The 41,019-nt window shown below is 41.8% G+C and carries 42 protein-coding genes and 4 tRNA genes; 32 read left to right on the top strand and 14 right to left on the bottom strand.

Annotated features, from left to right (window positions below; translation table 11 throughout):
• Positions 1-146: 146 nt before the first annotated feature.
• Both ACXIUD_RS01285 and ACXIUD_RS01290 read right to left on the bottom strand, forming a co-directional pair.
• Positions 147-593 carry a VOC family protein gene (locus ACXIUD_RS01285; RefSeq protein WP_458050834.1) on the bottom strand — a complete coding sequence of 149 codons (447 nt, stop codon included), beginning with the start codon at positions 591-593 and terminating at the stop codon, positions 147-149.
• A gap of 117 nt (positions 594-710) precedes the next feature.
• Complete coding sequence (locus ACXIUD_RS01290; RefSeq protein ID WP_458050835.1) at positions 711-2,342, bottom strand: S41 family peptidase; 1,632 nt, start codon at positions 2,340-2,342, stop codon at positions 711-713.
• 152 nt (positions 2,343-2,494) lie between these two features.
• On the opposite strand from ACXIUD_RS01290, the gene ACXIUD_RS01295 reads away from it, so the two are divergent.
• The 5 genes from ACXIUD_RS01295 to ACXIUD_RS01315 all read left to right on the top strand — a co-directional run bounded on the left by ACXIUD_RS01295 (position 2,495) and on the right by ACXIUD_RS01315 (position 7,383).
• On the top strand, positions 2,495-3,256 hold the full coding sequence (locus ACXIUD_RS01295; RefSeq protein WP_458050836.1) for a hemerythrin domain-containing protein: 762 nt from the start codon (positions 2,495-2,497) through the stop codon (positions 3,254-3,256).
• Entirely contained in the window at positions 3,256-3,669 is a 414-nt protein-coding gene (ruvX, locus tag ACXIUD_RS01300) for a Holliday junction resolvase RuvX (RefSeq protein WP_458050837.1), read from the top strand. Before ACXIUD_RS01295 ends, ruvX begins: the two co-directional genes overlap by 1 nt.
• Positions 3,666-4,220, top strand: coding sequence for a peptide deformylase (gene def, locus ACXIUD_RS01305; RefSeq protein ID WP_458050838.1), 555 nt, complete (start codon positions 3,666-3,668; stop codon positions 4,218-4,220). Before ruvX ends, def begins: the two co-directional genes overlap by 4 nt.
• Before the next feature lie 26 nt (positions 4,221-4,246).
• Positions 4,247-5,041 (top strand): amidohydrolase, encoded by a 795-nt coding sequence (locus tag ACXIUD_RS01310; protein WP_458050839.1) that lies wholly within the window; start codon positions 4,247-4,249, stop codon positions 5,039-5,041.
• Positions 5,042-5,154: 113 nt separating this feature from the next.
• Complete coding sequence (locus tag ACXIUD_RS01315) at positions 5,155-7,383, top strand: NADP-dependent isocitrate dehydrogenase (protein ID WP_458050872.1); 2,229 nt, start codon at positions 5,155-5,157, stop codon at positions 7,381-7,383.
• 67 nt (positions 7,384-7,450) lie between these two features.
• Here the strand turns inward: ACXIUD_RS01315 and ACXIUD_RS01320 are convergent, their stop codons facing one another.
• Positions 7,451-8,326 carry a trypsin-like peptidase domain-containing protein gene (locus ACXIUD_RS01320; RefSeq protein WP_458050840.1) on the bottom strand — a complete coding sequence of 292 codons (876 nt, stop codon included), beginning with the start codon at positions 8,324-8,326 and terminating at the stop codon, positions 7,451-7,453.
• 266 nt (positions 8,327-8,592) lie between these two features.
• Between ACXIUD_RS01320 and gap the strand changes: the two genes are divergently transcribed.
• Both gap and ACXIUD_RS01330 read left to right on the top strand, forming a co-directional pair.
• Positions 8,593-9,597 (top strand): type I glyceraldehyde-3-phosphate dehydrogenase, encoded by a 1,005-nt coding sequence (gene gap, locus ACXIUD_RS01325; protein WP_189586514.1) that lies wholly within the window; start codon positions 8,593-8,595, stop codon positions 9,595-9,597.
• A gap of 127 nt (positions 9,598-9,724) precedes the next feature.
• Positions 9,725-10,381, top strand: a complete 657-nt coding sequence (locus tag ACXIUD_RS01330) for a hypothetical protein (RefSeq protein ID WP_458050841.1) — start codon at positions 9,725-9,727, stop codon at positions 10,379-10,381.
• On the opposite strand, the gene ACXIUD_RS01335 is transcribed toward ACXIUD_RS01330, so the two are convergent.
• Positions 10,376-10,993: a hypothetical protein gene (locus tag ACXIUD_RS01335; RefSeq protein ID WP_458050842.1), complete on the bottom strand. Its 618-nt coding sequence runs from the start codon at positions 10,991-10,993 to the stop codon at positions 10,376-10,378. The genes ACXIUD_RS01330 and ACXIUD_RS01335 overlap by 6 nt on opposite strands.
• A gap of 224 nt (positions 10,994-11,217) precedes the next feature.
• Here ACXIUD_RS01335 and ACXIUD_RS01340 point away from each other — a divergent pair.
• From ACXIUD_RS01340 to ACXIUD_RS01355, 4 genes are all read left to right on the top strand, one after another.
• Positions 11,218-11,290: transfer RNA gene (locus ACXIUD_RS01340), tRNA-Lys, on the top strand.
• 136 nt (positions 11,291-11,426) lie between these two features.
• Positions 11,427-11,500: transfer RNA gene (locus ACXIUD_RS01345), tRNA-Pro, on the top strand.
• Between the two features lie 203 nt (positions 11,501-11,703).
• Positions 11,704-11,780, top strand: a tRNA-Arg gene (locus tag ACXIUD_RS01350).
• Between the two features lie 42 nt (positions 11,781-11,822).
• Positions 11,823-11,895 (top strand) — tRNA-Lys (locus tag ACXIUD_RS01355).
• 368 nt (positions 11,896-12,263) lie between these two features.
• On the opposite strand, the gene ACXIUD_RS01360 is transcribed toward ACXIUD_RS01355, so the two are convergent.
• Positions 12,264-14,342: a glycoside hydrolase family 97 protein gene (locus ACXIUD_RS01360; protein ID WP_458050843.1), complete on the bottom strand. Its 2,079-nt coding sequence runs from the start codon at positions 14,340-14,342 to the stop codon at positions 12,264-12,266.
• A 219-nt stretch (positions 14,343-14,561) separates the two neighbouring features.
• On the opposite strand from ACXIUD_RS01360, the gene ACXIUD_RS01365 reads away from it, so the two are divergent.
• Together ACXIUD_RS01365 and ACXIUD_RS01370 are read left to right on the top strand one after the other, a co-directional pair.
• Complete coding sequence (locus ACXIUD_RS01365) at positions 14,562-14,963, top strand: hypothetical protein (protein WP_458050844.1); 402 nt, start codon at positions 14,562-14,564, stop codon at positions 14,961-14,963.
• 370 nt (positions 14,964-15,333) lie between these two features.
• A complete protein-coding gene (locus ACXIUD_RS01370; RefSeq protein ID WP_458050845.1) occupies positions 15,334-15,486 on the top strand; it encodes a hypothetical protein in 153 nt (50 codons plus the stop codon).
• A 56-nt stretch (positions 15,487-15,542) separates the two neighbouring features.
• Here the strand turns inward: ACXIUD_RS01370 and ACXIUD_RS01375 are convergent, their stop codons facing one another.
• Positions 15,543-16,451, bottom strand: a complete 909-nt coding sequence (locus ACXIUD_RS01375; RefSeq protein ID WP_458050846.1) for a helix-turn-helix domain-containing protein — start codon at positions 16,449-16,451, stop codon at positions 15,543-15,545.
• Between the two features lie 266 nt (positions 16,452-16,717).
• On the opposite strand from ACXIUD_RS01375, the gene ACXIUD_RS01380 reads away from it, so the two are divergent.
• The 18 genes from ACXIUD_RS01380 to ACXIUD_RS01465 all read left to right on the top strand — a co-directional run bounded on the left by ACXIUD_RS01380 (position 16,718) and on the right by ACXIUD_RS01465 (position 33,630).
• Positions 16,718-17,962 (top strand): cytochrome P450, encoded by a 1,245-nt coding sequence (locus ACXIUD_RS01380; RefSeq protein ID WP_458050847.1) that lies wholly within the window; start codon positions 16,718-16,720, stop codon positions 17,960-17,962.
• A 37-nt stretch (positions 17,963-17,999) separates the two neighbouring features.
• Positions 18,000-19,079, top strand: a complete 1,080-nt coding sequence (locus ACXIUD_RS01385; protein WP_458050848.1) for a PEP/pyruvate-binding domain-containing protein — start codon at positions 18,000-18,002, stop codon at positions 19,077-19,079.
• Positions 19,080-19,110: 31 nt separating this feature from the next.
• The gene (locus tag ACXIUD_RS01390; RefSeq protein WP_458050849.1) at positions 19,111-20,937 is read left to right on the top strand and encodes a PEP-utilizing enzyme; all 1,827 of its coding nucleotides are present in this window, start codon (positions 19,111-19,113) and stop codon (positions 20,935-20,937) included.
• Positions 20,934-21,542, top strand: a complete 609-nt coding sequence (locus tag ACXIUD_RS01395) for an HD domain-containing protein (protein WP_458050850.1) — start codon at positions 20,934-20,936, stop codon at positions 21,540-21,542. Before ACXIUD_RS01390 ends, ACXIUD_RS01395 begins: the two co-directional genes overlap by 4 nt.
• 2 nt (positions 21,543-21,544) lie before the next feature.
• Positions 21,545-22,972: an aldehyde dehydrogenase family protein gene (locus ACXIUD_RS01400; RefSeq protein ID WP_458050851.1), complete on the top strand. Its 1,428-nt coding sequence runs from the start codon at positions 21,545-21,547 to the stop codon at positions 22,970-22,972.
• A gap of 1 nt (position 22,973) precedes the next feature.
• Positions 22,974-23,576: an HD domain-containing protein gene (locus ACXIUD_RS01405; protein WP_458050852.1), complete on the top strand. Its 603-nt coding sequence runs from the start codon at positions 22,974-22,976 to the stop codon at positions 23,574-23,576.
• Complete coding sequence (locus ACXIUD_RS01410) at positions 23,576-24,322, top strand: SDR family NAD(P)-dependent oxidoreductase (RefSeq protein WP_458050853.1); 747 nt, start codon at positions 23,576-23,578, stop codon at positions 24,320-24,322. The genes ACXIUD_RS01405 and ACXIUD_RS01410 overlap by 1 nt, the downstream gene beginning before the upstream one ends.
• 18 nt (positions 24,323-24,340) lie before the next feature.
• Positions 24,341-25,528 (top strand): cytochrome P450, encoded by a 1,188-nt coding sequence (locus ACXIUD_RS01415; RefSeq protein WP_458050854.1) that lies wholly within the window; start codon positions 24,341-24,343, stop codon positions 25,526-25,528.
• Positions 25,529-25,549: 21 nt separating this feature from the next.
• A complete protein-coding gene (locus tag ACXIUD_RS01420; protein ID WP_189580163.1) occupies positions 25,550-25,870 on the top strand; it encodes a 2Fe-2S iron-sulfur cluster-binding protein in 321 nt (106 codons plus the stop codon).
• 73 nt (positions 25,871-25,943) lie between these two features.
• Positions 25,944-27,158: an NAD(P)/FAD-dependent oxidoreductase gene (locus tag ACXIUD_RS01425; protein ID WP_458050855.1), complete on the top strand. Its 1,215-nt coding sequence runs from the start codon at positions 25,944-25,946 to the stop codon at positions 27,156-27,158.
• Position 27,159: 1 nt separating this feature from the next.
• Positions 27,160-27,945 carry an alpha/beta fold hydrolase gene (locus tag ACXIUD_RS01430; protein ID WP_458050856.1) on the top strand — a complete coding sequence of 262 codons (786 nt, stop codon included), beginning with the start codon at positions 27,160-27,162 and terminating at the stop codon, positions 27,943-27,945.
• Positions 27,942-28,313 (top strand): 4-carboxymuconolactone decarboxylase, encoded by a 372-nt coding sequence (gene pcaC / locus ACXIUD_RS01435; protein WP_458050857.1) that lies wholly within the window; start codon positions 27,942-27,944, stop codon positions 28,311-28,313. Before ACXIUD_RS01430 ends, pcaC begins: the two co-directional genes overlap by 4 nt.
• A 10-nt stretch (positions 28,314-28,323) precedes the next feature.
• The gene (gene pcaH, locus ACXIUD_RS01440; protein ID WP_458050858.1) at positions 28,324-29,028 is read left to right on the top strand and encodes a protocatechuate 3,4-dioxygenase subunit beta; all 705 of its coding nucleotides are present in this window, start codon (positions 28,324-28,326) and stop codon (positions 29,026-29,028) included.
• A complete protein-coding gene (pcaG, locus tag ACXIUD_RS01445) occupies positions 29,021-29,602 on the top strand; it encodes a protocatechuate 3,4-dioxygenase subunit alpha (RefSeq protein ID WP_458050859.1) in 582 nt (193 codons plus the stop codon). Before pcaH ends, pcaG begins: the two co-directional genes overlap by 8 nt.
• Position 29,603: 1 nt before the next feature.
• Positions 29,604-30,425: a CoA transferase subunit A gene (locus ACXIUD_RS01450; RefSeq protein ID WP_458050860.1), complete on the top strand. Its 822-nt coding sequence runs from the start codon at positions 29,604-29,606 to the stop codon at positions 30,423-30,425.
• Positions 30,415-31,179, top strand: coding sequence for a CoA-transferase subunit beta (locus tag ACXIUD_RS01455; RefSeq protein WP_458050861.1), 765 nt, complete (start codon positions 30,415-30,417; stop codon positions 31,177-31,179). The genes ACXIUD_RS01450 and ACXIUD_RS01455 overlap by 11 nt, the downstream gene beginning before the upstream one ends.
• Before the next feature lie 8 nt (positions 31,180-31,187).
• A complete protein-coding gene (locus ACXIUD_RS01460; protein WP_458050873.1) occupies positions 31,188-32,390 on the top strand; it encodes a 3-oxoadipyl-CoA thiolase in 1,203 nt (400 codons plus the stop codon).
• Between the two features lie 94 nt (positions 32,391-32,484).
• Entirely contained in the window at positions 32,485-33,630 is a 1,146-nt protein-coding gene (locus tag ACXIUD_RS01465; protein ID WP_458050862.1) for a lyase family protein, read from the top strand.
• A 55-nt stretch (positions 33,631-33,685) separates the two neighbouring features.
• Here the strand turns inward: ACXIUD_RS01465 and ACXIUD_RS01470 are convergent, their stop codons facing one another.
• The 8 genes from ACXIUD_RS01470 to ACXIUD_RS01505 all read right to left on the bottom strand — a co-directional run bounded on the left by ACXIUD_RS01470 (position 33,686) and on the right by ACXIUD_RS01505 (position 38,950).
• Positions 33,686-34,384, bottom strand: coding sequence for a hypothetical protein (locus ACXIUD_RS01470; protein WP_458050863.1), 699 nt, complete (start codon positions 34,382-34,384; stop codon positions 33,686-33,688).
• Complete coding sequence (locus ACXIUD_RS01475; protein ID WP_458050864.1) at positions 34,371-35,060, bottom strand: hypothetical protein; 690 nt, start codon at positions 35,058-35,060, stop codon at positions 34,371-34,373. The genes ACXIUD_RS01470 and ACXIUD_RS01475 overlap by 14 nt, the downstream gene beginning before the upstream one ends.
• A gap of 9 nt (positions 35,061-35,069) precedes the next feature.
• The gene (locus ACXIUD_RS01480; RefSeq protein ID WP_458050865.1) at positions 35,070-35,774 is read right to left on the bottom strand and encodes a hypothetical protein; all 705 of its coding nucleotides are present in this window, start codon (positions 35,772-35,774) and stop codon (positions 35,070-35,072) included.
• Positions 35,771-36,388: a hypothetical protein gene (locus ACXIUD_RS01485; protein ID WP_458050866.1), complete on the bottom strand. Its 618-nt coding sequence runs from the start codon at positions 36,386-36,388 to the stop codon at positions 35,771-35,773. Before ACXIUD_RS01485 ends, ACXIUD_RS01480 begins: the two co-directional genes overlap by 4 nt.
• A complete protein-coding gene (locus tag ACXIUD_RS01490; RefSeq protein WP_458050867.1) occupies positions 36,385-37,059 on the bottom strand; it encodes a hypothetical protein in 675 nt (224 codons plus the stop codon). Before ACXIUD_RS01490 ends, ACXIUD_RS01485 begins: the two co-directional genes overlap by 4 nt.
• A gap of 11 nt (positions 37,060-37,070) precedes the next feature.
• Positions 37,071-37,781: a hypothetical protein gene (locus tag ACXIUD_RS01495; protein WP_458050868.1), complete on the bottom strand. Its 711-nt coding sequence runs from the start codon at positions 37,779-37,781 to the stop codon at positions 37,071-37,073.
• Entirely contained in the window at positions 37,778-38,461 is a 684-nt protein-coding gene (locus ACXIUD_RS01500; protein WP_458050869.1) for a hypothetical protein, read from the bottom strand. The genes ACXIUD_RS01495 and ACXIUD_RS01500 overlap by 4 nt, the downstream gene beginning before the upstream one ends.
• Positions 38,462-38,605: 144 nt before the next feature.
• Positions 38,606-38,950 (bottom strand): PadR family transcriptional regulator, encoded by a 345-nt coding sequence (locus ACXIUD_RS01505; RefSeq protein ID WP_458050870.1) that lies wholly within the window; start codon positions 38,948-38,950, stop codon positions 38,606-38,608.
• A gap of 923 nt (positions 38,951-39,873) precedes the next feature.
• Between ACXIUD_RS01505 and ACXIUD_RS01510 the strand changes: the two genes are divergently transcribed.
• Complete coding sequence (locus ACXIUD_RS01510; protein WP_458050871.1) at positions 39,874-40,788, top strand: glutaminase; 915 nt, start codon at positions 39,874-39,876, stop codon at positions 40,786-40,788.
• Positions 40,789-41,019 lie beyond the last annotated feature (231 nt).

Below are 41,019 nucleotides of genomic sequence, written 5' to 3' on the forward strand. Positions count from 1 at the left end.
AAAATCCCAGTCTCTTTTATCACTGGCAAACAGGTTACTGTTGAAACTTTATCAAGAATAACAAGAGCCGTATGACGGGAGACTGTCACGTACGGTTCTGTGAGAGGCTTAGGGGTGAGATTCCCCTTTGCCTACTCGGCGAGCCATCAATATTCATCATTCACCTCCAACCAATACTCATCTGGATCTCGGATATAGATTTGGCGAATTCCATCGGGCCTGGTGGTTATAGTGTTTGGATTACCTGGCCAGTCTTCAAAAGGGATCCCAAGATTCTTTAAATTAGAGATGAATGCATCCATATCAGGTACACTGAAACAAATATGGTTGTGTTTGTTTATGCTTACTGGTTCCCAAGGGGCTTGGATGATGTGCATGCTCAGGTTATTGCCAATATCCAACCAATCATGCAAGCCATCTTTAAACGGCTCATCTAATTTTTCAAAACCGAAAACACTGGTGTAAAACGCCGTGCTTCGGGTTATTTCTTCTACATACACCGCTATATGAGTGATTTTTGCTTGGGCATATACGTTCATTGGTTTAGCTGCAAGTAAGGAGATAAGGATTAGGAAACTAAATAAATACTTCATGGTCTTGGGTTTTTTTAAAATTACCCTAAAAATTATCATCTGTCAAAAAATGCCTGCTTTTTCCCATAAAAAAAGCCAGGCTTTTGAAAACCTGGCCTTAGTTAGAAACAGCTCATGTTATTTTTTTGAATTCAAAGCTAATTTTTCAGCCTCATCAAAAAGATTGATAGCCTGCAAATAAATTTCGTTGATATCATTAATTACTCGATAAAACGCATTGTCATCATAGATATTGCGACTCATGTGCGCTTTGATCAAAACGCGAAGGTATTCTTTAGATTTTTTGAAGTCTTTCTCATCAAATTTTACCTTATTCCGCTCTCCAACTTTAATTAAGTTTTGAAGCATCTCATCAGTAACCGTAAATTTGTTGTAGTAGTCTTCAAAGCTCATTCCTTCAAATTTTTTCTTGTTATTATCAGCATAGTCCAAGATAAATTCTCTTGCCGAGTCTGAATTGAAGAGTCTATTGACATAGGAACTAGCCATCGTAGTATCAAGCGGAACAAAGAAATCAGGCATGATTCCTCCGCCTCCATAGACCGTCCTTCCTGACACTGTCTCATACTTCAAACTATCACTGAATTTTACGCTGTCTGCTGAGAAAAACTCCCCGTGCATCAGGCGATTGCTCCAATCTGCAGAATAATCTTCATTTTCTCCATAAGGCTTTTGAATAGATCTTCCTGATGGAGTATAGTATCTAGCTATGGTAAGTCTTAATTCTGCACCATCTGACAAATCTAACGGTAGCTGCACGAGGCCTTTTCCGAATGATCTTCTACCTACAACTAACCCACGATCGTTGTCCTGAATGGCACCTGCCACAATTTCCGAAGCAGAAGCACTTCCCTCATTTATCAATACAATAACAGAACCATCCTCAAACATGCCCGGTCTGACAGCATAAGCCTTATTGTTAAATCTAGAAGTCTTTCCTTTTTGAGATACAATTAGGGCATTATCGCCTAATAATTCGTCCACCATATTGATGGCGGCCGTCATATATCCACCTGGATTACTTTGTAAATCCAAAATCAATTTGGTCATTCCCTGCTCTTTCAGCTCACTCAATGATTTTTTGAACTCTTCATAGGTGGTGGCAGCGAAGCGGGTAACTTTAATGTAACCAATTTCATTATCTACCATATAGGAAGCATTGATGCTGTATTGAGGAATTTTATCTCGTTTGATCTCAAATGGCATCAAAGAAGCTTGATTTTTTCTTTTGACTTCAATATTGACTGTGCTTCCTCTAGGTCCTCTTAATAAATCAAAAACATCTCGATTGGTTATACCTGTTCCGGCAACCGTTTTTCCATCAACAGTGATGATTTGGTCACCTGATTGAATACCTAATTTTTCAGAAGGCCCCCCAGTTAGCGGAGCTACTACATAAATGGTATCCCTTACAATTCCAAATTCTACGCCGATACCATCAAACTCTCCATCGAGTTGAGATTTGGCTAATGTGGCATCTCTTGCAGGAATATAAGAAGAGTGGGGATCCAATTTTTCAAGCATTCGCTGAATCCCGTATTCAACCAATTCGTTGGTATTAACACTGTCCACATAATCCCGATTGATATATGTGATGATTTCCTGCAACTTATAAATTGCAGCTCTTAAATCATTTCGGTCACTTTTTGGCTCGGCAAAGGTGGCTCCAATCCAAATCCCCGCAGAAATCCCTAACGCCAATATAATTGGTAGCCTAATTTGTTGTTTACTGTTTTTAATTTCACTCACGCCTATCGATATTTTAAATTTTGGGACTCTTGAATAGCTATTAAATATACAATTTAACTGCAAATTGTGGTAAATCGTTTAGATTAACGAGATATTTTGATTTTTGGCCAATACTTTCACTTAATTTATCTAAAATAAAGTAATTTTGTCTCATGTCCGATCACTTATCCAATAGTCAACACAAGCCCATCAAAGATTTGGTAGAGGAAAACTATGTGTTTGCAGCGGTACTTCACTACTTTGGGATAGATTTTTTCTTGTATGAGCATAATTCTTTGGATGAAGTCTGTAAAAAATTTAAAATCAATCCGCAGCAACTAATAACAGAGCTTGAATATTGGGCTTTACGAAAAGAACCGAGCCATGAGGAACTATATCTCAAACCGATCGAGGTGTTGATGGCTTACCTGAAGCGTAAACATTATTTCTTTGTACGTCAAGAGTTGCCCTTTCTCTCCAATATGATAGGAGGTATACAGGTAGATGGTAATTATGCAGGAATTTTGGCTGATTTGAAAATGCTTTTTCCCATGTTTGTAGAGGATTTTATTCATCATATTCATGAAGAAGAAACCACTCTTTTCAACCGTATTAAGCTGTTGCAGGAAATCGAAGCTGATTTGTATAGGCTACCAGATGCCTTGAAAATTCTTGAAAATAAACCCATAGCCAATCTTTCTGATCAGCATGAAGCCCATGATGATGAAATGATTGGGATCCGTCAGTTAACAAAAGATTATCAGCTAGAGGAAGCATCCCCTACTGCTATAAAGGTATTATACCATGAGCTTCAGGTGTTTGAAAAGGAACTGCAAGTGCATGCGACTATTGAAGATACCTTACTTTTTCCTAAGGCTATTGAGTTGGAACGAGAAGTGGTTAGAAGACTTCGAAAAAAAATAATCAGCAACTGATGGGGAGGATTTTAGCCATAGACTTGGGGACCAAACGCACAGGTTTGGCTGTGACAGACCCATTGAAAATGATCTCCAATCCTTTAGAAACCATCCCAACTCATACCTTGGAAGATTATCTAAGGAATTATTTCTCCAAAGAGTCCGTTGAATTAGTGGTTATAGGATATCCAAAATCCTTGGATGGTACGCCCAATCAAATGACTCCACTGGTGGAGGGCTTGAAAAAACGGTTAGCTAAGGTTTTTCCTGAGATGCCAACCACCTATGTGGATGAGCGATTCACCTCCAAAATGGCCATGCAATCGATGATAGCCATGGGGACTAAGAAAAAAGACAGAAAAGAAAAGGCAGGTAATCTCGATAAAATGAGTGCCGCCATCATTTTACAGACATATTTAGACCGATTATGATTTACCCAATCGTCGCGTACGGCAATCCAATATTAAAAAAAGAAGCAGAAGAAATCCGTGAAGGAGAAAATCTTTCGGAATTAATCAAGGATATGTTCAGCACCATGGACCATGCCAATGGAGTTGGTCTCGCTGCGCCACAAATCAATAAAGGAATCCGCTTGTTTGTGATCGACAGTTCCTTGATGTTGGATGAGGAAGATGAAGAAAAAGGTATTCGTCGCGCATTTATCAATCCGATTATTTTGGATGAATACGGAGATAATTATGGTTTTGAGGAAGGGTGTTTGAGTATCCCTGACGTACGTGCCGAAATTATCCGTCCCGAAAAGCTCACGATTGAATATTATGATGAAAACTGGAATCTAAAAGAAGAGGAGTTTTCAGGTATGACTGCCCGAGTTATTCAGCATGAGTATGACCATTTGGAAGGGATTCTTTTTGTAGATTACCTCAAAGGATTGAAAAAGCGATTGATTCAAAGTAAACTAATTGATGTCAGTAAGGGAAAAATCTCTACGGACTATCGAATGATTTACCCTTTAAAATAAATTGCTCCTTAACGCTTTTCCTTACCATGAATACCCCTGATTTACAACTTGCCCTTGTTCAGACTGATCTTTTTTGGAAAGATAAAACGGCTAATTTGGCCATGTTGGAGGAAAAGATTTTCAATATTGAGAAAGGAGTAGATATCATTGTACTGTCTGAAATGTTCAGCACAGGGTTTACCATGGATGCTATTGAAGTGGCTGAACCCATGAATCTGAATACGACTAAATGGATGAAGCAATTAGCAGCACAGACGAAAGCTGTTATCTGTGGTTCCATAGTAATTAACGATTCGGGGAATTATTTCAATCGCTTTTTGTGGGTAGAGCCTTCAGGTCAAATTCAGACTTACGATAAGCGTCATCTCTTTCGAATGGCAGATGAGGACCAATATTATGCAGCAGGGAAAAGTAATCAGATTATTCACTACAAAGGATGGAAAATTCTTCCACAGATTTGCTATGATTTACGCTTTCCTGTTTGGTCTAGGAATATCACTGTAGGCGAAGAGTTAGCTTATGATTTGATCCTATATGTAGCAAGCTGGCCAAAGCCAAGAATTTCCGCATGGGATATTCTATTGCAAGCCCGAGCGGTTGAAAATTTAAGTTATTCTCTAGGTGTAAATAGGGTAGGGCAGGATGGAAATGCGATTCCATACTCTGGGCATAGTGCCGTATATGATTTCAAAGGAAATCAATTGGTTTTCAATAAAGACGAAGAATGCATCCTGTATTGTTCTATTCAATACGCACCGTTAATGGAATTTAGGGCCAAATTTCCTGCCTGGATGGACTCGGATTCATTCATCATTCCGTGATACTGGGATATTTTACTTAATTTAGGCCGATTTTTAAGGTAAAGGAATTTTATAGTAGTAAAATGAGTTTACCTTCCAGTTTAATCAATCCAAACAAAAATCATTAACTAAAAATAACGAACGTGGCAAAAATTCTTTATACGCTTACGGATGAAGCACCGGCACTAGCAACTTATTCATTTTTACCGATTGTAAAGGCATTTACGGATTCAGCCGGCATAACGGTCGAAACAAGAGATATCTCCCTTGCAGGTAGGATCATTTCCCAGTTTCCAGAATTTCTGCAGGAGAATCAGCGAATCAACGATGATTTGGCAGAATTAGGGCAATTGGCCAAAACTGCGGAAGCAAATATTATCAAGCTTCCAAATATTTCGGCTTCAATTCCTCAGTTGAAAGCCGCTATTAAAGAATTACAAGCCAAGGGATATGCACTGCCTGATTATCCAGATGACCCTCAGACAGCTGATCAAAAAGATATCAAAGCTCGTTATGATAAAATTAAAGGAAGTGCTGTAAACCCTGTTTTAAGAGAAGGAAACTCCGATAGAAGAGCTCCTTTAGCTGTAAAACAATATGCCAAAAACAATCCTCACAGTATGGGCAAGTGGTCATCAGAGTCTAAAACTCATGTGGCTTCCATGACCGAAGGTGATTTTTACGGATCAGAACAGTCCGTCACCATGCCGTTAGCAGATACCATTAGCATAGAATTGCAAGGGTCTGATGGGAGTAGCAAGGTGTTGAAAGAGGGGTTAAAAGTGCAGGCTTCTGAAGTAATTGATGCGGCTGTATTGAGTGTTTCCAAATTGAATACATTTTTAGCTGAGCAAAAGGAAGATGCCAAAAGACATGGGGTGTTGTTTTCCTTACACATGAAAGCAACCATGATGAAGGTATCTGATCCTATTATCTTCGGTCATGCAGTCAAAGTGTTTTTTGCGCCAGTATTCGAGCAGTTTGGTGACACCTTCAAAAAATTGGGAGTAGATGTCAATAACGGTTTTGGGGATTTAGTGGCAAAAATAGCTTCACTTCCTGCTGATGAGCGTGCTGCGGTGGAAGCAGCTATCGAAGCTTGCTTAGCCGAAAGTCCTGATTTAGCGATGGTAAACTCGGATAAAGGGATTACCAATATGCATGTGCCAAGTGATGTAATCATCGATGCCTCTATGCCTGCGATGATCCGTACATCCGGTCAAATGTGGAACAAAGAAGGTAAGCAGCAAGATACCAAAGCAGTTATTCCTGATAGATCCTATGCAGGAATCTATCAGGAGACCATTGATTTCTGTAAGAAAAACGGAGCTTTTGATCCAGCGACAATGGGTTCAGTGCCTAATGTTGGATTGATGGCTCAAAAAGCAGAGGAATATGGTTCGCACGATAAGACTTTTGAAATCCCATTTGCAGGTACTGTGGTAGTGAAAAATGCATCAGGTGAAACCTTGATGTCCCATACTGTTGATGCAGGAGATATTTGGAGAATGTGCCAAACCAAAGACGCACCAATTCAGGATTGGGTAAAACTAGCTGTTAACAGAGCAAGAGCTACCCAGACCCCTGCGGTATTCTGGTTGGATAAAAACCGTGCCCATGACAGAGAATTAATCGCTAAGGTAGAAAGCTATTTGAAAGACTATGATACCACTGGATTGGAAATTCATATCCTTTCTCCAGTTGAAGCAACGCGTTTCTCTTTGGAAAGAATCAAGGCAGGAAAAGACACCATTTCTGTTACCGGGAATGTCTTGAGAGATTATTTGACCGATTTGTTCCCGATTTTGGAATTGGGTACCAGTGCAAAAATGCTTTCAATTGTGCCATTGATGAATGGTGGAGGATTGTTTGAAACGGGTGCCGGTGGTTCTGCCCCTAAGCATGTAGAGCAATTGGTAGAAGAGAACCACTTACGATGGGATTCTTTGGGAGAGTTCTTGGCTTTGGCGGTTTCTTTAGAGCACCTATCCACGGTATTTGGCAACAAACGAGCACAAATATTGGCAGAGACCTTGGATGCTGCTACGGGCAAGTTTTTGCAAGAGGATAAATCACCATCCAGAAAAGCCAAAGAACTGGATAATAGAGGTTCTCATTTTTATTTGGCCATGTATTGGGCAGAGGCTCTTGCCAACCAATCGAAGGATGCTGAGCTTCAGGGGAAATTTGCCCCAATTGCTGCCGAACTAGCGGCTCATGAGGCAGCCATCGTGCAGGAATTGAATGAAGTGCAGGGAGTGAAAGTTGATATCGGTGGTTATTATCAGCCGGAGGCTTCCAAGACGGCCGAAGTCATGAGGCCAAGTGCTACGTTCAATAAAGTTTTGGCTACATTGGCTTAATCGAGTCAGCGCATTATGGTAATGATAACTCCTTGAAATTGGTTGTGGCCTTTTTCAAGGAGTTTTTTTATGCCTCATAAAATTTAATTTGATGACTTCGAAGGAATTCTTTGATGGTATCCATATGGATACATTCACCTAAGTGGATAAAGGAGTAATCGCTTACATGTTTCAGTTTGCCATTGCTGAGTATTTGCTTTTCTTCGATATCAAAGCCCAAGTGTAAGTGTTTGGTTCTGCTTTGCATGCCGTAGATATGTCCATTTGCATCAAATAAAGGTCCGCCACTTTGGCCTCTCAGGCCTGGAGTGCTCATCTCAATTCCATATTTTACCCCATTTTTATCTGCTACAAACCGAGTCAGCATACCTTCAATCGGAAATCTGGGAGATGCTTTCACACCCTCAGCAGTCCATAGAATATCGTCATGTGCTTCCGAATAGGTGAAATTGCTAAACTCTGGAAAAGGAAAGCCGAGCCTACAGAGGTAACTTCCTTGATTGATTTGTTGACTATTTTTCCCAAAAATCGCATGGCCTTGATAGAGCGTTCGGCCAATATCATTGAACTTCAGGATGGCTAAATCAAAGGTTGGGTGCAAATGCCAAGTAAAGCCGGACATACGGTCAACGCAATCCACAAAGGTAGTTTTCATCTGAATCAGACTGTTTTCTTTATATCCATAAGCAGTTTCCAATTCTTTAATTTTCTTGGGATGCCTGATTTCCTTTTTCTTAGCTGAAAACTCCTTATAGCGCGTTTGCAAAGTTCTCCCTTGAGCTAATGATTGAATCACGTGTTTACAGGTGATTGCCACACCCAATTCATTTACAAAAAATAAAGTGGCTGCTCCTGGGATTACTTGATTTGACTGGTAGCTTCTTGTGATGGTGTGTATGGCTCGGGTAAAGCCCGCTACCTTTTGAATGGCTTCAACAAACATGGATTTTTTTATAGATTTTCGCTTAAAATACATAAAAAATTATCGTGCTGATAATCAAATAATTGTTTTGTTCAAAAGTAATCCGCAATCGATTGTAGGTTAGCTTTTCTTTAAATTGTTCATTCTCAAAAGTTTATTAGGTTTGGGAGACTGATTTTTTTTGGGTATTTTAGTGCTGTGAAATTTCTTTAAACACACCCTATGAGGTCTTTTGGACACCAAATTTTAAAAATCATTACACAACACAAACAATAAACACATAAATTATGAGCAAAATTAAAATCGGTATCAATGGATTTGGAAGAATCGGACGATTGGTATTCAGAGCTGCCTCTAAAAGAAGCGATGTAGAAGTAGTTGCAATCAATGACTTGATTGATGTGGACTACATTGCCTATATGTTGAAATACGATTCAACTCATGGAGTTTTTGACGGAGATGTATCCGTTAAAGATGGTAAGTTGGTCGTCAATGGAAAAGAAATCAGAGTAACTGCTGAAAAAAGCCCTGCAAACTTGAAGTGGGGAGAAGTAGGTGCTGACTATGTAGTAGAGTCTACGGGTATTTTCTTGACCAAAGAAACTGCACAAGGTCACATCGATGCAGGTGCGAAAAAAGTAATCATGTCTGCACCTTCCAAAGATGATACGCCTATGTTTGTAATGGGTGTAAATGAGTCTTCTTACACACCTGATATGACCTTCGTATCCAACGCTTCTTGTACTACCAACTGCCTTGCACCAATTGCCAAAGTATTGAATGATAATTGGGGTATAGAAGAAGGGTTGATGACAACCGTTCACGCTACTACAGCAACGCAAAAAACGGTAGATGCTCCTTCTTCTAAAGACTGGAGAGGTGGTAGAGGTGCAGGACAAAACATCATTCCTTCTTCTACAGGTGCGGCTAAAGCAGTAGGAAAAGTTATCCCTGAATTGAATGGTAAATTGACAGGTATGGCGTTCCGAGTGCCAACTCCTAACGTTTCTGTGGTTGATTTGACTGTACGTTTGAAAAACCCTGCTAAATACAGTGAGATTTGTGCAAAAATGAAAGAGGTGTCCGAGACATCTATGAAAGGTGTGTTAGGTTATACGGAGGATGCAGTAGTTTCTACAGACTTCAATGGTGATGCTAGAACATCTATCTTCGACGCAGAGGCTGGTATTCAGTTGAGCGATACATTCGTGAAAGTAGTGTCTTGGTATGACAACGAGTGGGGATATTCTAATAAAGTTGTTGATTTGTTAGTATATATCGCCAACAAATAATTTCATCAAATACTTTCAAAGGAGGTCAACCGACCTCCTTTTTTCGTTTAATGGCTTGATTTTGAGCTTTTTTTTGACTTTTGCGGAAGTTTTTCGTATACTAGTCCTGAAGTATTTATCACCCACTATGTTACAATCGCTGTTAGTTTTCTTCTTCTTTTTAGGTTTTACCCCTGAAAAGCAAGAGGATTTTAATCAAACATTTGTTCAGGACTCCATTGTCAGTTACAAAAATATCACCTATCCCAAAAGGTTAGAAAAACCTGTGTTGGAGGCATTTTCGCATTTTCCGGAGTTGGAGGATGTAAAGATAGATTTTCAACTGATCAAGAATATCAGAGGTGCAGTGATGCAAGCACAGCCGAATATTTTATCCTTGCTAATGGATAGAAAAAACGAGCGCAGGTACAGAATTAAAATAACAGAAACACTGGTTTTTGATGATTTTAAAATGCCTATAGAAGAAGTCCCACATGACGCCTTAGTTGGGTGGATTGGGCACGAATTGGGTCATGTAATGGATTATCTCAATAGGAGTTCTTTGAATATGATTGCCTTTGGTATTGGGTATCAATTTTCTCGCAAGAAATACATAGAGGCTGAACTGGTTGCAGATAGCTATGCCATTGCTTATGGACTTGGTCCTCAGATTTTATTTCATAAAAACTACATACTTGACCATGACCAATTCACGGATGATTACAAAGATAAGATCCGTGATTTATACATGTCTCCTCGGGTGATATCAGCTCTCATGCAAGCATTGGGTCAGCCGACTTTATAAACGTGTGATATGGTCTCTTTTGACGTAAGCCCGCTTATTATTCCATTCTACTTCGTGCCAGATATCTTTGGTTGATTTGATCACCACTCGGTGACCAGGATCCACCTTGGAGATAATTTTGCTCGCTGCCGTGGGCTTTTCCATAACAAGCGTGGGGCTGCCTGTGATAATGCCGGTTTTGGGCTGATATAGAAAATTATTACATAAAAACACTAGAAATATTAACCCAAAAGAAGGGATGTAATATTTTGGTTTGATAGCTTTCTCTTTGAATACTACTAACAGTATCAGTGAGACGAGTAACAGGAATGCAAAAGTAGAGGTAAGTTCTACCCGTAAGTCCGTGACAAAGCCAAAGAATCTGTCCCAATCTGAAAGTTCATATCCGTATAATTCAGATTGCTCGGTTAAGGATTTGATTTTTGTGATTACCCGAGGATTTGGATTGATGTCGTAGAATTTGGCAAGGTAGAAGGAGGCTTTCGAAAAATCTCCCATGCCTTCGGCAACAAAAGCCATTTTTAACAACATGGCAGGAGAGTATGCTTCATCTTCCAGAAGCAGTTGTTCGTAGATTTGGAGAGCCTCTTGATAATTGTTGGATGCAAACAAAGAATCTGCGTTTTGAAGCGAAAATTTATTTGCCTGACAATTAAAGCTTTGTAGAATAGTGATAGAAATTATTATAAATTTTGTAAGAAAGATTGGTTGGATGTTTTGCATTTTAAAATCGAGCGCTTATTTTTGCAGTCCAATTACGACAATGATTTGACAAAAAACAAATCAAAAGTTGTTAAAAAATGTCTCTGAAACGTCTGAGACGCACATTGACATCCGATTCCGTAGCTCAGCTGGTAGAGCATAACACTTTTAATGTTAGGGTCCTGGGTTCGAGCCCCAGCGGGATCACTGGTTTAAAGATTCATCGTCTAGGGCGAGAAGTTTATCCCGAAAGAACGCAGCGAAGCGAGTTCGATTCGGGAAGCCCCAGCGGGATCACTGGTTAACTGACTTCAGAAATGGAGTTTTTAGAAAATAAAAAGTTCGGGGTGTAGCGTAGCCCGGTATCGCGCCACATTTGGGATGTGGAGGTCGTAGGTTCGAATCCTGCCACCCCGACAATTTTCCTTCGGGAAAAATTGAATAGTAGAATTTGTGTCCAAGTCCTGTAGCTCAACTGTATAGAGCATCCCGACTTGTCGGGAAGGTTTCTGGTTCGAGTTCACAATAAATTGAAATAATGGTCCTGTAGCTCAACTGGATAGAGCATCCCGACTTATCGGGAAGGTTTCTGGTTCGAGTTCACAATAAATTGAAATAATGGTCCTGTAGCTCAACTGGATAGAGCAACTGCCTTCTAAGCAGTAGGTTTCAGGTTCGAGTCCTGACAGGATCACCAAGAGCATCCGCATAGGATGCTCTATTTATTAATACGATTACCGATTCCGTAGCTCAGTTGGTAGAGCATAACACTTTTAATGTTAGGGTCCTGGGTTCGAGCCCCAGCGGGATCACTGGTTTAAAGATTCATCGTCTAGGGCGAGAAGTTTATCCCGAGAGAGCGTAGCGAAGCGAGTTCGACTCGGGAAGCCCCAGCGGGATCACTTTAAAAAAGCCTCCTATTTGGAGGTTTTTTATTTACAGAATCGTCTAGGGCGAGAAGTTTATCCCGAGAGAGCGTAGCGAAGCGAGTTCGACTCGGGAAGCCCCAGCGGGATCACTTAAAAAAGCCTCCTTTGTGGAGGTTTTTTTATTTACAGAATCGTCTAGGGCGAGAAGTTTATCCCGAAAGAATGCAGCGAAGCAAGTTCTCCTCGGGAAGCCCCAGCGGGATCTTTTTAAATAAGCCTCCTTAGGGGAGGTTTATTTATGGTATAGTGGGCTACTTTTTTGTAAGTTGGACAGCGAATCCACCTGTTGCCCTCATTGTAAGGTCTAAGGTCCCTGAATTGGTAACCTGATAGCTTGTAATCAGGTAAGCTCCTGGATATTTTTGATAATCGGTGTCTTCAGTATCTGCGTAGACAATAGCTTCATATTCCCCTTCTCCAAGAAAATCCAAGTTGATACTTACTTTTCTTTCTGTTTCATCAGTAATACCTCCCACAAACCAATCCTCTTCTTTTTGTCGGGCCATCACTACAAATTCACCAATACGAGCATCCAGTACTTTCGTGTCATCCCAGTCTACGGGTACCTGACGGATAAACTCAAATGCAGGATGTCCCTCATAATTTTCAATCATATCCGCTGCCATTTGCATAGGGCTGTAAAGAATCACATAATGAGCCAATTGTCTTGCCAAGGTGCTGTGCATTCTGCCTTTGGTTTCCAGTCCATCCAATTCATTCCAAAGCGTCATTTGATCAGCGAAATTCTCGAATTTGAGATCAAAAATTCCGGGTGTATAATCTAGTGGACCAGAAAGCATACGAGTAAATACCAAGGTTGGCGTATGGTTTGGAGGGTTCCCTCTGGACCAGGCATTCCATTCCATTCCTCGAACACCTTCCCTTGTCATCAGATTTGGATAGGTTCTGCGGAGCCCCGTGTCTTTAATGGGCTCGTGGATATTGACCATAATGCCTCTCTTGGCTGCTTCTTCTACAACCTTCTGATGATGCCTGACCATGAATTGGCCCTGATGGAAATGCCCTTCTGGACGCATAGTACCAGCATAACCTGTTTTGATCGCTTTGACACCATGCTGTTCGTATAAGTCCAAGGCTGCCTCTAAATTCGCCTCATAAGAAAGTACTTGACCTCCAGTTTCATGATGGCCGATAATCTCTACTCCCTTGGAGCGGGCATAGTCAGTGACCGCTTTCAGGTCAAAATCATCGTATGCAGTCTGAAAATCAAAGTTGTCGTCCTGATACCAGCTTTCCCATCCTGTATTCCATCCTTCGACTAAGACACCTCTAATATTATTGGCAGCCGCAAAATCGATGTAACGCTTAGTATTTTCAGTTGTTGCGCCGTGTCTACCGCCTTCCTTCCCCCAGGTTTCTATTCCCAGATGCATACTCCACCAAATGCCTACATATTTCATGGGTTCGATATAATCCGTACGTTCCAGCTTATTATCTTCATTGAGGTTGAGGATCAAAGAAGAGGTGACCAAATCTCCCGCTGTTTCACTCAGTTGAATGGTTCTCCAAGGCGTAGTTAAAGGAGCGGTGGTCCGAACCTTAATTCCGTCTGGCCAAGGGACTAAGTTAGCTTTGAACTTATGACCTTCTTGTCTCAATAGGGTCATTCCAGCATAATCCATCAACGCGGCTTCATGAATGCTTAAAAACATGTTATCTCTCGCCTGCATGGTTAGGGGGGTATGCGCAGAGTTTTTCGGGAATCCACCTGTAGAATGTGTATGGGAATTGAAATCATTTTCAATTTCTCCAATTTTGCTTACTGGACTTTTGGTGTATAATAATTCATAGGTATCATAGTTTCCTTCAATCCACCAAGCAATAAAGTCTTCCGATAAGTTAAACTCTGTAATTTCGTCCATTATAAAGAGACTGTCCCCCAAACTCTCTTGTGCAGGGATATGGTATCGGAATCCTAAACCATCATTAAAGAGCCTGAACTCTAACTGATATTGAACACCTTCTTCCTCAAGCTCTATTACATAGCCATTGTGATGGTCTAGAAATTCAGCCTTTTCTCCCCAGAGAGGTTTCCATGTTCTTTCTACCTCCGTTTCTTTAATGGAGCTGATTGTTGCGTTTTTGCCGATTTCAAAATCCTGAAAAACTATGCCCAATGCACTGCTATTGATAATAGGGATTTCATTGAATCGTACTTGATACATGGGCTCCCCTGTACTTACATCCAGCATAAGCCTGATTTTGCCATCAGGCGATTGCATGCTTAGTTGTTGCTTTGCTGAGTTGGTGCAGGAGAATAGCAAGATTAAAAAGGCAAAAAAGATAGAATTGTGATCACGGTATCGCATACGTTTCGGTTTTTTGTTCTAACGTTCATTTGATAGTATGCTAAAATAGCTAAAAATGAAGGGCTTTCATAGGAATAATTAGGACTAATTGGGCTTTTGGTTTAGGAGGAAATACTTTTTTTGGGAGTGTTTGAACGTAAAAAAAGAAACTTAATGTTTGGTTAAGATTTTTTTAACAAAAAGGTTATTTTTATCCAGTGGTTTCAAAACTAATTTAATATGCTGAAAACGATAAAAATTTTTACAGGTTCGATTGCTCTCGTAATGGTAGCTACCTTTTTGTATATCTTTGATCCTACTGATTTTGAGGGGACTGTTAATCAGTTGAAATTTACTGGTGTCTTTGGTACTGAAGTTCAGATGGAAAATCTCAAAAGTATTGAATTGATCGATCAAGTTCCTCCAATCAATCATCGCACTAATGGTGTTGCGGTAGGTCCGCTAAAAAAGGGTTTATTCATTATGGAGGGATTCGGTAGTACAAGACTATTGATTCATTCAAGTCAAGGCCCATTTTTAAAAATCACCCCTATAGATGGGGATGCCTTGATTCTTAACTATAGCAAAAAAGAGCGCACAGAATTAATTTATACGGCTATTCAAGCCTTACGAAAATCCTAAATCAACCATCAGATTCTTGTAAAACTAGTTTGGGATAAGCCCATCTGTTTTAAAAAAAGTTGACGCATACCAGCCTAATTCATAATTGTTAATCTTGAATTAATCAATTTTGTTGTTTAGTAAGCAATACTAGTATTGTTTACTAAACAACAAGAGTCTGTTTTTGCGGAAAATAACTCCTTATGATATCCAAGCATTTGGTAGGGGAAGTCGCTAAAAGCCAAAAAGGAATTTGTATAAAAAATCGTTGGGACTCGAGCGGTCAGAGTTGGTAGATTATTCGCTCCTTCAAAGCCACGCGCTGATCATATCTGGTATCAGACGTTGTGGTAAAAGTACCTTATCGGTTCAAGTATGTTGGGATCTAACTATGGACAACCTCAAACGAGAGTTAGGTGGTCTATGGGAGGCCATGCGCTTTTTCGACCATAAAGAAGCCATGTTGGTAACATTTAATCAGGAGGAGGATGAATTTGAACAGGAAGGATATATAATCAAGGTGATACCGTTTCATCGATTGTAAGTTTAAAGAAATGAATATGAATAGGTGCAAGGGAAGTTGGATTGCTTCATTGAGGATTAGGTAACCTCTACACTATCCCTAAATTCAGAGGGGCTTTTACCCATGAATTTTTTGAAAAAACGGGAGAAATAAGCTGGATCTTCAAATTTCAGTTTATAGCTAATCTCTGCAATGCTGTAATCGGTTTGCTCCAAGTATCGAATAGATTCGTTGAGGATAAATTCGTGAATGACTTGCATGGGAGATTTGGAGGCTACCGCTTGGCAAACACGATTGAGGTGTACGGTTGAAATCCCCATTTTGTCCGCTAAGGATGCTACGGTTAGTTTTTTGTCAGGATTTTCTCCTTTAAAGAGGCGATTGCTGTAGTATCGCTTGATTTGAGTCATGAAGGCTCTGAAAAACTTGATGTTGGTATTGACTACTTTGTAGGTGTTGTGTCGGTTTTCCAAAATCATTCGGTAAAACTCCACGAAAAGGATGGATAAATAAGATTTGATAGCCAAGGACTTTCCTTGATACTCGGTGAGCAGTTCATTATTGGCTCTTCTGAAAAGCCGGGACATCAAGCCAAAGCGTTCATTGTTCCAACTACTAAAGATTACCCGAGGCTTTTCGATTTCTAACAAAACATGGGGCTGGGGATTAAGAATTTCTTCAACAAACTCATCAGAAAGTGTGAGCACCATTCCTTTAATATCAGGGGTAAACAAATATCCATGCAAAGTATTCGCAGGCATGGCAATCAGGCAGGGTTCATTTATGTGTTGAACTGTAGGACCGCAGGTAAATTCAAATGATCCTTCCTCGATAATGACAAATTGATACAATCGATTATGCAAATGGGGCTTAATGACCCAATCATGATTTCGGCTGCGAGCCTCGATGGATTCACAGTGGATAAATTCAGGTAAGACCTCTTGTTGTGACTCTCCATATAAGACATAGTTTTCAATTTTCTTCATGTGGGGCCTTGTTTAAAAGTGCAAATTGCAATTTGATGTTCTTTTGTTGGTATAAGCGCTGTTTTTCTGTTCTGAAGCTTCGATTCAACTGATAATTATCAGGTTTACCCTACATAATTGGGAATTCCAGTTTGGAAGCTTTGATTGAATAGTTTTTGATTTTTTCGCCTCATGTAATAAAAGTACAAGTAATATTTTAAAATCAATGGATACAAGCCAGGAATTGATGGGATATTGCAGAGAATTCTTCATAAACCCAAAACAACATGAATGCAGGAATCGAAAATTGTCCTTATCACAAGGAATTAAACGCTGCCTACAAGCCCTTTGATCTTACAGATCCATTTCCTTTTTACAAAAAGGTGAGGGAAACATGTCCGATTTTTTACAGTGAGGAGCTTGGCTATTATGTAGTTTCCAAGTATGAAGACATCAAAGCAATTTTTGGGAACTGGCAAGCTTTCAGTTCCGAGAATGCACAAAGTCCTTTCAAGCCAATTGCGGCGAAAGCGAAGGCTCTGATGGATTCCGCTGGTTTGGTTGGACTTTCCGGTCTTTCGGGACGTATACCACCAGACCATACCCGCATCCGAAGAATTGTCAGCATGGCATTCAATCTTGCAAGAATCAAAAAGCTGGAGCCAGCTATTCGTGAGATTGCCATTCGCATGATTGAAGAAATGAAGGAGGGTAAATCTGAAGCCGAATTGGTATCGGCCTTAGCTTATGATTTGCCAGCCTTGGTGATTTTCAAATTATTGGGGGTGCCCGATAGTGATGTGGCGCAGGTGAAAAGTTGGGCGGAAAGTCGCCTTCTATTGACTTGGGGGGATTTGGATGAAGATGCACAAATGACGCATGCCGAAAATATGATCCGCTACTGGAATTATTGCCAAAAGCTGGTCAGTGATAGAAAGAATAACATGCAGGATGATCTCCCAGGTGATTTGGTGACTTTACAGTCAGAAGGGCATGAAATCACCGATCGTGAAATCGCGGCCATCTGCTACAGTCAGTTGTTTGCCGGTCACGAAACGACTACCTCCCTTATTGGGAATGGTGTGAGAGAACTTTTGGTCCACAGAGAAAGCTGGGAAGCTATCAAGAAAAATCCAACTTTGATTCCAAAGGCCGTGGATGAAATATTGAGATATTCACCATCTATCCTTTCTTGGAGAAGAAAATGCAAAATAGCTACCGAAGTAGGTGGAATTTTGATTCCGGAAGGAGCCGATATATTGATGGTTATGGGGTCTGGCAACAGGGATGAGGCCATGTATGAAAACGGAGAAAACTTCGATATTGAGCGGGCCAATGCAGGGACACATTTGTCTTTCGGTAGTGGAATACACTTTTGCTTAGGTTCTCCTCTGGCTAAATTGGAATTCAAGGTGGTATTGGAAGAACTGACTGCAAGGATTCCAACACTTCAATTAAAGCCTGGACAGACATTCACTTTTGCTCCCAACACCTCATTCAGAGCACCTCAGGGCCTTCAGGTTCAGTGGTAATCATCAAATTTCACTTACACTACTAAACAATTATACCATGCAACCCACTTATAGCCTGTTTTTCAAAGATGCTAAGCCTGAGCAATTAGAGAGTCTCGGAGGTAAAGGAAAAAGCTTAGCCATCATGTCACAAGCAGACCTGCCGGTACCACAAGGTTTCTGTGTAACCACAGATGCATTTGTGGCTTTTATCCAGGACTTGATGACTGCCAAAGGACTTTTTGCTTCCTTGGCAAAGTTAGATACCAAAAATATGAATGCCCTTGATAGACTTTCTGAAGAAATCAGGGGTCAGATACTCAACAAAGCAGTGGCAGGGGATATTCAGCAAGCCATTACAGCAAGTTATCATCAGCTTTGCAGCATGTACGGTAAGGAGGGAGATCTTCCAGTAGCCGTTCGTTCCTCTGCTACAGCAGAAGACTTACCGGACGCGAGCTTTGCCGGTCAGCAGGATACCTATCTCTGGGTAGTAGGTGAAGAAGAGGTGTTAAGCCATATCAAAATGTGTTGGGCTTCCTTATACACAAGCCGAGCCATTGCTTACAGAAAAGATCACAATATTCCAGAAGAAGATATACACATGAGCGTGGTCATTCAAAAAATGGTCAATGCCAGAGTAGCGGGAGTCACCATGACACTCAATCCAAGTAATGGAGATCGGACCAAAATTGCGATCGAAGCTTCCTATGGTTTGGGAGAAAGTGTGGTGTCAGGGACTGTGACGCCTGATAATTACCTCATGGATAAAGTGATTTTTGAATTGGTAGCATCTACCATTCACGACAAAAAAACTGCCCTTATCCCAGATCCCGAAAACAGAAAAGTAGTCGAAGTTGAAATTGACCCTGTCAAAGCGGGAGAGGCTTGCCTTACGCGGGATGAGCTGATTTACATCAGCAAAATTGCCAAGCGAATCGAAAAACATTACGGCTGTCCTCAGGACATCGAATGGGCCTTGGATGCAGATGCGGAAGGTGAGGATGCGTTCACTTTGCTGCAATCTAGGCCAGAGACCGTGTGGTCCAACAAAAAAACAGAAACGAAGAAACACTACATGTCCGGTATGCAAGGACTGGTAGGTTCCCTGATTAATCCTTTGAGTGCAAAAAAATAACATAACCCAAACATTAACAATTCACACCATTATGACCGACAAGAAGAAAAAATTCATCAGTCCTTACGAGCATGCTGCTCCTAAGGGATCTGAAGGTTGGAAGGAGTTATATCCTTATTTCCTCGTATTTCAAGAGCAGTTAAAAGCGCAGGAAGAAGATAAATTCTTTTTCTGTGATTCCCAACACTGGCCCAATGTCTTCAAGCCATTTGATGCCATGACAGTGGAGTTTGCTGTGAAGTGTCTCTCGCAATACAATTCCAGACACTACGTCATTCCACCAGCCAATGGGGTGGATTTCAAAATTCACAATGGGTATTGCTATATGAGCCCGGTAGCTGTCAGCCCGGAATTAATAGAGGGAAGAGTTCCTGAATTCATGGAAAGGGCAGGCTATTATTTCCAAAACTGGAATGAGTTGCTCGAAAACTGGCACAAGAAAGTAAAACGTGTCATCGATGATATGGAGGCCATTCATTTTGAGCCTTTGCCTGAGCGCGTAGACATTCAGTGGATTAAAGACGGCGTAGGATTGGACCCTACCTTTCATTTGATTAATGACTACAATAAGCTGATTTCCCTGTGCTACGAAACCTGGCAATACCACTTTGAATTTTTGAACTTGGGTTATGCTGCCTACTTAGATTTCTTTGGATTCTGCAAGGAAGTTTTTCCCGGAATTCCTGATTTGTCGGTTGCTAAAATGGTACAAGGTATTGATGTTGACCTTTTCAGACCAGATGATGAATTGAAGAAATTGGCTAAGCTGGCGGTTTCCTTGAACTTAACCAAATGCTTTGAAAAGAAAGATGTCAATGAGGCACTTCACTGCATCGCTCTGGAGGAAAATGGTGGTCAGTGGTTGCAGGCTTGGGAGAAAGCCAAGCACCCTTGGTTTAACTATACATCAGGCAATGGCTTCTACTCTTCGGATAAGTATTGGATTGAGCATTTGGATATTCCTTATGGGTATTTGAAGAATTATGTAGAGAAATTGCAAAGAGGTGAAGTCATTGACAGACCTACCGAAGCCTTGGAAGCAGAGCGGGACCGCATCACTATGGAATACGCTGAATCCTTAGATGATGAGGCAAGAGCAATTTTTGAAGGAAAATTAGGTCTTGCACGGGTAGTATTCCCTTATGTAGAGAACCATAACTTCTATATTGAGCATTGGGCGATGGGAGTTTTCTGGAGAAAAACCCGTGAACTCAGCCGCATGCTGAAGGAACAAGGATTCTGGCAGCAAGAATCGGATATGTACTATTTCCGAAGAGAAGAAATCCTTCAAATCCTGTTTGACTACGGCAATAGCTGGGCAGTTGGTGTTCCTGCTGTTGGTCCTGCTGTGTTGCAAGAAGAAATTAACCGAAGAAAGAAAATTGTAGATGCATTGGCGACGGCACCGCCTCAACCGGCATTCAATAATCCTCCAAAAGTAGTGACCGAACCATTCACCATCATGCTGTGGGGAATCACCACAGAGGCTGTAGAGTCTTGGTTGGGTGGAGACGAAAAATCAGGACACATGAAAGGAATGGCAGCTTCTCCAGGATTGGTAGAAGGCTATGCCCGCATCATCAACGATGCTTCTGAGCTTGATCAATTGAAGCAAGGTGAAATCCTTGTCACAAGAGTGACTGCTCCAAGTTGGGCGCCTGTATTCAACAAAATTGTAGCTACCGTAACAGATATCGGAGGTATGATGTCTCACGCAGCCATTGTCTGCAGAGAGTACGGATTGCCGGCAGTGACCGGAACAGGTTCCGCTTCAACACAAATCAAAACTGGTATGAAAATACGGGTAGATGGAGGCAAAGGAACAGTTGAGATTTTAGAAGAATTAGTCGAAGCATGATGGTTCACCCCCTTCATAGGCCAGCGTATGCGGCTATCTTCAAAGCAGCAGAAAAGTATATGCGCGTCCGTAAAAACGACGTGCATATACCCCTCTCGTATCGCTTTGCACTGGAATTACTGGAGCATTATCCAGCGGTAGATCATGAAGTAGCAGCAGCAGGGATTATTCTACATGATATTGGCTGGTATGCCATTGATGAGGAAGAAATCTTTGCCAAAGGTTTTTCAGGTCCAGATTTGTTAACTTCGGATGTTCGCTATCTACACGAATCTGAAGGAGTTAAGTATGCGAAGCCACTCTTGGCAGGACTTGGCTATCAGGAGGAATTCATCGAAAAGGTGTGCACCATCATCGATGGACACGATACCCGAAAGTTTGCCAAATCCAAAGAAGATGAAATCGTAAGGGATGCAGATAAATTATGGCGATTTGCGGTGACCGGTGTAAGTGTGGCCTGTGATTGGTTTAAAATGACACCTTCTCAGTATGCACAGCGCTTGGAAGATACCAATATCGAGCAATTGCACCTGCCCGAATCCATTGCGATTGCTAAGAGAGAATTGACCATCACACGAGCACTTTTGCTCTCAGATGTATTGTAAGGATGAAAAATTATATCAACGGACAAACCGTTTCTTATAGCCAAGCACGTATGGAGGTTCTTAACCCAGCAGATGGAACGGTACTCGATACCGTTTGTCGCTCGGGTGAAGCGGATGTACAGGCAGCGGTGGAGGCAGCTTCTTCGGCTTTTGAAAGTTGGAAGCAGAGGCCTATGCAGGAACGAGTTTCTCTTCAGAAGAACCTAGCAGCAGCCATGCGCAAGCAGAGTACTGAAATTGGAAAGCAACTTTCCTTGGAGTTGGGAAGGCCGCTTTCGGCATGTATCCATGAAGTCAACCGAAGTGCTGAATTATTGGACTATTATGCGGAAGAAGCCTTGCGCATGAAAGGTTATTTCCCTTTGACCAATGTGGCGGGCGAAAAAGTCTTGGTCACAAGAGAACCCATCGGTGTAGTAGTAGCGATCACTCCCTTCAACTATCCGATTACCCTGCTCACTTTCAAAATGGGAGCAGCCTTAGTCATGGGATGCACCTTGGTGGCGAAGCCATCCGAGGATACACCTTTGAGTACCTTGGCTTTGGCAACTTGTTTTGAAGAAGCTGGATATCCAATAGGTGTTTTCAATGTCATTACGGGATATGGTAGAGAGATTGGTGATGCCTTAGTTTCTCATCCGAAAGTTGCCAAAATTGCTTTCACGGGAGGAACTTCCACAGGAGCACACATTGCAGGGGTAGCTGCCCGAACACATAAAAGAATAACCTTAGAATTGGGAGGGCAATCTCCTGCCATTCTTTGTGAAGATGCAGACTTGGATATCGCTGTTCCAGCCATCGTCAAACACGGCTTTGCGAATACAGGGCAGTTTTGTTATCGTGTCAATAGAGTCTATGTACATAAAAATTTGTACCCAGCATTTTGCGAAAAAATGAAAGCAGCAACCGAAAAGTTGACGCTTGGATTGGGTATTGAAGATGCCTGCGATCTAGGTCCCATGGTCAATGAGAAAATCTATGCTAATGCATTCCAACAGATTGAAGATGCCCAAAGCAAGGGTGCGAATATCCTGACTGGAGGCAAGCGCAGAACTGGCGGAATCTATGAGAAGGGCTTTTTCTTGGAACCCACCTTGATTGCAGCTGCAACAGCTGATATGAAAATCATGCGGGAGGAAACCTTCGGACCAGTTATTGGCATAGCAGCTTTTGATGATTTGGAGGAAGCGATACAGGAGGCCAATGCCTCGGTTTACGGATTAGCGGCCTATATCTTCAGCGCCAATATTGGGACAGGCTTACGCATAGCAGAGCAATTGCAAGCAGGTTCGGTGTGGGTCAATAATATCCAACGCTCCTATCACTCGGTCCCTTTTGGAGGGATGAAACAAAGTGGGATCGGTCGTGAAAAAGGAATTCATGGTTTGGAAGAATATACCGAATTGAAGACCATTTATCTGAATTATTGAAATGGAAATCCTTCAAGAAAACCATAGGGCTATTTGGGAAGATGCGAAAGAGTTTCTTCAAATCAGGGACAATGATGTGCATACCCTCCATTCTTACCAATTGGTGAAGTTGCTTTTGCAATGGTACCCGAAAGCAGATGCAGAAGTGTGCCTTTTGGCGATGATGTTGCATGATACTGGATGGAGTAAAATTCCAGCAGATAAAATATTAAAGGCCTTTGGGCCCAATAATCAATATCCCGAATTGACCCGTGCGCATGAAGTATATGGGGTGGAAATCGCCTCAGCGCTTTTGGAGCAACATGGATATTCTCAAGAGTTTATCGCACATGTAGCAGCCATTATAGATGGACACGATACCACTGCGGAGGTACGTTCCTTTGAAGATTCCATCGTCAAGGATGCGGATAAGCTTTGGAGATATACTCCTCATGGTATTAGTACCATTGGGAAATGGTTTGAAATCGGGAAAGCGGAGGTTTTGGAAATTTTGGATGGACATGTCCTGCCAAAATTGCTCACCTCACAAGGAAAATGGTTGGCAAAATCCTTTTTGGAGATTGCTTACACAGAAATGAATGCGGAAAAGTTAATCAAACAGTGATGGATTTAAATTTTAAAGGAAAAACAGTCATCATCACAGGGGCTGCCATAGGTCTAGGAAGGGCATTTGCGGAAGCGTTTCTAGAAAGAGGTGCTCAAGTGGCCATCTGTGACATTAATTTGGAAGCAGCGCAACAGACAGCCATTGAATTAGGGGCATCTGCCTTGGCTTATGCCATGGATGTCAGCAATGCTACTCAAGTGGAAGAAGTGATTGCAGCAATTCATAAGAGCTTCGGTTCTATTGATGTTTTGGTTAACAATGCCGCCATGTATGGTAATTTGAGCCGAGCGCCTTTCTATGAAATTTCAGAAAAGGAATGGGATAAGGTGATGCAGGTCAATATCAAAGGTCCCTGGTTGTTGGCAAAAGCCTGTTTTCCCTATATGAAGGAAAACGGTGGCAAAATCGTCAATATCAGTTCGGCTACCTTTATGTCCGGGTCGCCTAATTGGTCCCATTATGTGAGTTCAAAAGGAGCAGTTATCGGGCTTACCCGAACGCTTGCCAAAGAATGTGGACCATTCAATATCAATGTCAATGCAGTAGCCCCTGGGTTTACCTTGACGGAAGCCAGTCTTTCCATCATGGAAAATGCCGCTACCTATGGAGTGGACAGGGGGAGTATCAAAAGAAGTTCAAGCTCCGAAGATATCGTGGGGACAGTTTTGTACCTCAGCAGTTCGCTGGCAGCCTATGTCACCGGACAAACCATCGTCGTTGATGGAGGAAAACAATTCATTTAACAATAAAATCATAGCCACATGGAAACCATCACCGAAAAGAAATTTCAGTTTAATCCATATAGTCCAATCATGGACGCAGATCCTTTCCCTTTTTATAAGACCTTGCGGGACGAGCACCCTTGCTTTTGGTCCGATGATGTCAACATGTGGATTCTTTCCCGCTACGATGATATCAAAAGAGCTGGTGTAGAATGGGAAACCTTTTCTTCAAGCCAAGGGAATCTGGTGGATGAGCTTCCCGGACGGTCCGGTTCTACCCTAGGCACTACTGATCCTCCCCGTCATGACCGCTTGCGGAAACTCATCCAATCAGCCTTTGCCAAAAATAATTTGATGCACCTGATGGAGCCAACCAAGGAGTTGGTAACAGAGGTTTTGGACCGGGTGTTGGAAATGGGTTCGTTTGATTTTGTACAGGATTTTTCCAGTCAGATAACCGTAGGGACTTTATTTGCTATGATGGGTTTACCGGATGAGGATCATCATGAGGTTCGGAGAAATGTGATTTTGTCCATTCAATCAGACCAAGAGACTAGGCAAAAAGGCCCTGAACATATCGCTGGATTTAAGTTTTTGACCAACTATGTGGAAGATATTGTGCGTCAACGCAGAGCAGACCCGAAGGATGATTTGATTTCCCGGTTGATTTTGGCGGAGATTGACGGAGATAAATTAGAGGAAGCTGAAATCATCATGACCTCTGCTACCATTATTTTGGCAGGTGTGGAATCGCTTTCCAGTTTCTTGTCCATGATGGCCTACAATATGGCAACCTTCCCAGATGCCCGCAGGAGATTGGCGGCCGATGTAAGTTTGATGCCAAAAGCCATTGAAGAAACGCTCCGATACAATACCTCCGCACAGCGTTTCAAGCGGGTATTGACTAAAGATCTGGAGATGCACGGTCAGCAAATGAAAAAAGGTGATTTTGTCATGCTTTGCTACGGGTCAGCCAATAGAGATGAGCGCTTTTTCAGAAATCCAGATGTGTATGATTTGGAAAGAAATACCAGAGGGCATTTAGGATTCGGAGGCGGCGTGCATTTGTGTTTGGGTAATATGTTTGCTCGGATGATAACTACAATTGCGATGGGTGAATTTTTCACCAGAATACCTGAATACTACATAAGCGTGGAACAGTTGGATTGGAATCCATCTACCACCTTCCGATCACCGGTCAAATTACCTTTGACTATTGGGAAATAAACACATTTAAATTTTATCAATATGCCACAGATTACTTACATCGATTCAGACGGAAACAAGCACCAAGTAGAACTGCCTTTGGGCGCTACGATTATGGAAGGTGCGGTTCAAAACGACATTAAAGGAATTATCGCCGAGTGTGGAGGTTCCTGTATGTGCGCCACTTGTCATTGCTACATCGGCGAGGAATACCTCGACAAACTCCCTGAAATGGAAGAGGAAGAAGACGAAATGTTGGAGGGAGCGGTAGCACCGAGAACGGAAAGAAGCCGCTTAGGCTGTCAGGTTCGCATTAGCAATGCTTTAGATGGTTTGGTCGTAGAAATTCCGCAAGAACAATAAGCACATCAGCGGGGGTAGTAAGTAAATGCTACTATCTCCGCTATTCCCCAAGATACCACTCAATTCCATTCCCATGAAGAAAAATGTCATCATCATCGGTGCCGGCCACGCAGGTATACAGGCTGCTGCTTCCCTTCGCGAAGAGGGGTTTGAAGGGTCTATCTGTATTTTCTCAGAAGATGCGGATTTTCCCTATCAAAAACCACCCCTATCCAAAGGCTATTTGGATGGTTCCCAGCAAAAGAACAGCATCATGTTTCGCTCAGAAGCTTGGTATGAAAACAATCAGGTGGAGCTGAAATTGGGTGAGATTGTGGAAAAAGTAGATATTCCACAAAAGGCAATACAAGCAACTTCAGGGGTATATGTATTTGATTTCTTGGTTTTTGCTACGGGTGCATACAACAGAGAGTTAGCCATTCCTATCCAAGGAAAAGACCAACCGCTGTATCTACGCACTATGAAAGATGCTGATTACCTCAAACAAGCGCTGGACAAAGCAAGTGTTCAGGATGTATTGGTGATCGGAGGAGGGTTTATAGGATTAGAAATCGCAGCCTATGCGGCCAAATCCGGAAAAAAAGTAACTGTAGTGGAATACCAGCCTCGCCTCATGCAGCGCGTACTTCCCCCGATGTTAAGCGAGCATTTTGCGGCGAAACATCAGGAGTATGGTGTGAAATTATTGATGGGCATGGGTGTCCAATCCCTTCATCAGGAAGGGCGATGGACAGCCACACTTAGCAATGGAGAGGCCGTTTCAGCCGATAAAATTATAGTGGGTATAGGCGTTTTACCAGCACAGGCACTTGCGGAAGAAGCGGGAATTCGATGCAGCAATGGTATTGAAGTCAATGAATTTTGTGAAACATCCGTTGCTGGAATTTATGCCATCGGAGATTGTGCTCTACATCCCAATCCCTTTGCCAAAGGACAGTTAGTTCGCTTGGAGTCTGTACAAAATGCAGTTGACCAAGCTAAAGTCATCGCCGCAAGTATTTGTGGAAAGCCTACGACTTATCATCAAGTGCCTTGGTTTTGGACACATCAGTACAACCTCAAACTGCAAATGGCTGGCCTTTCCGAAGGCTATGACCAACTCCTCGTTCGGGGAAATGTTGCAGGAGATAAATTTTCTGTCTTCTATTTCAAAGCGCATCAATTAATAGCTGTGGACTCTATCAACAAACCCGCAGACCACTTGCAAGCAAGAAAATGGATACAGGCGGGCTACACGCCTGACCTTGAAAAACTGGCGGACGATTCCATCAAGTTAAACGAGTGTTGAGATGCAGGCGATTCGAATTCAAGATGCAACCATTCATTACGCTTTCAACAAAGGGGAGAAAGACCTAACCTTGGTTTTTATCAATTCCTTGGGGACAGATTTTCGCATTTGGGATGCCGTGATTGATGGCTTGGGTACCGAATTTGGATCACTCAGATTTGACAAAAGAGGCCATGGTCTCAGTAGCTTGGGAGCCATAGAAAAGGGCTGTATTTCCTTTTATGCTGATGATGTGATGGGGCTGTGTGAACAGTTGGGTTTGGATAAAATTGTGCTGGTTGGATTGTCCATTGGAGGCTTAATCAGCTTGGATATTTACCAGCGTTATGCTGAAAAAATTGCAGGAATTGTCTTTATGGATACTGCTCCAAAGATTGGGACGACGGAAGGATGGAACAATCGCATTGAAACCATCTCAAGCAATGGAATGCAAGTCTTAGCCCCTTCGATTTTGACCAATTGGTTTTCACCGAATTTTCAATTGGAGCATCCTGCCGCATTTACCTTGTATCAAGCCATGCTAGAACGGGCGGATGTTTTGGGGTATATGATTGCCTGTGAAGCAATTCGTGATGCTGACTACACCCAAATAGCTCAAGATATTTCCATTCCAGTAATCTGTATGGTAGGCGAGGAGGATAAATCAACTCCTGTGGCATTGGTTCAAGCCTTTGCCCAATTGATGAACTGTCCCTTGATTACAATTCCCGATTCAGGGCATTTACCCTGCGTGGATAACCCTGAGCGCACTACTGCCATTTTAAAAGATTTTATTTCAGCTTTATGAATTCAACAGATAAGTACCAAAAGGGCATGCAAACCCGCAAATCAGTTTTGGGGGAAGCTCATGTTGCCAAAGCGGAGGCTGCAAAAACATCTTTTGATGAGGGTTTTCAGCAATTCATTACCGAAACTGCTTGGGGTACAGTATGGTCCGCTGAGCACTTAACTAAGCGGGAACGCAGCATGATTACCATAGCGCTTCTGGCAGGGCTTGGACATGAAGAGGAATTGATACTGCATTTCAAAGCAACCCAGCAAACAGGAGCAAGCCTGGAAGATATCCGAGAAGTATTGATGCATGTGGCCATTTATGCGGGTGTACCAGCTGCCAATACTGCCTTTAGAATAGCCAAACAAGTCTTTAACCTTTAACAGCATGCATATGGATAATACTAAAAACCAACGTGATTGGACTAGCCATCCTCCCCTGATAGCTCCAGGCTATAAATCCACTATTTTCAGAGGGCCTTCTCAAAACCTGATTACCGTACCCGAATTGATGAAACCGAGTTCCGGACCCATCTTCGGTTTGGAGTCTGTGTCTCCACTCGATCATGATTTGACAAGGAATGGCATCAAAAACGGTGAACCGATAGGAGAACGGATTGTGGTGAGTGGTCGGGTTATGAATCAACATGGACAGCCTTTGAAAAATACACTCATTGAAGTGTGGCAGGCCAATGCTGCGGGAAGATATGTCCACAAGCGCGACCAACACCATGCCCCGTTAGACCCTAATTTCTTTGGTGCTGGTAGGTGCGTGACGAATGAAGAAGGTATTTTTAAGTTTTACACCATCAAGCCAGGAGCCTATCCTTGGGGAAATCATCCCAATGCCTGGAGGCCTAACCACATTCATTTCAGTGTATTCGGACCTAATATCGGTACACGCTTGGTCACCCAAATGTATTTTCCAGGAGACCCCTTGTTGGAGTACGATCCCATTTACTTGGCTGTTCCCGAAAAAGCCCGTGAGCGCTTGATTTCAACATTTGACCTAGGCTTGACAGAAGAAGGTTTCGCTTTGGGTTACCAATTTGACATCGTATTGAGAGGCAATCATTCAACCCCTTTTGAACATGAATAAGCTAGGACAAACCCCATCACAGACGGTAGGACCGTATTTTGCCTATGGTCTGACACCGGAGCAATATAAATTTGACCATAAAAGTTTGGCTACTCCTGTTTTACTAAATGCCAACCAAAATTCTAAAGATTTAATCCTCTTGAGAGGTAGAGTTTTTGACCTTCATGGAGCACCGGTGGACGATGCCATGATTGAAATCTGGCAGGTTGACCAGAAGGGCGTCTTTCGAACTGAACCCCATCAAGGATTTATTTCGATCGGTAGAATGGGGACTGGCACTCTAGATGGAAACTGTTATGAGTTTACCACCTGCATTCCGGCAGCGGAAAAGCAAGGTCAGGCACCTGCTATTCACATGATTGTCTTTATGCGAGGGTTGTTGAGTCATGTGTATACCCGTGTGTATTTCGAAGATTTTAAGGAACTCAATCAGGAAGACCCTTATTTGAAGTTGGTGGTAGAAGAGAGAAGAAGCACTTTGATTGCCAAAAAAGTACAAGAAAGGCCTGTTACGATTTACGAGTTCAATTTGTACATGCAGGGAGAAAAAGAAACGGTGTTTTTTGATTATTGATATGCAAACAAAGATACAAACATTGCAAGCGGCTATTGCTACTTATCTTTTCGATGGTGCTACGGTGGCTATGGAAGGATTTACGCATTTGATTCCCTTTGCGGCAGGACATGAAATTATCCGTCAGGGGTTCAAAAACCTGGAATTGGTTCGGATGACCCCGGATATGATTTATGACCAATTAATTGGAGCGGGATGTGTTCGGAAATTGAGATTTTCATGGGGAGGGAATCCAGGAGTGGGCTCGCTGTATCGACTGCGGGAAGCCATTGAAAAAGGCTATCCACAACCCTTGGAAGTCGATGAACATTCCCATGCCGCCATGGCTGCCGCCTATGCAGCTGGGGCTTCGGGGATGCCATGTGCTATCTTCAAAGGCTATTATGGAGCAGATTTGGCAAAAGTCAATCCTTCTATCAAAACGCTTTCATGTCCATTTACGGGAGAACGATTGGTGGCAGTACCTGCGATTCGACCTGATGTTACCATCATTCATGCCCAAAAAGCCTCCAAAAAAGGAGATGTTTCCCTAGAAGGAATCGTGGGTGTACAAAAGGAGGCTGTGTTAGCAGCCAAAGCAGCCATCGTCACCGTGGAGGAAATAGTCGATGAGTTACAGCCTTCCAACCCGAACGCGGTCATTTTACCTTCGTGGACGGTCAGTGCGGTGGTGCATGCGCCTGGAGGTGCCAAACCGAGTTATGCGCATGGGTATTATAGCCGCGATAACAAAGCTTACATGGCTTGGGAAGCGGTTTCGAAGGACCGAGAAAAATTTAATGAGTGGCTTCAGGAGTTAAAATCAACAGACTATGCAGTATAATTCAACAGAATTGATGACCGTTGTGGCATCGCGAATTTTAATGAATTCAGATGTATGCTTTGTGGGGATTGGATTGCCCTCAGCAGCTTGTAATCTGGCTAGATTGACCCATGCCCCTGATATTACGTTGATTTATGAATCTGGAACGATACAGACCAAGCCGGATGTGTTGCCATTGTCTATTGGGGATGGAGAATTGTGTGAAACGGCATTGACCACAGTATCAGTTCCTGAAATGTTCAGCTATTGGCTGCAAGGTGGTCGGATTACCGTAGGATTTTTAGGAGGTGCACAAATTGATAAGTTTGGCAATATCAATACTACCGTGGTAGGGGATTATCATAAACCTAAGGTTCGCCTTCCAGGTGGTGGTGGAGCTCCGGAAATCGCTGCGTTTTGTCATACCATTTACGTAATCATGAAGCAATCTCCTCGAGCTTTTGTAGATAAGGTGGACTTTATTACTTCTTTTGGCCACGGCGATGGTCCTGGTCAACGGAAAGCCATGGGCTTACAAACGAGTGGGCCATCTAAGATTATCACGGATTTATGCATCATGGAAACGGAAGAAGCTACCGGAGAATTTATCGTGACGTCCATTCATCCGGGTGTTGCCCGAGAGACCATTCAGGAGAATACAGGTTGGAAGGTACGGTATGCCGAAGAAGTTGCTGTTACCGAGGCTCCTGAGTTGGAGGAGTTAGATGCCTTGAGATTATTGAACGAAAAGACTAAACAAGCCCATCAAGGGTAATCAAAATGATACAAGACGTTTATATATGCGCATTTAAGCGAAGTGCTATAGGAAGATATGGAGGAGCTCTTTCTGGAGTTAGACCGGATGATTTAGCAGCAGCAGTGATCAAAGGAACTTTGGCTACCCTTCCCGATTTGGATCCTGCGGCTATAGACGATGTGATTTTTGGCTGCGCCAATCAAGCAGGAGAAGATAACCGCAGTGTGGCCCGCATGGCATCTTTGCTGGCAGGGCTGCCTACGAGCATTCCCGGCGGAACAGTCAATAGGCTCTGTGGTTCGGGTATGGATGCCATCTTAACCGGAGCTCGTATGATCAAATCCGGCGATGCTGACTTGGTAGTGGTAGGAGGAGTAGAGAGCATGTCAAGAGCACCCTTTATTATTCCGAAGGCTGATGCGGCTTTTTCCCGAAATATGAGCATAGAAGACAGTACGCTTGGGTATCGCTTTATCAACCCAGTATTGGATTCCTTGTATGGTTCTGATAGCATGCCGGATACGGCGGAAAATGTTGCAGAGATGTATCATATCAAGCGGGAAGACCAAGACCGCTTTGCTTTTGCTTCTCAGGAAAAATGTGCCGCTGCTCAACAATCGGAAAGGTTTGCACAGGAGATTTTAACCATCGAGGTGAAGGTCGGAAAATCCAAAGTCATCTTCGATCAAGACGAGCATCCACGAGCAGGAACAAGTTTGGAAAAGTTGAGTTCACTTCCTGTGCTATTTAGAAAAAATGGAACGGTAACTGCTGGTAATGCCTCCGGAATCAATGATGGAGCAGCCTGTTTGGTATTGGCTTCCGAAAAAGCCATTAAAAAGCATCAGCTAGAACCCATAGCCCGGATAATTACCGGAGCTGTAGCGGGTGTTCCTCCAAGAATCATGGGCATTGGTCCTGTACCTGCTACACAAAAACTATGGGCAAGAACTGGGTTATCCGATAAAGATTTTGATTTGTATGAATTCAATGAGGCATTTGCAGCACAGGCCTTGGCTTGTTTGCAGGAATTAGAGATTGCCTTTGATGACCCGCGGGTCAATGTAAATGGTGGAGCCATTGCACTGGGGCACCCGCTTGGGATGTCTGGTGCAAGAATTACTGGCACCTTAGCCCTCGAAATGCAGGCCAGAAAAGCCAAAAAAGGCTTGGCGACCATGTGCATAGGGGTCGGGCAGGGTATCAGCATTGCATTGGAATTGGTTTGACCTATTTGGGGAGCCGAATGTAAATATCTCTGTGGCAGGATGATTTACAGGTCCCATGGACTATAGCTCCCTTCTTTTTTCTTAACTTCAACACATGATTGACCGAAAGATTTTCAAGACTTACTGGGGTTACCCTCAGGTGAACTCACATTTTAATGATACGAGTTTTATTCGTGCGCTTTTGACATACGAATCTTGTTTAGCTTCCTGTCAATCCAGTTTAGGTATTATTCCAACCGAGGCTGATCAAGCCATCCAAGAGGCTGTCAATCGAGTGAATGTAAATGAAGCCTTAATTCAACAGGTGGATAATTCCACAGCCGAAAATGGTATCCCAACCATCGCAGTAGTCGAGGCTATTAAAGAACTGCTGGACCAAAGCTTTCATCCATTTTTACATGTTGGGGTTACATCTCAGGATTTGATTGATACTGCGTACATGCTTGCACTTCAACAACTGACCAAAGACTTTCAGCAGGTGTTTTCTGAAAGTTTTCGATCCCTAGTGAATTCTTGGCTAGGAAAAAGTGATTGGTTGTGCATGGCACGAACCCGACAGCAACAGGCCCTGCCGGTGACTTTTGGGTACAAACTTTACCATTGGTTTGCGCCATTAGTAGATAGCTTGGCGATGCTTAAACAGCTCCATTTTCCAGTTTCTCTGGGTGGACCTGTGGGGGATATGCGGACCTTTGGATTGCAAGGAAAGGAGCTTACAGCAAAGTTGGCAGAAGCCTTGGGCTTGGATGATTTTGGAGATGATTGGCATCAAAACAGGCAGCCTGTTTTGGCTATTGTGAACGCGTATGAGGGAATTTTGATGCAGCTTAGGAAAATCCTTCAGGATTGGCTTTTTTTGGCGAATTCAGAGGTTGGAGAACTTCGACTGGAGTCTAAAGGGAAGAGTTCAGCCATGGCGCATAAAAATAATCCTGTTCAATTGGAACAGGCGATGGTACTGGTAAAAATAGCGCTTGACAGTATACAAAATTACAAGCAGCATGCTGTCTTCAGTTCCGAGCGGGATGGGGTCAGTTGGACGCTGGAATGGTATTATTTAAGCAGTTTGGATACTCAGCTTCAGTTAGCGGCACATGGTTTTTTAAAAACCATGCAGGTAATGGATTGGCAGAAAGAGCAGATGGAAAAGCATACCTCATCTTTTCAGCATCAATTGCAAGAACCTTCTTTAAGTATGAGCTTTAAAGAGGCGTTGGAGAAATTGTTAATATCCAAATAGGATTGATTTTTATACCACAGCTTGTTCCTGTTTTCAAACCAGTCTCTGCCAATTACTATTTCCCCACCTCTCCATATAACTTTACCAATTTTTCAGTTTCCGCGATATTTCTGTTCAAAACCTTGGGCAGAAAGAAGAAGCTAAGAAACAAAAAGGCCATACAGGCAATGATCAAACTGAAAAACACCTGTGTAAAGATGGAGTCGAAGAGGTTTTCAGGATTGTTGAGGAAGATATGTCCTTGCATACAGATTTGTATTCCCAGATTAAAGTACACGAAAAGTATGTTTTGAGCTGTATACGATGCGTATTGCTTGTATTGTGCATGATGTTTCCGGTATTTGAAAAACATCCCAATCATCGGTACAATCAGGGCGGCAATCATGATGAAATACCATGTTTTGATATCAGGCACCAATAGGGAGGCTTGATACATGGCAACCCCAATCCCTATCGGAATGAAGATATTGATGCCGCTAAAAACAGTTTTGATTTCCTCCCAATAATATCTTCGGAACCGTCTTTCTATCATCTTCAAGTAAGACTCCTCCAAACCCGAAAACCCAAAAATCCCAAAGGAGGCATGCACCTTAGCAAAGGCAGCTTCTAAGCTGAGTTTAGGATTCTCCTCCAATAGCTCTTCTATCTTACAGGCCACATGATCTAAGATTTCATACTGCACATCGATAGCAGGATACCCCTTATGGGAAATCATCTTTTTGAGTTGTTCGATTTGGTCTTTACTTAGTTTCATAGAGGAAGGGTTTGAGTTTGGATTGATAGACCATTAAGAGTCCTCTGTTTGCTAGGAGTAACATACATAAGATGGCTGTGGTAGTGGCGGGGTTTGCGGTCAGCACATCAAAAAAGCTTTCAAAACCTTTTAACTGCTTGATAGTAAAAAGAAAAATTCCCCATCCAAATAGATGTGCACCAATCAGCACATTGAACGCATCTCTTTTGCTACTGTATAGGCCTTTTCCCTTCAATTCAGGAGCTTTCTCTCCAAAGGTATCCTTAGTATGATAAATCCATGCAAAAAAGAAGGTTGGAAGTAATACAAGAAGTAAAAATAGAGGTACCATCAGTACGCTTACCGTTGAAAAACTAAATCCAATAACTGTTGCTATGGCTAATAACAAGAGTTGGCTTAGGATATTTTTAGGATTTAAAGAAAAAATGCTTTTGGCAAAACAAGATGCAAACTCTAAACTCAGCGCATGCTCATGTTTAAATCTTATTTTGAACAGCTTCCATCCGGTCCAGTTCTCTTTTTCTTTTTCCCAAAATGTTTGGACATCTTCAGTTCCTGATGCTTCATAGGCACAGAGGATATGGTCTAGAATTTCAATATACAATTCCTCACTATGGATCGGGAGTTTAGTGACCTTTTCTTCTAGGTATTGAAGGTCTTTTGGGGATAGTTTCATGGTTTTTAATTAAGCTGTTTCGTACATTTTTTGAAGGACTAAGGTTCTTTCCATACTATGGCCAATACTTTTTCTTACACTCAAGAGGAGAGAGAAAGTAATGAATATAATGCTGATCAAGATCCATTCGGTGATATTCATAGAGGTGAGGTTCCACAATTGAAGTTCGTTTGCTCTCCAAATTAAGTTGAAGGCGATGTATAAGCCTATATAAAGCATCAAACTCAAGGTAGAACTTTGTTTGATTGCTGCGTATTGTTGAAACTTTTTCAGTTGCCTCCAATTATTACCAGAAATTAGCTCAATGAGTACGAAAAAAATACCGATGGAAAACAGGTAGCTGCCTAGGTAACTGCTTCCAAATAAATATTGATTGAAATAAGCTAGGCCAAGGAATAGCGCAGTTATTCCAAGAGGAAGCACGATCCTCCAGCTGGTCAAAATATTTCTTAGTACTTCCATGGTGAATTTGGTAGCCTTTTGTTGAATAGTTTTTTCATAAGACTCCTCCAAACTCGAAAATCCGAATATTCCAAAGGAAGCATGTACTTTGGCAAAGGCAGCTTCTAATGACAGTTTGGGATCTTGTACCATCAGCTCTTCTATCTTACACGCTACATGGTCCAAAATCTCGTATTGCACATCGATTAGCGGATAACCCTTATAGGAAATCATTTTTTTGAGTTGCTCGATTTGGTCTTTACTTAGTTTCATACAGTCTTCAATTTTTGAATTTCACGGATTGTCATAGTAGATCCAATGACAAATAAAAAGGAGATATAAAGAGTGGTGATTACCAAGATTGTTTGTGGAGTACATTTTAGCGTCAAAAGCAAATCATAATTTGTTGCAGGTAACAAAAGCCAGAAAACCAACCAAGAAGAGTTCCAAGAGGCGACTATAGTTGAGTTTTGTATCAGTTTCTTTTTGAAAGTCAATGCAATCAAAAAGCTGATGAGGACCATGAAGGAGATTTTCATCCATTTGATGGCAAAAGGGATTTCAAGGCCAGTACCGTTCACCACTAATATTATCAAAGCAGCTAGCAAGAGAGATTTAATCAAAATTATCGGTTCAAAGAACGATTTAAAAAGTGACTTCATTTTTGACAAATGGGTAGCGATGAGTACATTCATCTGGAATTTTTCAGGATTTATCTTTTGGCGGGCTTGATGAAATGCCGTGTCAAAATCCAATCCTTTCTTCATCAATTGCTCCGTCTCTGAGGCTATATGGTCTAACAGTTCATTCTGAATGTCCCAATAGTATATTTTAGCTTTTGAAAGCTCTTTGTTGATGATATTTATTTGGCACTGATTCAGTTTCATGGTTTGATAAGTTTTAGGGTTTTAAGATTAATAGCGTTAAAAGTCACCCAACAACAAGCAAGCAATATTATGCTGAATGAAACCAAGAAGTACGGAATCAAATAGGCATAGGGGGTATTCGTAAGTAAGTTTGGGATTAATTGAGCAAATAAATTGGTGATCCCAAAGATGAATAGATGGGAACCAAAAAACTGTTGGGCTAGGACGTATCTAGGTTTATGCACGCTTGGGGCCAAAGACCAGCTAAACCCATATTTGTTTTTATTAAAATAGATGGAAAAGCCTACCAAAGAAAACAGTATCAAAGCAGAAACGATATAAGTCCCTTCTGGTCCTGTCAACTGAAATACCGGAGTAGCGAGCAAACCTACAAGCAGGAGGATGCCTAGTTTTTTCCAGCCCAAGGTCCAGACTTGATAGCTTGATCGTGCGGTTCGTAAGAACTCCTTCCAAACAGATTTTTCTAATTCTTTTTCCATTCCCTTAATAACTGACCAAGAAAAAGTGTCGTCCAACTCTTCTTTCTTTTTTAAAAAATTCTCTTCTGATTCCTGCTCTAAAGCCGAGATATAATGATCTAACAACTCATCGTAGATTTCCTGATACGCAATCAAGCAACGATCGAGTCTAGTTTGGATGGTTTGAATTTCGGTTTCTGATAGCTTCCTCATAATTTCCGTTATCAATTGAGTTTAGGTCTTGAGAGATTAGTTTTTGTACGGAACCTCACTATTATCATAAGTGTAAATAGCCACACTCCAGCTACAGTCGCATATAAATAAGGAGGCTGGAATATGAAATTTGTATTATTTTCACTCCCCACTTCCATTATATATATAAGGAGTAATGGAGCAAGGACAATTACAAGACAGATTACATGTAATATTGCAAAGCCTTTTGGAGAATCTGCTTTGGAATGGGCAAAAATCGGTTTATCATCAATGAGACGATAGTGATGCTTTTTCTCATTAGTGGGGTACACCCTTGATATCATCCAGTTTTCAACATAAAAAGCGGATACCATAATAATATTCAGTACATGAATAAGCGCTCCTACTTTTGGGATGTAGTTTGTCAGTGTTAGGACAAAGGCTAGTAAGACTAATGGGATCCAACTATTTTTTAGCGAAAACAAAGCCAATAGTTCCTTTTTGAATTGTATGGGGTACTCAGCTTTTAGATTTTGAAGGTATTTTGCAGCAGTCTGCCGACAATATCCGATTGTAAATGTTTCATCCAATTCAGTCAATACCTCTTCCATGGATCGTTCCTCCTCCTGTTCCAGGGCCGACAGATAATGATCCAATACTTCATCTCTTACCTCGATGTAAGGGATGTGCTTTCCATTGATATGGTAGTGTAAGGTTTCGATATCTTTTTCTGTCAGTTTCATATCAAAGCCGTTTTAGATTTGATTTTCCAGACCTCTATCAAGGATAAAGCATAAAGGGTTACCAATACTGTAAAAACTGCTGCAACCTGTGGTGCGATCAATTTTGTAGGTTCCCAATTGAAAAATAAAGATGGAAAACTAATAAACGAGTATATGAAAATACCAGGTAAGCTAGCTCTATTTTCAAAGAAGCCAGCGAAGGAAGACTGGATTGGTATTCCCATTCCCTTAAAGGATTGACGAATGGGTTTCATTTGTTTGTATGATTGATAGCCATAGTATAGCTGAAAGCCTAGTAAGAGCGCAAAAGGCAATAGGATAATCATTTTTAATTCGGTTGGACTTTGAAAATAAGTACTTAAGTAAATGGTAACCGCTATCAAGCCCAAAAGATACGCCCAGCGCCCGGCACAGAAAAAGCTGCGGATCACATGCCACTGGGTCTTACTGATGTCTTTATAGGCTGATTTTTTGAATTTGGACTGTAAGGCATGACAGTACGCGTAGCTGAATTTTTGGTCCAACTCAAAAAGCTGTGACTGGAACTCTTCCTCTGGAAATTCCTGCAAATGACTGATGAAATGATCGTACACTTCCATCAGGATTTCTGCGGAGGAAATCTCTTTCCACATGATGGTTTGGCGGATTTCTTGGAGTTCTATGTTGGTTAGTGGACGCATAGTTTTTAGTTTCTCGCAACGGGCGCAAAGTTTTTCGCCACGCTCGCTACGGGTACTTTTTTAGGCTGTAATTAACTTTAACATAAGTATTCAATTGTTCTTTGCGTTCGCTGCGCCAGTCGTTGCGCACGCTGCGTGAACTCGTTAAGCCAAGCCCGGCTTCCACTCGGGATCCAAGATACGTTGCAGATTGCCGACGAAACTCTGCAACTCGGACATCTTGGCGCTGACTTCCTTTTGCCCAGTTTTAGTTAAGCTGTAATATTTTCTTACCCGATTGTCTACTTGTTGGATTTCGGTGGTCAGCAGACCTTCTGCTTCCAACTTGTGCAGGGCGGGGTAGAGGGCACCTTCGGTGATTTTGATTTCACCCTCGGTCAGTTCCTTTACCCGTTGGGTTATCTCGTAGCCATACATTTTTTCATTCTCTTCCAACAGTTTGAGGATGATGGTTTGCAGGCTTCCTTTGATCAGATTGTTATTCGACATGGTGTTTAAGTACATTGGATGGCTAAATATATAAAAAAATTACATACATAAGAAACTTGGGTATATTTTTTTAGAATCGAGCTTGTCTACCGTTAGGTAGGAGGTTAGAAGCGAGCTTGTCTACCGTTAGGTAGGAGATTAGACTCAATTCCAGTCGTAATGCGATGTCGGTTTTAGAAATAAGAGACAAGAGACAAGATGGGGATGACAATTAAATTGAGAGATTATGAGTGATAGATATTGAAATATGCTCACTTCGACAAGCTCAGTGCGGGTGCTTCGACAGGCTCTGCACAAGTGCGCGATATAAATTTATATATGCCCACTTCGACAGGCTCAGTGCAGGTTCGGCGAAATATTGGGGGCGTGTGAATTAGGGGATTATTCTAAAAAAATATTTGCTATTTCATTATATTTCTAAGTTCGTTCTAGGAAAAAAACCATTAAGGAATTGAGAGGATTAAGGTATGCAATTAGTTTTCTCCCAATTCGAGAACCGACAGCTTTTGAATACTAATCACTTAATCAACTAATCACAATTCTCCACTCTTCACTTTCCACTGATCACTACTCACTGTTAACTACCCATTCAATGCCAGAGATTAAAATTCCAGGATATTGATTCGTGTATTCCTTAAAAACCTGCAAGAATTCTCTCTAAAAATCTCATTTCAAATCGTGGGTTAAAACCCACAAGACCTGTTTCTTCCATTTGAAATCCGACCAGTAGGTTTTGATATTTATACATGTTTCTCCTTAATTACGAGAATTTGTCTTGATTCTTGATTTTTGTCTCTAGACTCTCGCCTCTCGTTTCTCGCTTCTCTACTTATATCGATCATTCAACCCTTTTCCCTGATTTCATAGTGAAAAATAAGAAAAAGCTGTTGAATTTGTAATATAAATTCTTTCCCTTTGATGGTATGAATTATCAGCAAGTAATAGAGGAAGTATATCAGGAAGTACAGGAGCAAAATTTAAGAGGTAAGGTGGCTACTTATATTCCAGAGTTGGCGAGTGTAGATCCTAATCAGTTTGGCATTGCATTGGTGGATCTAGAGGGGAACGTTTTTGGGGTTGGAGATTATGAAGTTCCTTTTTCTATCCAAAGTATCAGTAAAGTTCATACGCTTACCATGGTTTTTCATGTGTTTAAAAGTAAGCTTTGGTCAAGAGTCAATGTTGAACCCAGTGGTAATCCCTTCAATTCTATCGCACAGTTGGAGTTTGAAAAGGGGATTCCTAGAAATCCTTTTATCAATGCGGGAGCTTTGGTTATTACGGATGCACTTTGTAGTAAATTTGAGAATCCTAGCCAGCAAGTATCTGATTTTATCAATGAATTAGCTGGTAAAACATGTGTTAGTATTAATCCTTCTGTGAAAAATTCTGAGAAAAACCACGGAGAACGAAATACTGCGTTGGCTTATTTCCTGAAAGCTTACAAAAACTTCGACAACAGGGTGGAAGAGGTGTTGGATGTGTATTTTTCCCATTGTGCCATGGAGATGAACTGTGTGGATTTGGCTAGATCTTTCTCATTTTTAGCAAATGATGGCTATTCCATCTTCGCCAAACGGGAGATCGTTTCTGAAAGCTATGCACGCAGGATCAATGCGTTGATGCTGACCTGTGGATTTTACGATGAAGCTGGAGAGTTTGCATTTAGAGTGGGATTACCTGGGAAAAGTGGGGTAGGAGGAGGTGTGGCCGCAGTCATGCCTCATAAATTCAGCATTGCTGTCTGGAGTCCCGAACTCAATGAAAAAGGCAACTCAGTTAAGGCAATCCATGCGCTGGAATTATTGACGGATAAATTGTCATTTTCGCTTTTTTAAAAGGTTCGATTTTAGCTTCGGAAGGGAAACCATTGAGGAATGAAGAGAATTAAGCTTTTATTTCAGACTATTCACTGCCCACTACCCCTTCAATGCCGGGGATTAAAATCCACGTCTATTGATACGTTTATCCCTTAGAAAATCATGCAGATGAGATTCATGAATTCTAATGCTGGTACCGGGTTAAAACCCACAGACGTATTTCATCCCAATTCATCCTTCATCCTTCAT

It is taken from the genome of Mongoliitalea sp. (assembly GCF_054166905.1).

Coding starts and splice junctions, on each gene's coding strand:
- ACXIUD_RS01285 (WP_458050834.1), bottom strand. CDS start 593: ATGAAGTATTTATTTAGTTTCCTAATCCTTATCTCCTTACTTGCAGCT.
- ACXIUD_RS01295 (WP_458050836.1), top strand. CDS start 2,495: ATGTCCGATCACTTATCCAATAGTCAACACAAGCCCATCAAAGATTTG.
- ruvX (WP_458050837.1), top strand. CDS start 3,256: ATGGGGAGGATTTTAGCCATAGACTTGGGGACCAAACGCACAGGTTTG.
- def (WP_458050838.1), top strand. CDS start 3,666: ATGATTTACCCAATCGTCGCGTACGGCAATCCAATATTAAAAAAAGAA.
- ACXIUD_RS01310 (WP_458050839.1), top strand. CDS start 4,247: ATGAATACCCCTGATTTACAACTTGCCCTTGTTCAGACTGATCTTTTT.
- ACXIUD_RS01320 (WP_458050840.1), bottom strand. CDS start 8,326: ATGTTTGTTGAAGCCATTCAAAAGGTAGCGGGCTTTACCCGAGCCATA.
- gap (WP_189586514.1), top strand. CDS start 8,593: ATGAGCAAAATTAAAATCGGTATCAATGGATTTGGAAGAATCGGACGA.
- ACXIUD_RS01330 (WP_458050841.1), top strand. CDS start 9,725: ATGTTACAATCGCTGTTAGTTTTCTTCTTCTTTTTAGGTTTTACCCCT.
- ACXIUD_RS01360 (WP_458050843.1), bottom strand. CDS start 14,342: ATGCGATACCGTGATCACAATTCTATCTTTTTTGCCTTTTTAATCTTG.
- ACXIUD_RS01365 (WP_458050844.1), top strand. CDS start 14,562: ATGCTGAAAACGATAAAAATTTTTACAGGTTCGATTGCTCTCGTAATG.
- ACXIUD_RS01370 (WP_458050845.1), top strand. CDS start 15,334: ATGGACAACCTCAAACGAGAGTTAGGTGGTCTATGGGAGGCCATGCGC.
- ACXIUD_RS01375 (WP_458050846.1), bottom strand. CDS start 16,451: ATGAAGAAAATTGAAAACTATGTCTTATATGGAGAGTCACAACAAGAG.
- ACXIUD_RS01380 (WP_458050847.1), top strand. CDS start 16,718: ATGAATGCAGGAATCGAAAATTGTCCTTATCACAAGGAATTAAACGCT.
- ACXIUD_RS01385 (WP_458050848.1), top strand. CDS start 18,000: ATGCAACCCACTTATAGCCTGTTTTTCAAAGATGCTAAGCCTGAGCAA.
- ACXIUD_RS01390 (WP_458050849.1), top strand. CDS start 19,111: ATGACCGACAAGAAGAAAAAATTCATCAGTCCTTACGAGCATGCTGCT.
- ACXIUD_RS01395 (WP_458050850.1), top strand. CDS start 20,934: ATGATGGTTCACCCCCTTCATAGGCCAGCGTATGCGGCTATCTTCAAA.
- ACXIUD_RS01400 (WP_458050851.1), top strand. CDS start 21,545: ATGAAAAATTATATCAACGGACAAACCGTTTCTTATAGCCAAGCACGT.
- ACXIUD_RS01405 (WP_458050852.1), top strand. CDS start 22,974: ATGGAAATCCTTCAAGAAAACCATAGGGCTATTTGGGAAGATGCGAAA.
- ACXIUD_RS01410 (WP_458050853.1), top strand. CDS start 23,576: ATGGATTTAAATTTTAAAGGAAAAACAGTCATCATCACAGGGGCTGCC.
- ACXIUD_RS01415 (WP_458050854.1), top strand. CDS start 24,341: ATGGAAACCATCACCGAAAAGAAATTTCAGTTTAATCCATATAGTCCA.
- ACXIUD_RS01420 (WP_189580163.1), top strand. CDS start 25,550: ATGCCACAGATTACTTACATCGATTCAGACGGAAACAAGCACCAAGTA.
- ACXIUD_RS01425 (WP_458050855.1), top strand. CDS start 25,944: ATGAAGAAAAATGTCATCATCATCGGTGCCGGCCACGCAGGTATACAG.
- ACXIUD_RS01430 (WP_458050856.1), top strand. CDS start 27,160: ATGCAGGCGATTCGAATTCAAGATGCAACCATTCATTACGCTTTCAAC.
- pcaC (WP_458050857.1), top strand. CDS start 27,942: ATGAATTCAACAGATAAGTACCAAAAGGGCATGCAAACCCGCAAATCA.
- pcaH (WP_458050858.1), top strand. CDS start 28,324: ATGGATAATACTAAAAACCAACGTGATTGGACTAGCCATCCTCCCCTG.
- pcaG (WP_458050859.1), top strand. CDS start 29,021: ATGAATAAGCTAGGACAAACCCCATCACAGACGGTAGGACCGTATTTT.
- ACXIUD_RS01450 (WP_458050860.1), top strand. CDS start 29,604: ATGCAAACAAAGATACAAACATTGCAAGCGGCTATTGCTACTTATCTT.
- ACXIUD_RS01455 (WP_458050861.1), top strand. CDS start 30,415: ATGCAGTATAATTCAACAGAATTGATGACCGTTGTGGCATCGCGAATT.
- ACXIUD_RS01465 (WP_458050862.1), top strand. CDS start 32,485: ATGATTGACCGAAAGATTTTCAAGACTTACTGGGGTTACCCTCAGGTG.
- ACXIUD_RS01470 (WP_458050863.1), bottom strand. CDS start 34,384: ATGAAACTAAGTAAAGACCAAATCGAACAACTCAAAAAGATGATTTCC.
- ACXIUD_RS01475 (WP_458050864.1), bottom strand. CDS start 35,060: ATGAAACTATCCCCAAAAGACCTTCAATACCTAGAAGAAAAGGTCACT.
- ACXIUD_RS01480 (WP_458050865.1), bottom strand. CDS start 35,774: ATGAAACTAAGTAAAGACCAAATCGAGCAACTCAAAAAAATGATTTCC.
- ACXIUD_RS01485 (WP_458050866.1), bottom strand. CDS start 36,388: ATGAAACTGAATCAGTGCCAAATAAATATCATCAACAAAGAGCTTTCA.
- ACXIUD_RS01490 (WP_458050867.1), bottom strand. CDS start 37,059: ATGAGGAAGCTATCAGAAACCGAAATTCAAACCATCCAAACTAGACTC.
- ACXIUD_RS01495 (WP_458050868.1), bottom strand. CDS start 37,781: ATGAAACTGACAGAAAAAGATATCGAAACCTTACACTACCATATCAAT.
- ACXIUD_RS01500 (WP_458050869.1), bottom strand. CDS start 38,461: ATGCGTCCACTAACCAACATAGAACTCCAAGAAATCCGCCAAACCATC.
- ACXIUD_RS01505 (WP_458050870.1), bottom strand. CDS start 38,950: ATGTCGAATAACAATCTGATCAAAGGAAGCCTGCAAACCATCATCCTC.
- ACXIUD_RS01510 (WP_458050871.1), top strand. CDS start 39,874: ATGAATTATCAGCAAGTAATAGAGGAAGTATATCAGGAAGTACAGGAG.